Here is a 52,828-nt window from a genome sequence, read left to right as displayed (position 1 = left end):
TCGTCTGCCCCACCGGGTTTTCCGCGCCGAAGAGTTCCTGCCGCACCGTTTCGCCGATGATGCAGCCGATCTGGCCGCCGCGATCTTCAGCGGGCTGGAAATCGCGACCGAGCGCGATGGTCCAGTCCTGCGCGATCAGATAGTCGTTGGTGGTGCCGATGACGCTTGTCTGGTGGTTCTTGCCGCCGAAAATGACGGTTGCGGCGGAGCTGCGGTTCTGCGGTGCGACGGCGCGGATGCCTGATATCTGGTTGCGGATGGCCTCGACATCGCGGTCATCGAAGCGCTTGGCTTCGGTGCTGGCCCTTCCGGGGCCGAACTGGCCGGGGCGAACGAACAGCATGTTGGTGCCGAGCCGCGAAAGCTCCGATTTCACCTGTTCGGTCGTGCCGTTGCCGATGGTGACCATGGCGATGACGGCGGCCACGCCGATGACGACGCCGAGCACGGTGAGGAAGGAGCGCAGGAGGTTGCGGCTGATGGCGCGCAGCGCAAGACGCGACGTTTCAAAGAACATCGGCGGTCTCCTTTTTGTCCGTCGCGCTGTCGGAGGCGAGGTGGCCATCGACGAAACGCAGGAGGCGTCCGGCATGGGCGGCGATATCTTCTTCATGGGTGACCATGACCACCGTTATGCCCCTGTCGCGGTTGAGCGCGGTAATCAATTCCATGATTTCGATGCTGGTCTTCGTATCGAGATTGCCGGTCGGCTCGTCGGCCAGAAGCAAAGCGGGGCGGGTGACGATGGCGCGGGCAATGGCCACGCGCTGCTGCTGGCCGCCGGAAAGCTCCTGCGTGGTGTGGTCCTCGCGGCCTTTCAGGCCCACCTGCGCCAGCGCCTCCATGGCGCGCGCGCGCCGCTCCGAGGCCTTCATGCCGCGATAGATCAGCGGCAGCTCGACATTCTCCACCGCCGAGGTGCGCGAGAGAAGGTTGAAGCCCTGAAACACGAAACCCAGCATGTGCCGGCGCAACAGCGTCAGGTGTTCATTATCGAAGCCGCTGGTCGGCACGCCCTGGAACAGATATTCGCCTGATGTCGGCACATCCAGACAGCCGATGATATTCATCGAGGTGGATTTGCCGGAGCCGGACGGCCCCATGATGGCGACGAATTCCTTCTCATGAATGGAGAGGCTGACGCCATCGAGCGCGCGGATGGTCGCTTCGCCGCGGCCATATTGCTTGACGACATCGCGGAATTCGATGAGCGGCGGCTGTTGCATGGGCTTGTCCTCCGTCAGCCGGCGTTGCGGGCCGTGGCGTCGGTAATCACCTGATCGTCGGCTTTCAGCTCGCCCGATTTTACCACGGTATGCTGGCCGTCGGTGGAGCCGGTTTCGATGGCGACGGAGACTGGCGTGTTGTTGCGCAGCACCCAGACCGTTCTTTTGCCGGCCGCAGCCGCCTGACCGGCATCGCGGCTCTGAGAGCGGCCCATGCGCGGCGGGCGGAACAGGCTCATCAACCCGCCGCCACGGGAGGCGGATTCGCGCGGCGGCGTATAACGGAGCGCGGAATTCGGCACCAGCAGGGCATCCTTGATTTCCTCGACGATGATGTTGGCGGTTGCCGTCATGCCGGGGCGCAGCAGCAGTTCCTCATTATCGACTGTCAATATGCCCTTGTAGGTCACCACGTTGGATACGGTTTCCGACGCGAAGCGCACGGTCTCGATCTCGGCCGGAAAGCTGCGGTCGGGATAGGCATCGACGTTAAAATTGGCCTTCTGACCGGTCTCGACCTTACCGACATCGGCCTCATCCACCGAGACCTGCAATTCCATGTGGCGCAGATCGCCGGCGATGGTGAACAGCACCGGGGCATTGAGCGAGGAGGCGACGGTGGCGCCGGGATCGACGCTGCGGGTGAGGATGACGCCATCGATGGGCGAGACGATCTTGGCCTTGCCGAGATTGACCTCGGCGAGCCTTAGATCCGCTTCCGCCGAAAGCACGGTCGCCTCGTTGACTTCGAGCGTCGCGGCAGCCGCATCATGGGTGAACTGCGCGGCGTCCAGATCCTGCTGGCTGGAGACCCGGTTCTGCACCAGCGATTTCAGGCGCTCCATGGAGGTTTTGGCCGAGCCGAGATCGGCGTGCGCCTTCAGCACATTGGCCTTGGCGGAGGCAAGCTTGGCGCGGGCGCTCTGCACGTCGGCTTCGAGCTTGTTGGTATCCAGCTCCGCCAATACGTCTCCCGCCTTGACCGGGCTGTTATAGGTGACGTTGACCTTGCGCACGGTGCCGGACAGTTCGCTCGATATATCGACCTGATCCGTCGGCTGAACCGAGCCGGTAGAGGTGACGATGACCGAGAGATCGCCCTGACGCGCCGCTTCCGTGGTATAGCTATAGGCGACACCTGCCGCGCGTGACTGGTAATAATAACCGAGGCCCCCGCCAATCAGCACAAGGGCTGCTGCGGCATAGAGATACCGACGCGACTTTTTCTTGCGGCCGTTTCTGTTCGTTCCCAGAATCTCGCGCAGATCGGGCTGGCTGTTTTCGGTATCGCTGCCACTCGTATTGGCGTCATTCATTCTCGTCACCCGCAAAGTTCAAAATACCACAGAGGGTTGTCGCCGCTCTCCGGTTTGTCCGTCCATCTGTCGCCGCTGTATTCCTCTGATTGTGGGAAGTGACATAGCTTGCCCCAAGGGTGAAGTGAAAACTTGGTAATATTTATGATAGTTCTGGTCTGCTAGAGATAAATCCGGGAAGATCGATGCCATAAACGCGGCTGAGCTTTCAGCAGCGATAGTCAGGACGAAGATAGAATGAACGACAATGTGGTGAAGTTCCGCAAACCGGTGCCGCCGAAAAAACCACGCGAACCGCTGGGGCCGAAAGCGAAGAAGGCTCTGACGATTGCGGCTGTCATTGCGTTTTTCGTGGCGGTGTGGGGGTATTTCACGTTGATGGGGCAGGGGTAAGGTAAAGGGGCTGGCGCTGGCGTTCTTGCTTGGGGGAGGGTGGACGGCGCAAGTATGCAAATTGGCTAAAGCGTGTGGCCGCCGTCGCTGATTCTGATGATGGCTATTGGCCCATTGCGGACATGGAAACATGTCTGTACCGTCAAGTTATTATGAGCAGCCTGTGTTATCAAATCCTCCCTAATCACGAAGACAACACTTACGAAGTGAGGTTTACCGTTGATGGCACGGACTGGATTGGAAAAGATCACCTGGGTCTCGATCCCTCCGACCTTATTCGCCAGCTCACCGAAGGGCACGAAGGTCATCTCACCATAGGCCGCTGCGCGTGCGGTTGCATGGGATGCGATGATCTGAATGTCGACGTAAAGAGGACGTCGACGTCGGTGGAGTGGTCATCTCACAACCGGACAACTGTAGTTTTCGAAGCGGAACATTATGACCATCAGGTCTGCCTTCTGATCAAGGATTATACTTGGGAACCTCTAAACAGGACCGTCGAGCGTCACCTTGATGCGATGTTTTCAGGCAAAGTGACGGACGATGGCTATAAGTACGATTGGGCCTCCACAAGGATTAAGCCCGGTGTTGTCAACATGAGCGTTACGAAAGATTCTCAGCAGAGACTTTTGGAGTTCTCGTGGGATGGAGACACAATCGAAAGCGCACTAGCGCGTGGCAGGCAGTTGTTGCAGGAGCGCTTCGACGGCTGACTTTCAATGGCCGCTGTCGGCGTAATACTGTCCAATCGACTTGCCGTCGCCGCTGTAAAAGCGTTTGCCAACGGGATCATACCCAATACCTTATCAACAAGGCCAAGAGAGTGGATCGAATGAAAGCTTTAGCGACAGTGTGTTTTTTCCAATCACCCTCTTGATCGGCGGTGTGGTCGCGTTTTTCTCTTTCTCTACGTGACTGGCCACGATCTGAACGAGCGACCTCTGACCCTTGTTGAATAGGTTGTCGGCGGTAGCTGATCGGACCGGGTTTCGGTTATCTCGTGAAATGGAGAAAGATGAAGAATAGCAGAGATGCCAACGTAGACCGATCGCGCGCTGCTATCAGACCCAACCATTCTTCATTGACAAAAGGGAAGGTGGCGACCCCTGCAGGACACACGACGTGTGTAGTATCAATAATTTAGCTGGTAATTACCACGAATTGATACCACAATTGTCCGAGACGTACGGACACACACGGAGACGCGAATGCCATTGTCGGATCTCAAATGTCGCAACGCAAAGCCTGCTGAGAAGGACTATAAACTTACAGATGGAGGGCGTCTTTATCTTCTTGTTCGCCCGAACGGATCGAAGCTTTGGCGGATGAATTATGAGTATGCCGGAAAGCAGAAAACCCTATCTATCGGTGCCTATCCGTTGGTATCGCTGGCCGACGCGCGGCAATCCAGAGAGAGTGCAAAGGAGCATTTGGCTTACGGACGTGATCCGGCTCTTACCAGCGCGGATCATCCCGAGCGAAGGTTCAAGGTCGTAGCAAGGAACTGGTGGGACGCACGAAAGGCGAGGTGGAACGCCATCTATGCCGAGCGAATTTGGGACCGTTTGGAAGATCGGGTTTTCCCGCGGCTCGGGGAGTTGGACATAACCAAGATTGCGGCGCGAGATATTCTGGCAACTATTCAAGAGATCGAGGAGGAGGGGAAACACGATCTCGCTCGGCGCGTGCGGCAATATGTGAGCGGGGTGTTTCGTTACGCTATTGCTTCTGGACTTACGGCCACCGACCCGTCGGCGACTGTGACTGACGCAATGAAGGCCAAACCGAAAACGGTACATCGAGCAGCGATCCGCGAAGACGAACTGCCGGAATTCTTCCGGCGCCTCCGAAATTACGGCGGCGAGGTGCAAACCTCACTTGCGCTCGAACTTCTTATTCATACTGCTGTCCGGTCCAAGGAACTCCGGCTTGCGACATGGTCAGAGTTTGATTTCAGAAAGCAGATTTGGCGGATTCCGGAAGAGCGGATGAAAATGAAGAGGGAGCATTTGGTTCCTCTGACCGACCGAGCTATTGAGATCCTGCATGAGTTGAAAGAGATCGCTGGCGACAGCGAATTGGTCCTTCCAAGTCCAGACAAGGTTGCTCAGCCGATTTCGAACAACACGTTGCTCTATTGCCTGTATCGAATCGGCTACCACAGCAGGGCTACTGTGCACGGTTTCCGCAGCACGTTCTCTACGATTGCAAACGAGTCGGGTCTTTGGCGAAAGGATGCGATTGAGATGCAGCTTGCGCATTCCGAGGAAGACGAGAGTCGCGAAGCCTACAATGCCGCATTGTACCTCGCCGAGCGGACCAAGATGATGACCTGGTACAGCGAGAAGCTGATCACGTTGTCAAAGAAGGTCGCAAATCGAGACGACCTTCTCGAAGGGCTTCTCTGAAGGCATATGGCTGCGCAGGAACTCGATCACCTCGGGGCCGGTGTAAAAAACTTTGATCTCGACTTCGACTTCTGCGAACCGTTTGATCTCGCCGCTTTGGCCGGCTGAGAGCCCACCATTTTTTCGCTTGCGAGCGGCGGGCTTTTTCATCTCGATGAGGAACAGCTTGCCGTATCCTGCGAAGAGGCGATCAGGGCAACCCACACGACCTTGATATTGTATTTTGCGGACAATCCACCCATTGTTTTCCGCCCATGCTGCAGCATCGAGTTCTTCGTTCTTCTCGATTTTGCGCGTGGTGAAATCGAAATCGGGCAGGGGTTTCATCTCTTGAACCTCACGACGTGGACAGGTTTCTCAATTAACCGAGCGTAGTTGACCGTGTAGCGGGTGCCTGGCGACCTGCCGTCCCAAAAAGCAAGTAGTCTGTCGCACGCCTCTGCTATCTGTCGGTCTCTCCGATGATAGCCACCGGGCTTGCCGTCGGGCAGGTAGATCAGGGGGTCGACACCATTCAATTCAGCCCACCATTCAGCAAACGTGTCCGCTCCGAGCGGACAGCCTCCGCTGATGATCAGGGAAGGTTTGTAGGCGGGAATAATGCGGCAGAGCATGGGAAAATCGCGGAAGGTGCGGCTACCGATGACAGCGAGTCGCGTCATGCCGCTACCATCCAGGTGCGCAAGACCGTTTCGCGATTGGCTTTGGTGAGCCGGATGCGCTTCAGCTTCGGCGGCTTTGGACCATAAAAGCCTAGATCGCCAAGGATTGTCTCGGTTTCCTCAATGTATCTCTGGTAATCGATGTCTTCCGGAAAGTCGTCGGGGAGCCGCATGCATTCTGCGGCGCCATCGGTTTTCGGAATCTTCTTGAAGTTGCCGGTCGTCTCATGCGGCACGGTGTCATAGATCGCGTCCCCGTCGGTCGACCAATAGTAGCGTATCGCCTTGCCGAGGTACTGGTCGCGCCATGTCGCCCCGTTAGCGGCTTTGATGACGGTGACGAATTGCCGGATGTCGCGACAGGCTCTGATGGTCTCTTCAATCGGGGTGCCGTGCTTGATGCGGGCCAAGGCGGCGTCGGAGCAGATTGTCATCTGCGGGTTCTTCATCAACTGGCCGCGCACCGGGTCAAAGTCAGACTTGTCAGGGTTCCACGGGTTGCCGAGCGGTCCTTTGCGCTTGTGTTTTCCGTCCATCTTGATCGCAAAGTAGCTGTTGACCGACTGATTATAGATGGCCTTGTATTCGCCGAATTCGAGGTCGAAACCAGTATCGGCTTCCCACTGAGCGCAAACCTGTTGCAGCACTGACGGCTTCAGTCTGTCCTTTATCAGCCCATCGTACATGTCTCGCGGACACTGGAAGAGCACGCCGTCAGTGTTTCCGCTGACAACATTAATGCCGGCTTCCAGCGCGCGTTCGACCAGCATCAGAATAGCAAGCTGGCAGGTGAGCGTCACCGAGAGGAGCAGGTGAGGCGCATAGAGGATGCTGTATCGGCTGCCGAGCTTCCCGTAGACACCGTTCAATTGGATCTTGCCGCCTTTGTCCTTCACCTTGCACTCTTCGAGTTCCCGGTTCAGGGCTGCAATGCGATCGGGGTCGTTGACCTTGGGTAGCTCTTCTTCGATTTCCTTGGCGCGCTTCTTTGCTGCAAGGCGTTCTCTGCGAATACCGTCGTAGGCTTCGAGGAACTCCGGGCCGAGCGAGCGCGGGTAAAGTCCGAGCATGAGAATGGCTGCCGGATACTGGGAAGCCACGTCAGCATCGATGAGAATATGGCTGTCTGTCGAGTAGGTTGCCCGGTTAGATTCAGTGGTGTGGATCCCGCCGATGCCGAACTGATAAATTTCTGTGCCGAGTTTGATTTGCGCGGCTTCTGTCGCCATCCATTTTGGTGAAGCAGTTTTTCCGTCCGCCTTTACGACGAAGTCAGTTTCGCGGACGCGCTCGAGCAGTTCCTGTAAAGCCGGCGTTCTGAAAGAAACCCAGTCTGGTACGGGATACTTGAATGTCGTTCCCGGCTTCGTCTCAACCTTTTTGACCTTGCGCCCTGTGATCTCCTCAACGCGGGTTTTAACGATCGCTTCGCCGATCTGGCTGTCCGACTTGGACATGAAGTTACGATTATAAACGACCCCCAAGGCGCGACGCAGCTCCATCGGTTCTCGCAGGGCGTTCCAGAGATTGTGCGTGGCGTCAAGGTCGGAGTGGAGGCAGTAATTGGCGACGATGTCCATCTGCTCGTGAGTCAGACGCATGTCGGGAGGGAAAGGCAGGTCTTGTAGCTGTTTGCCCATCATTCGGCCGTTGAGTGATTTCAAGCTGGCGAATGCATTGGGCTGCGGCTCGGAGAGGTCGATGTGTAATTTCTTGACCTCGAAAGGGATATCGATGCCGAGGAATTCTTCAGCTTCCCACCATTGGATGTTGCCTTCTATCAGACGGTCGCTGGCGCGTTTGAGATGGGCGTTGGTGACGTGTTCCTGTAACGAGTACCAGATCATCGGAACGTCGTAAGATAAACTGCGGTATCCGACCGTGGTATGCTTTCTCAAGACGGAGCGGACATATCTGCGATCATAGTTCGGTGATCTTGAACTGAACTCCACGCCTACACGCTTACCGTCTTCCTCGCGCTTGAAGCCGATGAAGAAGAAGTCGTGATAGCACTCGATATCGGTAAAAATCACACTCATGCGGCGTCGTCTCGCTCAAAGTTGATGCCCGATTTGACCCTCGGAGCCGGGGTTCTGGTGGCGGGCTTTAGCCGCCGACTGCATGGCGACCTCCATCTCTTGGGTTTCGTCGAACAGCGTTCGGCTGATGAAATTACTCATAACGACTCTTGAATTTCACGTAAAGAGTGAATATCAATTTAAACGAGACTAATGGAGACGCGAAATGAGTGACAGTCTTATGAGGGTGACCGACGTGTCCAAGGTGACAACGTTATCGCGCGCCGAGATTTATCGCAGAGTGAAGGCTGGCACATTTCCCGCACAGACGCGGATTTCACATCGCTTCTCGGCCTGGAACAGGAGCGACGTGGAGAAGTGGATCGCGAAGACCACCCGTCGACCCAATGTCGACCTCACAGACCTATTGGTGTGAGCTATGGTCGATCTGAGTGACTTGATGGGCGGAGGTGAGCCTGCAGGCCGTCCGCGCGGCAGGCCTACCAAGGCGGAGGCTGAAGCGCGTTTGCAGAAACAGATGCAGGAAGACCTTCCGCACTATACCGAGTTTCGCAAGCCTGTCGGCGTGATGTTCATCGCCAACGTAGTCGGCAAGCAGCCGAAGCAGATTCAGAAACGGCTTGAAAAGTGCCCGGTCGCCAAGTGGGCTACGCACGGCGGCAAACAGGTGCCGTTCTACGATTTCATGACTGCCATGTCCTATCTCGTGCCGCCGCGTGGCAGCATTGAGGACTGGTTTGCGCAACAGAACGCCGCCAGCCTGCCGCCCTACGTCAGCAAGATGTGGTGGGACTCAGCGCACCAGCGGAATCGCGTGATGCTCGCCTCGGGCGATCTCTGGCACACGGAAGATGTGACGCTCGTGCTCGGGCGCGTCGCCATGATGATCCGCCAGGACGTGAAGATGTGGATCGAAGACCTGCCCGAGAAAGAGTTGCTCAGCAACAAGCAGTACGGTGCGCTCGTTGATGCCACCAACCGTCTTGTCGACGATGTCCGTAAAACGCTCGTCGAAATGCCCCGCGAGACGCTTTCGATGACGGCTCACATCAAGAGCGAACTCGACAGCAGCGGGCGTATGATTGATGACGCTGATCGTCCGACGGGAGATGATGAGTGAACTCATCTCTTCGCCAAATTCGCCCACCCACGATCGATGAGCTGATCGGCTCGGTGCGGTTCAAAACGCTCGAGGACATCGTAGCATCGGCCTTTGACGATATGAAGCCGGCAAACCGGATGACGGTGACGGATGCTGCGAAAAAGTACACAAAAATCGGTACAGGCGGCGGCCACAGCCAACCGTGGTCAGAAGATCGAACGCCGTATCTCAAGGAGCCCCAGGATGAAACGACATCGCTCGATTTCACCGGTATGGTTTTCTTAGGTCCAGCGCGAACCGGCAAAACTGTTATGGTCCTCAACATGATCAGTCACACCGTGAAGACTGATCCGACGGATATGTTGTTAGTGCACATGGACCGAGAAAACGCGAGAAAGTGGTCAAACGGCGATTTAAGTCGATACCTGAAAGCGTCGACAAAAATTCATGCCGAGCAACTTACCGCCCGCCAGTATGACAACACGTTCGACAAAACTTTCAAGAGCGGAATGCGCGTGTTGGTCACCTACCCAACGCCAGCGAACCTTTCGGGTATCACGGTGAGGATCGGAGCTTCGATCGATTATGATCGCTCTGAGGACGATATCGGCGGTGAAGGTAATCTTTACGACCTTCTGTCGATGCGAACGACGACATTCAAGCGTTTCGGCATGACCGTCGCTGAGTCGTCTCCAAACCCGAATAAGGAAATTCAAGATCCTCGTTGGATGCCGAAGACGCCTCATGAAGCGCCTCCCATCCGGGGTATCTTCGCGCTGTATAATCGCGGTGACCGTCGCAGATGGCAGTGGTGCTGCCCACAGTGCGAGGAGTGGTTTGAGCCGGATTTCAAATTGCTCGACTGGGGTGGCCACACGGACCCCATGGAAGCGCGCGATGCGACAGTTATGATTTGCCCGTGCCACGGCTGTGTGATTAAGCCTCACCAAAAACACGAACTGAACCGGAACGGTCGCTGGATTCGTGAAGGTGAGATGATTGAACCGGGCCTGACCGGCAGAACAGTTGTTCGACCGGGCATGAGGGTCACGCGGTCAACGATCGCGTCGTTCTGGTTGAAGGGCCCGGCCGCAGGCTATCGCGAGTGGGGTGACCTGGTGATGCTCGAACTGAACGCTCTCAAGGAGCTTGAGGAAACAGGCGATGATAGCGCGCTGCGAAAGACGAGAACGACGGACCAAGGGACCTATTATATCCCGCAGGCACGCCTGTCCGATTTCGCGCCCGATATGCTGAAAGCCAAGGGTGAGGATTGGGGGTCGACGCCCGAGGAGCCGCTTGTTCCGGAAGGCGTGCGATATCTCGTCGCTACCGTCGACATCCAGAAGAACTCTTTTGTCGTCCAGGTCTTGGGATACACGGCGGACGGTGATCGCGTCGTCGTCGACATGTTCAAGGTTCGCCTGTCGAACCGCCGCAATGCGAACGGCGATCGTCTGCCAATCGATCCTGCGGCATTTGGTGAGGACTGGGATGTCTTGCTTCCAGAGGTGATGAACAAGACATACGAACTGGGCGACGGGAGCGGTCGGCGCATGGCGATCCGCGCCACCGCCTCCGACTCAGGTGGCGCAGAAGGTGTCACCGCCCATGCATATAATTTCTGGCGCCGCCTGAAAGCGAAACAGGATGGCTCTCATCGCCGTTTTATCCTTGTGAAGGGAGAGGCTTCCAAATCCAAACCGTTGGCTCGAACAGAATGGCCCGATTCGTCACAGAAGGGACCTCTTGCAATTGCGCGCGGTGACGTGCCGGTGGTCATGCTCAATTCCAACAAGCTCAAGGATGCGGTTTCGTTGCTGATGTCGCGGCGAATCGCCGAAGAGGGTGTCGACGGTGGCATGTTGCGATTCCCTGACTGGGCCGAGGACTGGTATTTTGTGCAGCTAACGTCCGAAACACGCACAGCGAAAGGCTGGTTGAACACCCGGAAGAAGCGCAACGAAGCTTTCGATTTGACCTATTATGCCGAGGGTATTTCCTTGAGACCGATCGAGAAGAATGTGCCTTACACGCACTTCGGTTTCGACCGCATAGACTGGAAAAACCCACCTTCTTGGGCGGAAGAGTGGGATCGTAATGACCTCGTTTCAGGCGGTGAGGTTGATGATGATCCTCCACCGATTAAACCCACCGGCCTCAATGCACTGGCGGAGCTTGCAAAAAAATTGGCATAAAATTCACGTTAGGATTGACTTTCACTTTTTGAGTGCATAATTGTCACGTAACGACAACGCTTGAAATGAAAGGAGGTCTTGATGAACTTGCGCGTTAACGTGGTTGAAATTGCTTTGTTTATGCATTTTCGCCCGCTGCGGTTATTACGTTGCCGATGAGCGGCATGACACGGAAATGGTTTACAAAATTCCAACTTAATATTGTAATTAAGAATGAACGGCGGTATTACTCACCCTGCAAGAGCGCATTGCGGGGTGACAAATGGCGACAATCGCCGAATTGCAGGTTTGGTTACGAGAGGCTGAAAAGGCCCTTCACGAGCTATTGACCGGTAAAGGCGTCGCCGAGGTCCGTGACAGCAACGGCGAGTCCGTCCGCTACACGATGGCAAACATCTCCCGCCTTCGTCAGTACATCGAAGACCTCAAAGCTCAAATCGCTGGACAGCCAACGACTCCGCATCGTGTCATGAGGCCGACGTGGGGATGAGGGCGGCTGTTGATCTTTCAGACCTGATCGGAACTGCCGCTGATGTCTCCACAGCGGTCGCCGATACGGTGCAACCGCCCGATGCTACGGCGGCAGCATCGGGCGGTGTAGCTTACGACGGCGCATCGAAACTTGACCGGCTCGCTCGTTGGCAGCCAGCGATACGCTCGGCCGACGCCGAAATCCTCCCTGAGAAAACCAATCTTGATGCCCGATCCCGCGATACAATCCGCAACGATGCGTTCGTTTCCGGTGGCGCCGACATCTATCGCGACTCGATCGTCGGTTCTCGTTACCAACTGAACGCCCGGCCCGAGACAAAGGTCTTGTGGGGTAAAGAGGACGCGAAGTGGGAAGAAGAGTTTCAGGAAGAAACCGAGACCAAGTTCATGCTGTGGGGCGAAAGCCAGCAGAAATGGCCTGACGCCGCTCGCATCAATACCTTCACTGCGCAGGTTCGTCTCGGCGTTTGCACGTTTTTTGGCGGCGGAGAGATTCTCGCGAGCGCCGAATGGATGCCGGATGATGGCCGCCCTTATCGTTCCGCCGTGCAAATGATCGATCCGGATCGGCTTTCCACTCCGATGGACAAGCTCATGCAGGACTGGTCGCGCATCCGCAACGGGGTTGAGCGTGATCGTCGTGGCGCTCCGGTCGCGTACCACATCCGGAATTCGCACCCGAACGACGGGCCGTATCACGATTTTTCCAGTCTCTCCGATATGAACTGGACGCGGGTCCCCGCTCGCAATCGGTGGGGTCGTCAAATGATCCTGCACATTTATGAACAGGATCGCCCCGACCAGTCCCGCGGTGTTTCCGATCTCGTTTCAGCACTGTCCGAAATGCGGATGACAAAGCATTTCCGTCGCACGGAACTGGAACGCGCCGTCGTGGCCGCGAGCTATGCCGCGTCAATCGAGTCAGAAATACCCGACGATGTCTTGGCAGCCCTTGGTGGGCAGCCTCCCGAGGGCAACGCCACCGTCGAGTGGATGACCGCCTATCTGGATGCGATTGCAGCCTACAATTCGTCTGCAACGAACTTGCATATGGACGGAGCGAAGATTCCTGTTTTCGCACCAGGCACGAAGCTCAAGCTTCAAAATACCGGCGCAACCGGCCCGCTCGGCGACAAGTACGAACAAAGCCTTCTGCGCTACATCGCAGCGGCCCTCGGCCTTTCCTACGAGCAGTTCTCGCGCGATTTCACGCAGACGAACTATTCGTCGGCCCGCGCTTCAATCGGTGAGACACAAAAGGGCATGAACGCGAAGAAAGCGATTGCCGCCGACGGCGTCGCCAACTTCATTTATCGCCTGTGGCTCGAGGAAGCGATCAACAACAACGATCTCGAATGCCTCAAGCGGAAGAACGTTCCCCTCTTCTACGAGGGTTTGAACGCTGAAGCTTACTGTGCCTGCGAATGGATTGGCGCGGGGCAGGGTCAGATTGATCCGCTCAAGGAAACTCAGGCCGCCGTTCTCAAGGTGAAAAGCGGCTTTTCGACGAAGGAAGCCGAGATCGCGAAGATGAGCGGCGGTGATTATCGCCGCGTCGCGCGCCAGATCCAGCGCGAACGCGAACTCGACAGCTTTTACGGCAATCCGTCGATCTACGACAGCACCGACACCAAGGACATGGAAAACTCACTGTCCGCCACACCAAGAGAAGGAGAGGCGGCGTGAACGCAATCCTCGCACGTTTTCAGGACAGCACCGCTCTCGTTGCCGAAACCCGTGGTTCATGGCTCGAAGCCTGTGCTCATATGGCTGCCGAGCATCTCGGTGAGATCGAGAAGGCTGCCGCCAACGACAACGATTTCTGGTTTAGCGAAGACGACTGGCGGGCACGTTATCGGCCCTACAATGTCAAGAACGGCATCCTTTATGTCCCGGTGCAAGGCGTTCTCGTCAATAATTTCCCATGGACAATCGGCGGCTGGATCACCGGCTATGAGTACATCCATCAGGCTATCAAACGTGGCCGTGATGACAGCGACGTGAAAGGGATCGTTCTTGTCATCGACTCTGGTGGCGGCATGGTCTCGGGCAACTGGGACCTCGTCGACTTTATTTTCGAGACACGCGACATCAAACCGATCCGTGCCGTCGCTGCCGAGCACGCCTATTCTGCTGCTTACAACATTGCCGCTGCGACCAGCCATATCACGGTCGCGCGCACCGGAGGCGTCGGTTCGATCGGCGTCATCATTACTCATTTCGAATATTCTGAATACCTGAAGAGCGCGGGCATCAAGGTCAACATGATCCGCTCCAAGCCCGGCAAAGCGCAGGGTAATTCGCTTGAACCCCTTTCCGAGGAAGCCCGGAAAAAGTGGAAAGCGGAAGTGGACGAACTCCACAAGCAATTCGTCGCCATGGTGGCGAGGGGTCGAGGCATGGAGGAGGAGGCGGTCGACGATACCGACGCGCAGACCTTCATGGCTCGTCAAGCCGTCAAGATAGGATTGGCTGACGCCATCGGAACTCTCGACGACGCTGTAACGGCCCTTGAGGCCACGTTCTCACAAGAAGGAGAAGAACCAATGGCCGAAAATTCTCAGGCCGAACACGAAGCTGCGGTCACTGCCGCCCGTGCGGAAGGCGTGGCTGAAGGTGAAAAGACCGGCGCCGCCAACGCAATTTCCCGCATCAACGCCATCATCGGCTCCGACGCTGGCAAGGCACGGCCCACCGCCGCGCTGAATGCCGCCCTGAAGACATCGATGTCTGCGGATGAGGCGACGGCGTTTCTGGCATCCCTGCCGGAAGAAACGAAAACCGACGCAGCCGACACCACGCAGTCGGGCGCCGGCGCACCTCCCGGCATGTTCACTGCTGCAATGGAAGGCACCAAGCAGCCGAACATCGATGCCGGTGCTGACGGCAATGACGATAACCAGGCAACCGATGTCGACAAGGACCGAGCGCTGATCCGCGGCTACGGCCTCGCCGGCTTCTCTGACAACAAGGAGTAAACCGCGATGGCAAACATTACGCCTCCCTATGTAGATCCCGGCCGCGCAGCGTTCGAGGAACTCGACACCTACCTGCAGAACCATCTGTTGGCAGGTTCCCATCCGGAACTGGCACCGGCCTATTCGTTCCCGATTCCGCTGAATGCGAACTACGCGCAGTTCACCGTTCTCGGCCTGAACGCAACGGGTGAACTGGTGCCGGCCGTGACCGGTAGCACCGATCCCGACGACGACGTGCAGGCCATCGGCGTGCTCGCCCACGCCGTCTCGCGCGGCGGCGCCGGTTCTCCGGCCGTCAACGGCCAGGTGTTCTACTCCGGCTGCTTTAATCAGGACGCGCTCGTATGGGACGCCTCTTTCAGCACGGATGCGCTGAAACAGGCGGCTTTCCGTGGCGCGCCCACTCCCACCACCATCATCGTCGCCAAGCGCGCGTAACAGGAGGCTTCAATGGTCGCTCAGACTCAACATCTCGAACTCTGGGACACCAGCCGCTTCCTTGGCGTGTTCCGTGACATCAAGCCCGATCCGCTCTACTGGACGCAGTGGTTCCCCTACGAACTGCGCTCCAACGACGAATGGATCGATTTCGAAAAGATGCCGGTGCAGGGTCGCAAGCTCGCTCCGTTCGTCATGCCGCTCGCTCGCGGCGAGTCGGTCTATGAAGACACCGGCACGGCTTTCCGCTTCAAGCCGGCATACATCAAACTGGAAGACCAGGTTGACCCGCTCATGCCGCTTCGCCGTCGTGTCGGTATCGATGCGAACATGTCTCAGATGCCCGTGCAGCTTACGCCGATGCAGCGCCTCACGCTCATCCGCGCTGCCATCGCCGAGAGCCATGTTCGTGCCATCAATCGCCGCTGGAACTGGATGGCAGCGACCGCGCTTCGCGACGGCAAGGTCACCATCTCTGGTGAAAACTACCCGACCACGCTCGTCGACTTCAAGCGCGCCGCGAACCACACCATCACGCTCGGTGCCGGCAGCCGTTTCGGCGAAGCCGGTGTTTCGATCGTCGACTTCTTCCAGTTGGTAATCGACCGGATGGCGACGGCAGACTTCGGCGGTGTCCCGGTTCGTGCGACCATGGGCGGCGGTGTTTGGGCCATCATGCGCAAGGACGAAGAGTTCAAGACGCACCTGGACCTGAACCTGAAGGGTGGAAACATCACCTATGAACGGGGCCTCGTCTCTGGCGATCCGGTGTTCAAAGTGGGTGAAATGACCATCGGTGGCGGTTCTGGCCAGTCGATCGAGCTTTGGGTTGACAATTCGACCTACATCGATCCGCAAACCGGTACAGCAGCGCGCTACATCGGCAACCACCAGATCCTCTTCACGAGCACCGCCGAGGCTGTCAGCGGTACTCGTGCATTCGGCCGGATCATCGACAAGAAAGCCGGCTACGAAGCTCTCCCGATCTTCCCGAAGAACTGGGAGCAGCCGGGTGATCTGGAAGTCGAATACATCACCCACAAGTCGGCTCCGCTGTTCGTTCCGATCAATCCGAATGCCACGCTGCTGGCGAACGTCATCGCACCCTAACCATCGGGCGGCGTCGGCGCATAGAGCATGCAGCATCCCCGGCTTGGGGATGCTTTTTCCCATCAACAGGAGACTGAGAAAATGGAATACGGTTTTACGCTTCACAGCATCCGTCGCAAGGACGAAGAGCTTCCCGTCGGCAAAGTCGAGAAATTCACCAACGCCGATTACAAAGACATGGTCCGTCTCGGCGCCATCCGCGAACCGACAGCTGACGAAATGAAGCTTTACAAGCTCGCCAACCCCGATGAGGAAGTCGATCTCGAAAATGACGAGACCGGTTCCGGCGCCGACGAAACCAAGGCGACAGGCAAAGGCAAATCGACGACGGCCAAGACGCCTGCGAAGCCCAAGAGTGACGCCGGTGGCAACGACGGTGACAGCGGAGCGCTCGTCTGATGAACTGGCGGGAAAGGAAGCGAGAGTATCTGCTTCCAGTCCATGACACCTTCTCGATTCCCGCGGTGTATCTCACACACGCCGCGGGAACTCCCATGCCCGTTAATATCCGGCTACATCAGCGTCCTGCTGTTCTCGAGGCGCAGGGTGAAGACGGAACCGGTCAGATGGTAGACATCGTCGATCGCGTCATCTTCAAGGTCTCGGAAGTGACCAACGTGGTTGCGAGCGCCTTCGTCATTCTCAGCGATGTCGAGGCATATGTGACCGGCCCGAGCCGCCCTGAACGGGAGGGTTTCGTATGGGTTGAAGTCCGGAACGCTACGAAAGCGGAACTGGCAAGCTTGCTGGCCCTGGTGGACACCTCGGGTGACGCGTGGAGGGGTATCCTGCCATGGTCGCTGCAGTAATTGCCATCGAATTCGACCAGCTTTCGTTCGTCGATGAAATGACGAACTCGACCGAACTGGCCTTGGTGCGTGCTCTCAACACGACGGCGACGCGCGACCGCACCAAGTTTGCGCGTGCTGCCCGCGACCAGGTGGCATTTCCAGCGTCTTACGTTTCTCCTTCCAGCAAGCGCCTTTGGGTGAAGACGAAGGCGAAACGTAGCGCGCTTGAGACCGTGATTGAGGGCCGGGGCGCAGCCACGTCGCTGGCCCGCTTCACGAAACAGAAACCGTTGTCCGGTGGGCAGCGTCACAAAGGCGGAAAGATCAATGTGACGGTGAAGCCGGGTCAGACCCGGTCCATCCGTCGGGCATTTCTCATGCGCCTGAAGAACAACAACATCGGACTTGCTGTCCGCACAGACGGGTCGCTGCCCAAAGGGGCATACAAGCCTCGGTCGTTGGGAAAGAATTTATGGCTTCTGTACGGCCCCTCTGTTGACCAAGCGCTGCGCTCCGCTTCTGATGGCGGCGGCATTTACGAGGAGATGACACCTGAGTCATTGGAGTTCCTCGAGAAAGAGTTTTTCAGGCAGTTGGAGCTGTTGAATGGTTGATCCTTTTCGCCTGCGGGCCATGAAGCAATTGAGTCATTACGTGAAGCAGGTCAATCCAGCGAACGGATGCGAGTTCGATCTGTCGGATTTCGTCGACAGCGCAGGTCGGCCTGCGGAACGCGTTTTCCGCGGACGGACGTTGTTCGGCGACAACGATCCTCGTCCGATGGTCGTCCTGCTCGAAGACCCGCGTCCGGTCGAAGCAGTGAACGGGACATCGACATCTCCCGCAGCCGTCAATCAGTTCCGAGTGCTTCTGCAAGGCTTTGTCGAAGATGATCGCGAACATCCCCTTGATCCGGCCTACAGATTGTCCGCCGAAATCATCGCAGCATTGGTTCGCGCCAAGGCGAATCGCTTCGACATTCTCGGTCTCGGAAAGACAGCGCCGTGCGTAATGTCTTTGTCGATCGGCCAGCCCGTGCATCGTCCTCCGGACGATGAGGTTTCGAGCGTGGCCTACTTCCTCATACCGGTAACCCTCGGCCTTGCCGAGAACCTTGAGAACCCTTTCGCGTAGAATAAAATCACGTTATAGTCGCAATACTCACAAGGAGAGCAATTCAATGGACATGCAATCCCGCAATCTTACACTCCCCAGGGGCTCGCTGCTTTTCGCAAAGTACAAGCCCGGCACGCAGATTCCCGGTCCGTTTCGCGAACTCGGCAACTGCCCGGAATTCACACTCACGCGTGAATCTGAAACGCTCCCCCATTATTCTTCGCGGCAGGGACTGCGCCAGCTCGATGAAGAAATTGCCATCGAGTCCACTCTTACGGGAGCGGTAACAACGGACGACATGAAGGCTGAAAACGTTGCCTATTTCTTCATGGGCGATGTCAACACCGTCACCGTGACGGCCAGCAGCAATCAGACGGAGACGTTCGAAGACGTGAAGGCTGGCGATCTCTTTCAGCTCGGCTTCAGCGACACCAACCCTTCCGGCGCCAGGAAGGTTACCACCGTGGTCGTTACCGACGGTGCAGCCACGGCGCCGGCCACGTTCGCCCTCGACGAGGATTACATTCTCGATGCCGACCTCGGCACGGTTTACATCCCCGTCGGCAGTGGTGCAATCGGCGGCGACATCGAGGTGGCCTACGGTATTGCGGCCTCCACCCGCGAGCAGATTGCAGCAGGCGAGACGCAGGTCGAAGGTGCCCTCAAGTTCATCTCGAACAATCCGGTGGGACCGAATGGCGACACGATCTTCCCGCGCGTGCGCCTGTCTCCCAACGGTGACCTCAACATGATCCTGGATCCCGAGTCGAGCGAATGGGCGCAGTTGCCGCTTTCGATCAGCGTCATGAAGAAGGGCAACCTCGCTCTCGCGTATCGCGACGGTCGTCCGGTAGCGTAAGGGATCGTCATGGATCAGTTGGAGACACTGATACTGCCGAGCGAGACCGTGAAAGTAGGGAGCCAGTCCTTCGAAGTTCACGGTCTCGCCCTTGCGCATATCACCCGCATCATTCGTGAGCATCGTAGCGTTTGCTCCGAGCTTTACACAAAAGCAATCGGTGGCGAACTGACAGGAAGCGTCGAGGAAATCGCGCTGAGCATGGCCGATGATTTCGCGCCTCTGGCCGCAATCACCATCGCTTGCGCTACCGGCAACCCGAAGTCAGCCGAGAAGGCGGCACAGTTGCCACTCAGCGTTCAGGTCGATGCTCTCGAGAAGATCGTCAACCTCACCCTCGTGGCGGAGGGTGGCCTGGAAAAACTCATGGAGATCGTCGTTCGGGCGATGGCGGGCGCGGCAAGCCTGACATCCCCGAAAGCCTGACAGAGTGGGTGGAGGGTGTCCACCGCCAGGTGAGCTTGCTGCTCGACCACGGACACCCATCAGCCTGGTTCTACCCGGTCTGTAAGGTTTTTGCAGAGGCTCGCTTCGTGGTCGACAGGATCAACGCTCAGATGGCAAGCGAAGCGGCCCTTCTGCAAATGGCGATCTCCACAGTTCCAAATCAGAGCGTGAAGCCCGCCTCCACCAAGAAAGCCCTCAAGGCTTTCCAGTCGCAATTGAAGGTGTTGAACAATGGCGAGCCGTGAAAGAGTCGTCGAATTTGCCGTCAAGGCTCGCGATGAATATTCGAAGGTTCTGAAAAACCTTGAGCAGCAGCAGAAGCGCCTCTCCGCGTCGGCTGCTGCTCAGAATCGACGAGCTGTGGTTGGTGTCGCGAAAGGCGAGATCGAGGCGGCTGTCGACAATTACAAGCGCCTCAATAGCGAAGTCGATCGTTATCGCGCGGTGCAGGCCAATGCTGCCCGCACGGGCTCGTTATCCGCGGCAGAAATGCGGAACTGGGCGATACGATTAAACTGGTGCGTGATCGCTCTCGCGAAGCTATGGGAGCGTTGCAACAGAAGCGCGCGGCTCTTCAGCAAATCAACGGCGAGGCTCGCGTAGGCTTTGCGAGCTTTAGCCGGCTTGCTACAGAGATGCAGCGCGGTGCCGTGGCGTCGACGAATGAGAGCGTTGCGCTCGTCAATACCACCGCAGAACTCAACAAGCTCACTACGGCGTCAAAGAAGGCTGCCGCTGCGCAGGGTTCGCTCGGTGACCGGATGGATTCCGTTACCAGTGCGGGTGGCGGAGCTAAGAAGGGTTCCAGAGCTGGCGGTGATCCCGAAGATATTCTGGTCTACGGTTTGCGCCCGTGGCAATTGACCAACCTTGGTTACCAGGTGAACGACGTTGTCTCAGGTCTTGCGATGGGTCAGGCACCGTTGCAGGTGCTGGCGCAGCAGGCGGGTCAATTCGCACAGATCTGGCCGAACGTCATGGTCACCGTGGCGCGGTCCATCCCGCAACTCGCAATGCTTGGCGTCGTCCTGGCGCCGTTTATCTCCGCTGCGATGCGCCTGAAAGAAGCCGGCGACTCTGTTGAATACTTCCAGAAAAAGCTCGCACTTTCTTCCGACGGCTATCGTTACACTGCCGAGGGGCTTGCGGAAATCACCGGCAAGATCAAGGACATGGGGGTCTCGATCAATGATGCCCGTTCGCTGGTTGCCGGGTTTGCTTCTGACGGCATTTCCGGTGGTCGGTTTGCGGGTCTCGCGGAGCTTGCCAAGAACCTTGATGCTGTGACCGGTGAGGGTGTTGTCGAGGCCGGCAGGAGAGTTTCGGCAGCGTTCAGAGGGTCGGTCGACGACGTTCGTGCGCTGGATCAGGAACTGAACTTCCTCACGGCTTCGCAATACGAGCAGATCAAGGCCATGGATGCGAGTGGAAATCGCGCGGGCGCGTTGGCCATGGCGCAGGATGTCCTTCGTACCAAACTTGAGGGAACGAAGACAGAGGCGAGCGACTGGGCGAAAGCGATCGATGAGATGCGCGCCGCGTGGAATGAACTTGTCGGTGCGCTTGAAGACAGTGGCATTATTCAGTTCGTAACGCGCGAAATCAACTATTTCGGCCGCGATGTGAAGAACTTCACCCGTGATATCCGTGCCGCCACGAAGGTCGTACAGGGAGCGTTCGAAGACCAGAGTGTCGGTGACCGTATTTCTGAACTGCGGCAAGCTATAGCGCTCGAAGAGAAGCTTCGCGAAGGTGGTATCTCGACCGGTTCTGCGGGCATGACCGGAGTTGATAATCTCGGTGAGATGAAGGCTGAGCTTAACGACTTGCTCGGGCTTCAGCGTGAGATTGCCAAGGTCGAGCGTGAGCGCAACGTTGAAACTGCTGCTATGAGCAGAGAATCGGAAGCGCAGAAGAAGGCTCAGACTGACATCAATGCTGCCGTTGAAAAGGGTCTCGAAAGCATGCGTGAAGAGGCGTCGGCTGTCACCCTCACCAACCGCGAGCGCTTTATCGAAGAGAAGCTGCTGAAGGCGCGTAACGAAGCACTTGAACAGGCGAAAAAGCTCAATCAGGAATTTCTCGGTCTCACGAAAGAACAGACTGAGGCAATCCGCAAGCAGGCCGGCGCGCTTTATGATGCGCAGAACAGGAATTTCGAAGCTCAGTACACGGCGGAACGTGGCACGCCGCAAGGCCGCCAGATGGAGGAATTGATTGCGGCGACCGTCAAGCTCGCCGAGCAGATGGGCGTCAGCGCAAAAGATTTGCTCACTGCCATGTCTTACGAGACAGCCGGGACATTCGACCCTTGGAAGGCGGGCCCCACGACGCAGAACGGTCAGCACCGTGGTTTGATTCAGTGGGGTGAACCTCAAGCCGCCCGTTATGGCGTGACTGCCGAATCCACGATCTCGCAGCAGATCGAGGCGGTCGGAAAGTATCTGGCAGATGCCGGCGTGAAAGCAGGCGACGGATTGCTGCAGATTTATGCGGCCATCAATGCGGGCAATGCGAAAAACATCAATGCCTCAGATGCCAAGAACGGCGGCGCGCCTGGCACGGTGCTTGACAAGGTCAGTGAGCAGATGGGCGGCCACGAGGCTCGGGCACAAGGGCTTCTTGCAGCATATGCGGGAACTGTCGAACACGCGACCAAGCTTGCACAATTCGACAAGGATCGGGCGCTCGATCAGCAGGAATATCTTACCGATTATCAGAAACGCGTTGAGCAGCAGAAGTTCGAACTCGACCTACTGTCCAAGTCTGCCCGCGACGCTGCAATTCTGAAAGCGGTTCGCGATGAGGAGAACCGGGCACGGGAAACAGGACTTCAACTGACGAAGGAACAGCGTGCCGAAACGCAGCGACTGGCGGCGGAAGAATTTGACAGGAGCAACATCAATCGTGAGGTGAATGAACTACTCGAACAGCGTTCTCTCTTGCTTGAGCGCATGGATCTGGCGCAACAGAGCGGGGATCAGTCTTTGTTCGCGTCAACGGCCACCGAATTGGACAACGTAAACACGAGGCTCAACGAAGCTATAGCGTCCGCCATCGCCTTTTGGCAGGCGATGGGAGGCGAGGGTGCAGCCAACGCGATCAGCCAGTTGCAGAACATGCAGATTACGATTGGCCAGTCTACGGATCGCATGAAAACGCAGTTTCTCCCAACCGCGGAAGATATTAACGAAAAGCTTGCCGATATCGGAAGCAATGCATTCAGCGCATTTGCGCAAGCCATTGCGAACGGTGAGAATGCTGCCGACGCATTCTTCAATGCTCTGCTGCAAGGGATTTCCGAGTTCCTGATCGAGATCGGGAAAGCTATTATCAAACAAGCATTGTTCAACGCGTTGACCGGAGGTACGTCTTCCGGTGCTGGCGCAGGCGGGGGGATTGGCGGTCTGTTATCCGGCTTGTTCGGCGCCAAGCACAGCGGTGGAATCGTCGGACAGACGACTCAAACCCGTCGCGTCAATCCGATGGTTTTTGCTGGTGCGCAGCGTTATCACGGTGGCGGTATCGTAACCGACGGGCTGCGTCAGGGCGAAGTGCCCATCGTTGCGCTCGAGGGCGAGGAGGTTCTGACCGAGAACGATCCGCGTCATTCTGCAAACGGTGGCGGTGGCAAAGCCGTGAACATGAAGGTAGTGAACGTTATAGACCCGGTCGAAATGCTGGAAGCTGCCCTCTCCAGCGTTCCAGGTGAGCGCATTTTTACCAACTTCATGACCCGCAATCAGAACAAGATCAACGGGGCACTCGGTCGATAGCTCGTTGCAAAATTACTCTTAATGTGAGAAATTCCTGCCAAACGAGGATCGGTTCGACACATGGCAGTCTTCCTCCCTTTCGTGCCCAACTGGCGTAACGGAATCCGGGATACCTACGAGTTCAAAACGGACGTGTTCGCGACCCGAAATGGGAGCGAGCAGCGCCGGGCATTGCGCATCCAACCTCGGCGTTCAATCGAAGCCACCATCCTTCTCGACGGTGAGAGGATGCGCAGCTTCGCCGATGCGGTAAACCGGGCGCGGGACGGCAAGGTTGAGATAGCCGACTTCTCGGCGGAGCCTGCGCTGGTGAAGAACACCACAGCAGCCGGCGCAACGGTTCTGCTGATAGAAAGTACACCTCTGTGGATGGTCAACGACGGAGCCTACGTTCTGATGACGGGGCGCACGGCGGCCAAGGTGCAGATCGACTTTGTGGACAACAACACGGTCGTCCTTGTAAACCCGCTGCAAAAGCCGGTTGGCGCAGGCGCATATCTTCTCCCGTATTTACCCGCGCAACTCGCCAATTCGAATACGCTTTCACTCTATACCAATCAGGTTGCCACGGCTCCGGTAAAATTCGATGTCGAGCCGGGCTCGGTGGTGCGGACTCCGGACGACCTGCCGTTTGACGAAAGCGCCGAGGGTGACAGTGTCCAATCCTTCGGGCCAGCAGCTATTCTGTTCGGCCGCTATGTGCTCCTGCGAAAGCCGAATTATCTCAATCGGCCGCAGGTGCAGTTCAATCTCAAATTCGAGACCGTTGATTATTCGCGCGGTGTCGTAAAAACCTTCACACCTGTTCCGCTTGTCTCCCGAACGCTGACGGCCACCTACATGGCGATGAGCCGTGCGGATGCGATGGCTATTCTGGATATCTTCGTGCGCTGCAAGGGCAGGGCGGGTGAGATTTACGTGCCGACGTGGGGGAGTGATTTCCCTGTCGCTATGAACGTGGCCGACAAAGTGATTCAGTTCGCCGGGACGGAATTCTATGACACCTACAATGAAGACCGCGCCCACGCGGCGGTGTTGATCCGCACCCGCTCCGGTCAACTTCTTCCCCGCGAAATCACGCTTATGGCGACCAGCGGCGGCAACACATTCGTCGAGTTTCACGAGGATATCGGCGTTGCCGCGTCGGAGATCGAGCAGATTTCGTGGATGTTCGTCTCCCGCTTCGCACAAGACAGCCTCACGATCGAATGGGTCACGAACACCGTAGCAAACATCAGTCTGTCTTTTGTCACGCTCGAAAACCTGGCGGCGGAAAGCTCCTACGGCAGCAACTGGATACTGGCTACGGGCTACTGGCGAGACAGAGGACAGTGGGTCGATTCCGCCGTGTGGGAGGACTGAGATGCCTATCGGTCCTGTCGATCTCATCAAGAACGGCGAATCTGGCGCCAGTGTTCGCGCAAAACTCAATCTCCTGCTGCAGGGAGCGATCGACGGCTCACTCGGTTCGGTCACACCCGAAGACCTCGATGCACTGGTCGACACGATTGCACCAGAGCGGCCGAAAGATTTCGAACTCAATTCGACATTGGTGCCGTCCAATCTGCTGATCGGAACATGGGCTCCCTCGCTCGAGGACGACTTCGCATATTACGAGCTGCAATTGAAGCAGGGCCTCGGAAGCTGGATAGGGTATCAGACCAGTTCGACCATGTATCAGGTCTCGATGATCCCGAACACGGTCTACACCGGCCGCGTTTTTGCAGTCGATAAATCAGGAAACAAGTCGGAGCCAAGTGTCGAGTTTACGCACACGACCGTCGCGGATGAAATTCCGCCTGCCATGCCTGTAGGCCTTACAGCGAGCGGAGGGATCAACAACACGTGGCTGAAATGGATCGCAAATACCGAGACGGACTTTGCCCGGTACGAGATTTTCGAAGCGCTCGAAGAATTTCCGGCGCCCACCGACGAGTCGACTCCTTCTTACACGTCTCAAACGAACGCGTTCGTCATCGCGGCGCAGGATCCGGAAATCACGCGTTGGTACTGGGTGCGAGCGGTCGACACGTCGGGGAATAAATCTCCGTGGTCAGCTCCGGCCTTTGCAACGACTTCCAAAATCCGGAGCGAAGTTAAGGTAACCTTGGTCGGCATCCTTTTTAAGCCGGGCAATGCACCAAACGGGAATCGGCTGACATGGACGGCTGGACAAATCACCTTCGGGACCGACGGCAGTGTTCCGACCAGCCAGAACATTCCGTCCGGATTCGTCGATTTCACCGGTCCGACCCTCTACGTTTATTACGTGCTTGGTGACAACAAGTTCTCCGTCACCACGTCACTTGTTACAATGTATTCGCAGGATTCGGTCCTGCTCGGCGTCTATCGGGGTGGGAACGACTATCAGTCGGTTGAAGGTAAAGCGTACATCGATGGTGGCACCATCTTGGCGCAGACGATCGGCGCAAATCAGTTGGTTGCTGACCAGGCAGTCATCACTGGTGCGGCTCAGATCGCTAATGCAATCATCACGAACGCGCATATTGTCGAACTGAGCGCAGCAAAGCTGATGGCAGGCACGGCGCTTGCCGGTTCCATTACAGTCAGCGGGCACGCGCTCGGCGACGTGGCGGATTACGCGAACGATCCTGCCGGCCGCATCAATGAAGCGCTGACACAGATCGATCCCGGCAAAATCCTGATTTCAGGTGGAACCTCGCTCGCTGACTGGCGCTCGGGGGGTGACAACACCAAAATCAACGGTGGCAACATTGCCACCAACTCGGTGCGCGCAAACGTGCTCGAGATCGGAGCCAGAGGGGTCACCGCGACCGGAATCGCCTTCTCCGGAAACACACCAACGTCCAACCGCGTCAGTTGGACCGCTGGAACGATTACCTATCTCGATGATACCGGCGCTACGGTTGAGGTTGTCATCTCGGAAAATCCAATCGGCGCGATGTGGACCGACGCCACGATCTACATTTACTGGGCCAAGGGTGCGTCTTCCCTATCATCGACCACTTTGCCGTCCACTGCGTTCGCGTCGAACAACATCGTTCTCGCCACGTATAAGGGCGGACTTAACCTGAGTACAGATTACGGCCGCACAATAATCGACGGGCAGGGGATCAAGACCGGCACTGTCGGTGCTGACCAAATTGCCGCGAACGCTATCCGCGCACAACACATTGCCGCCGACGCTATTCAGGCGGGACACCTCCAAGCAGGTATCATTTCTACGGATAAACTTGCTGCTGGCGCAGTAACCGCGGCAAAGATGAGTGTCGGTTCTCTTTCTGCAATTTCAGCAGTGTTGGGATACGTTGATATCGGCGATGCGAATATTTCTCGACTGACAGTCGGAACGTCGAATATCGCTGCGGGCGCTATTTCGGACGCGTTTGAAACGTCGCAGACCGGCAGCAATCAGGTCAGCTTAACAGTTAATCATGGAGCTGGATCGCCAAGGGTGTACTTGTTCTATTCCAGTGAACTCATCACCCAAAACAATCAAACCGGGGCAGCTATCAGGTATGACATCAATAACGATACTGACGGGGGTGTCATAGGTTCAATGGGGATGGTGAACCCTGGCGTTAACAATAACGATATCGTGACCGCTTCATCGTTCCGGATATTTGTACCCCCGTCTGGACGAACGCAAACCACGTTCAGAATAAGCCGACAGGCGCTGACCAACCTGTCGACCTCGGCGCGCCTCATCGCGATGGTTCTTCGCCGATAATAGGAGATTTGATGTCATTCAATTCCCGAGAAAATAGCCGTTATAGCGGTACACCAGTCTCCCTCTATCTAATCCAGGGCGCCGAGAATTCCGCCGAAAGCGGGATGATTGGTCCTTACGGTTTCAACAACGGTGAAACGACCATCGATCGGAAGATCGGAACGAACGAACTCGGCGAAGATATTATTCTGCCGTTTTACCCGTGGCCGATCAAGAACAGCGCCATCAGCCACGACGGCACACTGGACAAATCGGATGTCACGATCTCCATGTCACTCGGCAGTGAGATTGACCAGTTGTTTCTGGCATATCCACCGTCGCAGGTCGTGAACCTGACGATTTTCGAGGGCCATGTCGGCGACCCAGTGACGGAGGAAAATTATCCAGCCATTTGGCTCGGTCGCATCCTCGGGAGCACCTACAAAAAGAACGAGATTGAACTTTCATGCCAGCCCGTCTCGACGTCACTGAAGCGACCGGGGCTTCGGCGAAACTACCAGATCGGCTGCCCGCATGTCCTCTATGGCTCGCAGTGCAGAGCGAGTCGAGCAGCCGCGACAGTGACCCGTTCGGTAACAAGCGTGACCCGCAACCGGATCATGGTTGACGCTTGGTTGGGCGCACAGTTTGGGCTTTACATCGGCGGCCTGCTCGAATGGACAAATTCGGATACCGGCGTTCGCGAACTACGCACCATTGCCAACGTCATCAATGACAGCGGCACCAGTGTTATTGTCGTTCGAGGTATTGCCCGAGGGCTGGCAGCCGGCACGCAACTTTCTGTTATCAGGGGGTGCAATCGACAAATGAGCGGCTGCAATCAGCATAACAATATTCATAACTACGGCGGACAACCATTCATCCCGCTTGAGAATCCCCTTTCATCTAAGAACCAGTTCTACTAGAATTGCTCACTAAAAGTGAAATACGCGAAAAGTGAGCTATGCCCCTTCCATTTCTGGCATCATTTCTGGTCCAGCTTCTCATCGGCGTAGGCTCGATGGTGATCGGCTATCTTACGATGCCGAAAGCCGCCACTTCGCAGCCTGACGAACTTCGCGACATGGATGAACCGACGGCCGAAAGCCGTCCTATCCCGGTGCTGTTTGGCGAACTCGATGTAGCTCCTAACGTTCTTTGGTGGGGCGACAAGGCGACGACCAGCAGAAAGGTCTCAGCGTGAGCGAGTGGGACCCGATTGTGACGATCAGCGATATGCGACCCTTCTTCTGCGTGAAGGGAGTTCGTAAAGCCTTCGTGACAGGCGGCGGCGATTTCGAGCACTTTCTGAGAAACGGCATGCCAGCATCGAAACTGCGCGGCAAAGGTTTCGATGCGCAGTTGGACCGTGTCCTTGAAGCGATCAGGGCGAGGTCTTCCTGATGGGCGCAGGTGGCAAGGGCGAAGGCAAAGTAGAAATCTTCGAGTACACGATGGGCCTTCACATGGGCATCTGTGCTTATGGTGACGGCCTGACGCTTATCGCCGCAAAATATAATGACAAAGAAATCTGGCGGGGCACGCTGGTAGACGAAACCACCGTTCCGGTGAACCGGCCCGATCTGTTTGGCGATGTGAAAAAAGAGGGTGGTGTCAAAGGTCTTCTATGGTGGCTGCCAGGTAAAGCCACGCAAGTCATGCCGGAGTCGCTGGCTGCCCGTCTCGGATTGACCAGCGCGACATGCCCCGGTTTCCGCGGACTCGCCAGTGTCTTTCTGACCGGTGTCGCTGATGTGTGGGAAGGTGCTTACCAAGGGCTCGTCAACGCGCTGAACAATCAGCCATCGGCGTTCAAGCGCGGCTTCTATCTCGCGGCCAACAATCCTTACCTGCGCGCCTTTTCGTTCCGTGTTCGCCGGGCTCCGATCGGTCTCAATCCAGCCCTTGCATTGATTCAGGTCGACAATGATTCCCTTGGAAATCCCCAGTTTGCCGCCAACCCTGCCCACATCATCTACGAGTGTCTGACCAATCAGGACTGGGGAATGGGCGAAGCGCCGGGTGTGATTGACAAACCATCGTTCGAGGCAGCCGCGCAACTCTTCTACAACGAACGCCTCGGCATGAGCTTGATTTGGACGCGCCAGAGCGAAATCGAAAAATTCATCGGTGAGGTCTGCAACCATGTGCAGGCCGCCGTTTTCGTCAAACCGTCGACCGGCAAGCATACGATCAAGGCGCTTCGCGGCGACTATGATGTTGACCTGTTACCGGTAATCGACCCAAGCAATGCCGATCTGTCGAGTTTTGCCCGCAAGGCGTGGGGTGAGCTGGCGAACGAGATCGTCGTCACGATGACGAACGCAGAAACTGGCAAGACGGAAACGATCACCGTCCAGGATCTCGCCGGCATCGCAGCAGAAGGCGGAATCGTCAGTTCATCGAGAAACTATTACGGTTTCACCTCGAGAACGGCAGCGCAATATGTGGCCGAGCGCGACCTTGCTGCGTCTGTGAATCCTATCGCGACTTGTCAGGCTCAGGTGACGCGGCAGTTTTGGGACTCGGTCAGCAGCGACGTGGTGGTCTTGTCGTGGCCCGAATACGACATCGAGCGCATCGTGTTCCGCGTTTCGGAAGTCCAGAAGGACTCTAACGTCGTCACCCTCGACCTTTACGAGGACATCTTCGGCCTCGATCTCGCCAGCTACCTTGAGTCCGACGACACCGCGTGGGTCAATCCGTCTCAGCCTCCGACGCCCGCGTCCTATTACCAGATCGGCACGGCTCCTGCGTTCATGGCTTCCGCTGCACTGAAGCTCAACGATCCGTCAGAATTGGAATATCCGGAGGCGCTCGCCGCCGTCACGGTTGGTGCCGACAGTGATGACGACGTGAACTACGATCTTGTGACCTATGTCACCGACGTGAACGGCACGACCAAACGTTCATCGATCGGCACCCGGCCGTTCTTCGGTACTTTTGCGCTCACCACTCCGCTCGTCGCGGAATCGCAAAGCCAGTTGACCTCTTTGCCGGGTCTGCGCGGTGGCGTTCCGTCGGCAGGCGATTTCATCCTCATCGGAACCGGGAGCGACGAATACACCGAAATTTGCACGGTTCAGACGGCAGACGCGCTTGGATATCTTTTGAACCGTGGGATGCTCGATACCATCCCGAAGGCATGGCCGGTCGGAACCCGTTGCTTCATCATTCCAGCCGACTCCATCATGGTCGATCCGACTGTGAGATCGGTGTTCGAGAGCACATCCTATTGGCTGCTGACCAGAACGACAGCGGGCGCTCTTCCGCTGGCAGATGCTCCGCAACTGAACATCTCGATCACCCCGCGCCCGTATCGCCCCAACCGGCCTGCCAACGTAAAGATCAATGGCGTCGGTTTCGGGGCAGTCGATGCGCGTGCCGCATCCGAACTGTCGCTGACCTGGTCAAACCGAAATCGCATCCTCGAGTCGACACAGGCTCTGAAATGGAACGAGGCTGATGTCGGCGGCGAAGACGGTCAGACGACGCGCATCGATGTTCGAACGACGACCGGAACGCTGATCACCAGTTACACCGGTTTGATCGGCAATACGTTCACCATTCCGCTCAGTGATCTCGGTACGAACGTCAACTCGACAATCACCGTATCAGCAGAGCGCGATGGCTATCGTTCGCTGCAGGCTCACACACTCGCGGTTCAAATCACACCTCGCGATGCGATCAGATTGTCCGGTGACGAGAGCGGATATCTCCGCCTGTCGGGCGACGAGAACGGACGCATTCTACTTTCAGGAGACGCCTGATGGCCGACAAAGAACTCGGAGCCTTATCGCCGATCGAAGCGCTGCTTGCGGCGGCGCTGTTTCACACCGTCCAGGAAGGAAATAGCCGGAAGGTCACGGCGCAACAGATTGCTGACTTCGTAAACGGGAACTATCCGGCGTTCATTCAGACGCTTCTCACGGCGCAGGACGCCGAAGACGTTTACACAGCAATTGGCACAGCACCTGATGCGAACAAGCTCGGTGGCCAGTCTCCATCTTTCTTCGCCTCGGCTGAAGCGGTTGGAAATGCACTTGCCGACAAGGTGCCGACGTCGCGGACGGTAGCCGGTAAAGCCCTGACCGATGACATTACGCTTGATAAAGCTGATGTCAGCCTCGGGAACGCCGACAATACCTCTGATGCAGATAAACCGGTCAGTACCGCGCAGCAGACTGCACTTGATCAGAAGGTGACTGGTCCGAACGGTGGCGTCGCCGACAACTTCCCGGTGGCGTTCGATGGGACCACGGGGAAACTCATCAAGCTTATTACCGGCGCTATAGCGCTGCTGCATGGCCTGACGCCTGCCGCTGATCGTCTGCCGTATTTCAATGGTGCTTCTTCGGCTTCACTGGCCACCCTGACGGCATTCGCCCGCACGATTCTGGATGACGCAGACGATGCTGCTGTCCGCGCCACCATTGCTGCCTTTGCCAGTGCTGGCGGCGCTCTTTCGGGTGCTGTCGACTTGGCTTTCGCCCCAAACAACTGGTCGATCAGGCAGACAACGACAGTTACGCTGGCGGCATCTTCGAACTACGTGTTTGCCGCTGGCAGCGGACTCATCCTGATCACCGATCCGACAACCGGCAGCACCGGAGTGTTTCTTTGTGGTGGTGGCGCTTCTGTGCTTCTCGGGCAGAGCATCGCCGGCACCTTCGGCATTTCCGGGTCAAGCGCTCCACTCCGGCTGGAGTTTTCAACACAATACTATTTTGCCAACTATAGCGGCTCCAGTCGCACGCTTGGCATCATGAACATTCGCACGAGGAACAGCGCATGACGAGCGAGTACACAAAGCTTGAAGATGGCCTCAATCAGAACGCGTGGATCGGGCCCGATGGCAACATCTATGTTTGCCGGGACGGACAGACAGTCGAGGAACTGCTGGAAGAGATAGGCGAAGGCGGATCAACTCTCACGCCCACCAGCACTGACTACGAAAACGCCATCCAGAACCTTGTTGACAGCACGGCGCGCGAGCGTCAGTTTCGCGATGGCGTGACGTTGGCCTCCTATGCGGCGTCAACAAAACCAAATTGGGCTGCGGAGGCTCAAGCTTTCGTAGCGTGGCGAGATGATGTCTGGTCTTACGCGTACGGTGAACTGGCCAAGGTGCAGGCTGGGCAGCGTCAGCAGCCGACCGTTGACGAGTTCCTCAGTGAGATTGCGCCAATATCTTGGCCTGAGCACCAATAAGGACATCAGATGGCCTCCTACATCGACTCACTGAAACGGCAGAACTCTTTCCTGCAATCGGAACTCGAGAGGCATGCGAATGCCTGCGACGCTCTGGCTTCGGAACTGGATTTGGCAAACCGCCAGCGCGACGCCCTGCAAAAACAACTGGATGAATTGCGGAAAGATCAAGCCGAGCTTCCCTTTGACGCCCAAAATTCCTCATAAAAGTTGTAATTTTAGAGGATGTTGTGTAATTCTCCTTGGGACCACAGCCGTTCCCGAGGATTAAATCATGACAGCAGTGTCCGTCGTTCAGGTCCGCGCCGCAGCAAAAGGCCGCGTTGACGAAAGCAACCTGAATTCCATCATGATGGCGCTGTCGAAATACGGACCCGGCGTCGGTCTGAACCTGCCGCATCGTGCTGTCCAGTTTCTCTGCCAATTGATGCACGAGAGCGGATCATTCCGCTACGACCGGGAGATTTGGGGTCCGACGCCTGCGCAGGAGCGCTACGACACCCGCACGGATCTCGGCAACACCCCTGAAAAAGACGGCGACGGCTACAAGAACCGCGGGCGCGGCCCGATCCAGGTTACCGGTGCCCACAACATCCGAACCTTCTACCAGTGGTGCAAGCGGAAGGGATTCAACCCTCCCGATTTCGTGAAAAACCCCGACCTGATCAACACCGATCCGTGGGAAGGGCTTTCGGCTATCTGGTACTGGGACGAAGGTAACCCCGACGGAAAGAGCCTCAATCGCTACGCAGATCGCAACGATCCCGAAATGATCACCCGCCGCATCAACGGCGGTCTGAATGGCTTTGCGGATCGTTTGGATTATTACACGCGTCTCGGTCTCGCCGTGCTCGGGTTCAAAGTCACCGATATTATCGGCCTGCAGAACGCCGGGCAGAAGGCAGGTTATTACAAGGCCAAGCTCGACGGCCTCGACGGTCCGCAGACCCGCGCCGCCATCCACCTTATGCTGGTCGACCTGTCGCCCAAGTCGGAAATCGTGCAGGTCAAGGCTGCTCCCGTCGTTGAGGAAAAGCCGGTGCCGGTTACGCCGCCGAGCCTTGATGCGCCGTGGTGGAAGTCGAAGGAGGTAATCGTGCCTGTCGTAACAGGTGGCGGTCTCTCCTCTGGTTTGGCAACGGTCGGCTCGATGCCGTGGCAGAATCTCGCGCTCATTCTTCTCGCCTTCGGGCTCGCTGGCGCTTTCCTCCTCTGGCGCAAGAAATCGGACGCGAAGGCGGTTTCCGAGCAGGTGCAGGGAATGGCGTGATGTTCAGCTTCACCGACTATCTCAAACTGGGCATTGGCGCCATCGCTGGCGCAGCGCTGATGGTTGTGCCGGCTTGCTCCTACGGCCAGTTTCGCGAGCGTGAGACCGCCAAAGCCGAGGCAGCAAAAGAAGCTCTCAACCGTATCACCGAAATGGAGAAGAACGATGCTTCGTTCCGCAAGCTACCGTCTCGCGAGCGTTGCCTTGCTATCGTGCGCGATAGCGGGCTGCCAGACAGCACCTGTGACGAACGGTAGCGGATATCAGGTCACGCGTTTCTCTGATCCGGAGGCTGCACGCCTTGCTTCACAGGATCCGACAGCCGGTCCCGCAATCTATTCGAACAACCGCCAGTGCAGCCAAGACGCTGCCTGCCGCAAATAAGGGCAGGGGAGCCGTATGGAACCTGGTTACCAAGGAACCGGAATGTGGGTGAGGATACAGCATCGCTTCGGTCCGCGTATGATGGAATGGTTCATGGCGGGCCATCTGATCGCACTCGGGTGGGTGTTGTTGCTTCCGTCTCAAACCTTCAATCAGCCGGCTTTCGCGGGATTTAACGAGATCGTTCCGTCTGAAAACGCCCTCGGCTGGATCATGTCCATAGCAGGCTGTTTGCGGGTCGGTGGCCTTGCCATCAATGGTGCCAGAAAGGCAGTTACACCGCAGATACGCCAATTTTCAGCAGCGGCCGGATGTTTGATTTGGTCTGGCATGGCATACGCTTTTGCATCTTCCGGGGTCATCAGTACGTGGATTGCCATCTATCCGATCTTCGCCGTGGCAGAGTTGGTCAATATCCATCGTGCAGCGCATGACCAGGGAGAGGTTCACAATGGAAAGACTGGCTGAGCTTCCTCCGCTAGCACTTGTCGTCTTCGGAGCCACGCTAGCTGTTATCTTCGCTGTCAGGCACTTTGGAATAACTGCCGGCGCAAAGGCCGCGCCCGAGAAGTCGCAGGCTTCTGCGCAGGTGGCTGCCGTTATCGTCGATCCCACTGCACTCAACAACGCGACCAAAGCTCTCGAGGCGCACACCGACGCGGTCATGGAGATGACTGAAACGATGAAAGACAGCGGGCGTCACTTCTCCCACATGGCGACCGAAATGGATCGAATTCGCGAAGAGCTGCGTATTCATCGCGAACTGGCGCGTCGTGCATAGGTAGGTTTAGGTGTCCGATTTTCTTCAATGCGCTTCCCACTTTTCGGTTTGATGCTGCAACAGGCATTTCGAGAGATACAGGCCCAGGCCTATAATCTCGACACGAAGCAGATGATGCTTTCCGTTCTGGAAGTTATCCGGAACGCATAAGGTCAAGCTTGTAATGTTCGCGCTTTGGTTTATCTCTTCGAAATCAAAGTCGGGGGCGAAATGGTAGCGTTACAAACCGACGCTGGAAAAGTGTTCAGCGCTTGTAGAACCACACTAATAGAGATTTCAGCATTCCTGCAGGCCCACAAATCAACTGCTCTAATTGAGGTTGGCGCCATTTTAGACAGGCTGGTGGACCAACTCGGCGATGGCGGGGCACTGGAGGAAACTCTGGATTTTGTTCTGTTTGAGCTGGATAGCATATACGAGTCAGACTACTACGACCCACTCGATGCAACGGAAATCCACGGTATGTCGGTTGCGACGCGCCTTACCGACGTGGTTAGAGGTTTGCGAATCCTATCAGACCATCTCGAATTTGAGCGGCAGCTGACATCAAGTGGAACCGCATCGAAAGCATCTTTGCGGTTAACGTCTGTGCAGCCTGCGCCCGTTCAAGAGGCGGTTAATCAGATACACCGGCGAATAAGATTAGGCGAGAAAGAATTCCGAGAACTTGTGCTTGATCAACCGAGAATTCCGCAAATTGAGGGGCTAGGCTACCTCGCTGAGCGTGTGAGCGACCTCGTCGACCAACTGCGATTGGCAGGAGAAGCAACTTTAAATATGGCTGTCGAGAACCTCACTCACGCCTTAGACGACCTGATGTACGAACACTCCGATCTTCTGGCCTCAGAATCAGCCACTCGGCTGCGACAGACATTTGAGGCGGCGTCTGAAGTTGCCCACGACTTACTTTCGGAAATATCAGGGACCGTCGGCGTTGACGATCCTATCGTTACGCATCGCGAACAGGCACTGGCTCCATTTCAATTCGCTATTTCTGGCGATCGATTGACAGTACAGTCTCAGGCGACACATCCAAAGACGGGCTCAGAGCGTATCGTCGCAGCGGCAGCACGAGCCTTGAACGCCCAAGCCGAAGATCTCGCTGATGATCTTGAGGGCTCGAACCATCCTCGGCTCTTCCGTGCATTTAACCGCCTACGGACCGCTCTTAGCGACGGGTCAAGTGTAGTTGAGATCGGAATGCTTTGTTCTACGCTAGATGGGCAAATCCGAGCAGCATCTGAGGAACTTTCGGAGAGCCTGTTGGCCCTTCTATTGAGCTTCAGTAAGGGCGTGATGGATTTCGCCTCTCAGTTCGAGGAATGGCAAGAATTCTCTGACAATGCGGCCGAGGCCAGCTTTGAACCACAGGATGGCGAGAACTACACGAAGATTGCTAGGGTTCTCGCAGCCGAACTGGAACGGCGTCAAGAAGTGGACTCAAAGGTGCCTGAAGCCCTTCGCCAAGTTGCAGAGTGGAATGCAAAAACCGATTCACCGCGGTCACGTCTGAGCCTTGGGAGAACAGTTCTGAATATCATCACCGTTTGTTTCAATGAGCTGGTCAAAAAGCCGGCGCAGATTGCGATCGGTGTGACTGGCACGGCAATCGTTGCCGTCGTGCTTCACCAGGCAGCGATCCATGCTGCCGAAATTTCACGAACTCCCGAGGGTTCATGGTTACGACCTGCAGTGAGAGTAATTGAGAACCATATCGGAAAACTGGAAAATCCTTGACGTTCAGCGCAGCGCCTCGGTCATCGCCTGAGCGAATCCGATTTCCACGCCTTCCCATTTGCCCGCCTCCACCTGCGCTTGTAACACGCGCGACAGGTGGAGGGGATTTTCGGTTGTCATCATCAGGGAGTGGAGCTGCGAGAAATATAAACGACCGGTGTCACAATCGGCCTGATAATCATTGGTGCGAACCGGCGTCCAGGGTTGCAGCCGTCCTGCTTCTGAGGCGACGAAAGGAAGCTGCTCAAAACTCATTACATTCATTGTTCCACTCTCACATTAGGTCGCTCAGGTCGACGGTTTCACCGATCAAATCTTGCATGTAGGAATTTAATCCTTTTATATTCGAATGTGAACATACCGTGAACGAATTTTCAGCAAGTTCTTCATCTGCAAGCAACATTTTTTGGTTGTGGTCGTTAACTTCCGGAAACCTGCGTCCTAAAAATTCGACGTATTCAGTTTCGGCTTCCATGAGGATACAGTCAAAGCCCTCGCGGCGCGCTGCCTCGGCTGTCGTTCCGGAGCCGGCAAATGGATCAAGCACGATGCCACCCGGTGGGGTGATGTGCCGGATCAGGTTCTGCATCAACGCGATGGGTTTGACGGTAGGGTGAGCACCAACTGGCTTCCCATGTTCGTCGACCGGCAGAAGATGGTGGGCTCGGTCGAATTTTCCTGCCTTGCCGTTATAGACGAGGGCCTCGCCACGGTCATCGCCAATGAAGCCGGCGAGCTTTGCAAACTCGTAATCCTCATCGCATAACGCAAAGCGGTGGAAGAAACGAGCAGCGGATGTCGCACCGTCGCCAGGGAACATTTCAATCACATCCGGAGAGCCGTCGAGAATAAGATTGGATGGATGTCTGCCGGTAGGATCGTAGTTTTCGCGATCTTTATCGAACTTGCCGTAAACGAGATTGGTCATAGCCCCGCTGCCGAAATCGGCATGCTGGTTCTTTTCTTTCGATTCCCGTTCGTCAGCGTCGCCTGCAAAGGCGACGCGGCAACCGTCGATGTTGACCGCGCCGACGCCGTGTTTAAGGAGATTGGCGGCGCCGTTCTTTTCACTGAATGGTTTCTGGCCGAGGTAAATGGGTTCGAGTGCAGGCTTCTGCGCCTGCGTGCCGTAAGCCCATCCTTCCCACGCTGCCGCTTCGTCCGAGCCGGGAACGTAGGTGCCGGGCTGGTATTCTCGACCGTTGTCCTTGATCCAGCTTCCGTCCCGGTTCTGGTTAGCGCCGGGGATCATACGTTTGACCGGATTGCCAGCGGCGTGGAAATGCCCTTCTACGCCTAAGTGCTTGTCGATCGCCTTGTCGGCTGCATGTGCTTTCGGGAATCCCGACCCAAAACACCATCCGTGCATCGGGTGCATGACGAAGCCGGCCATTTCCATGGCGCAGGCTTGCCAGTGCCCGGTGCGGCTGCCGCTGAAAGCGAAAACGTAACCGCCCGGTAACAGGATGTCGTAGATCAGCTTCCAGAACTCAGGATCACGCTCGATGCCGGTGCCATCCCACGCGCGCCCCATGAAGCCGCCAGACAGCCGCGCGAAGCTGCCATCGTTCTTCTCACGGCGGGCAGGGGCTGACCCTTCTTTGCCGAAACGCTTCTGGATCGAAACCAATCCATACGGCGGGTCCGTCACGACTGAATGGACGCGCACGCCCTGTGCAATCAGGCGTCGTAGCGAGGCGCGGTTGTCGCCGGGATGCAGCGTGATGTTCGTCATAGGAATACTTTCAGACCAGAAGGTCGTCGGATGTGTCAGCAGGCATTTTGGTCCGCAGAACCTGAAGCAAGACCTGGCGCAGCTTTTGTGAAGGCAATGCCTCGGGCACGAGAGCGTCGACAACGAAGCTGCTGTGATCTCGACCCATGCTCACCATGTTGCCGCCGCCGCTCATTTTGCCGTTGAAAATGCGGATCGAGTGCCATTCGCCGTTGGACATGGCGAGATCGATCAGTTCTTCGAGAGACATATCTTCGATCATACGAGCAACTCGTCATCAGAGGGATCGGCAGGCGTGGTGAAGACAGGCATGTCACGCGTTCGATGGCTCGGCGGAAGCAGCTTGACTGCTTCGAAGATTGCCTGATCGAGGTCGGCGGCATGTTGGGTGTCGGTTTGCGATGTGTCCTGAGAAATCGCCCACAGGGTGGCAATCGACTCATAGGCGGCGTCCAGTTGGCCGCGCAGAAAAGCAACTTGGATGTAGTTGTCGCTGGCGGCCATGGTTCACACCAGCAGGTCGTCGTCAGGGTCGATGGTCGATGTTACGACCCGAAGCTCATCAACCTGAATATCGTCGAGATCGATTTCGTCGTCGATGACAACTGCCGTGGCGGACGCCAGAGCGGCGGTGTCGAAGCCGTCGAGTTTGCCGGTGGCCGCGTCGAACGTCAGGCCGGTTTCGGCAGCCTTGCCGCCCGGAAACACGCGGTCCAGTTCTTCGAGGAGAGGGGTCTTTTGCAGCACAAGCGTGATGGCCTCGCCGCCAATGGTTCCGATGGTGAAGGGGCTACCCTTCGTTTTGCGGATTGCGCCGCGCAGCTCGCCGAGTTTCATTTGCAATCTCCGTTGTTGGGAACAGGGGTCAGGGGTCGAGCATCGTCATGCCGAGTGCGGCCATGTACGTCTGCAAGATCGTCTCTTCTTCGAGGCGTTCGTTCGCGTCTTTCTTCCGAAGGCGGATGATGGTGCGGATAGCCTTGGTGTCGTAACCGCGCCCCTTGGCCTCGCTCATCACGTCCTTGATGTCGCCCTGGATTGCCGCTTTTTCTTCCTCAAGCCGCTCGACACGTTCAATGATCTGACGCAATTCTGCGGAGGCGACCGTCTCAACCGTGTCGCCGCTGTTGTGTCCGATAGACATTGTTTCTCCTAATAATTGAAATTCACGCTAAACGTGAAATAATGATGCATCAAGAACGAACCGGTTTGTCTACCAGTCCACCCGCAATGAACGAAGTTGCACCGGTCAGGTGTGACGGTCTCAGACGGTTCTTTCCGCTTTCGGTGTATGGCTCGACGCCTTCCGGATACTTCTCAAACATCTGGTCAACCACGCGCTGAAGCTCGTCGCGAACTTCGTCCAGTTTCGCTTTCGGCGGCCGGTCGTCGTTCAATTGCTGTTGGATCATCGCGTCACGCAGCACGACGAGGCTGCTGATTGCTTTGGTGATGTGGGATAGCTGGCTATCAGCGTCGATGTCTTCGCCTTCCCACCATTGCATGATGTGACCGACAGCCGCGTCGACATAAACCGACGCTTTGACGCCGGCCACTCGATAGTTGTGACGGCCATATCCCTTCTTGTGCCCTTCCAGCATTGCGACGCCGAGTTCGCACATGACGGTAAGCGGGATCGTCGTGAATTGGCGCCACTTTTTGATGCCGACGTTGTCTTTCGGATTTGATTCCTTCGTGCTCATGACCGCACCTCGGCGACGAGGGCTTCGCGAACACGATCGTAGGTTTCCCATACGGTTTCGTTGTGGACCGGCTGGATGTTGTGCTCGGCACCATCGCGCATACGCACGGTAACGTGCCCGGAGCTGTAGTAGCACTGGATGCTCTGGACGTACCGAGGATTGACGCTGGTGGTCTTCGTGATCTCGACGAGAGCCATAGAAATCACCACTTTTTGCCGTTTGCAGCAAGCCGGGCTTCGTTTTTATGGTCGGCGCGCACGGCATTATAGGCGCGCTTCTCGGTGACAGCGCCATCAACATCGTAGCCGAACCTGACGGCATAGAGATCAATGGTTGCAAGAATGCGCGTGATTTCGATGCCGGCACGAACCTGCCAGTTGGACTCGATCAGATTGCCGAGGCTGGCAACGAGGCGAGTGATAGCAAACAGTGCTTCGGCGCGGTTGTTGGTAAGATCGATTGCGAGCCCATCCGGATTTACGAGCTTGTAACCGCAACCGCCCGCGAAATCGAAGAGCCTGATCTTGGCATCAGCCAATTCCACTTCCGCCATCTTGCGATGAGGCAGGTGGTCGTCCATCAGGTCTTTCCGCTCGCCTTCCATGGCTTCGGAAAGTTCGCTGACGACGAGCATCAGCATTTCACCCTTGTTGCGTTCGAGACGCTCGCCGGTTGCCGGGTCGCGCCACCAGTGGGCATTGGAGGCGTGGATTTCGGCGGCGAGGGTGTTTAAGTCTGTCATTTCCACTTGTTCCTCATCTTGCGTTTGTTGGTGCTTCGTCCGAGATGAAAGAAGCCGCAGAATTTGCATTTATAGGGCGGAGCCTTCGGATAGCGCTTGCGAACCGAGGCAACGACGCTACCGGTGAACTTCTCTTTTCCCTGACACGCGGATTCCCAAGTCGTGTCCTTGCTTTCCTTCATAATTCCACCTTTAAAGTGAAAGTCAAGATAAAAGTGAAATTATTGGCCGAAGGTCGTCGACCCAAGTGACGAGAGGGTCTCCGGGCGTTTCGCGGGATCGATTATGCGATCTACGCACCATGAAAGACTTGTGCCCGCTGTCGTGCCCGGAAATCGCGTGATCGTAGTTATCTTCGATCCAGATGCCGCGTTCGAGGATCCCGAGCCATTTCTTCTTGCTTTCGCCGAGCGGCAGGCAAATCACCTGTTCGAATACATCTCCGAAAACGCGCTCGAGATTGATTTTGCGCCGGGCTACGATGAGAGGGTTGTCCGAGCAACTGGTCAACACCGTGAGCCTATGGCCCATTTCCTTGAGCGCCGAGACATTCTCTACGGCGTGCGGGCACGCTTCGAGATATTCAAACTGGGAGTTGTGATTGAACCCTACGACCATCTCACGCGATGCTGCCGGCGTCAGGCCGAGCCATCCGCTCATGTCCCACGAGTCTGGCAATCCTTCGATGGAGCGGTTCTCGATGGCAGACACGAACCGTCTGAACGCGCCGAGCCAGTCTAAGAGCACGTCGTCGCAATCGAGGATGATGTGAAGATTTGGGTTCTTGCGATGGAAGTCGATCATGCCTGCAACTCCAGTTGACGGCGAAGCTGGCGGAAGCCGACGAAGTTGCCGTGTTCGATCGGAAAATCCCAAGTTCGGCCACGCCAGGTATCTCGCCTTTCGTCAGCCTGCGCGACATGCTCGAACGGGCTGGCGTGGAAAGGTTTGGTGTGCAGCTTGTCGTAGATCGCTTCAGCCCGTTCGAACGTCATGTCGAAGCCGTCCGTGGTTTTGTAGCTGGTGCTGGCGCAGCGGGCGACTGAGAGCTTTTGAAGATCGGAACTGTTCAAGGCGACAGAGCAGGTCTCTTCCTCGCTGATAAACGGCAAGTGCCATTCACCTGGGCTCAAATCTCGCACCGTCGACTTGTCTTCGAGGCACTTCCGGATTTCGCGAGCGAGCATCTGGATATGCGGCTCGGCATCCTTGTGGTCGCGCAGTTCGAGAAAATTGTCCCATTCAGTCGCCGACACGAGCACGGTGATATGCATGAAGGGTTCCAGCAGCCGGTTGATCACCTGCTTATGGTAACCAGCCCGTTCGAATCCTTCTGCAATTTGAATGGCGTTGTCGCGAGCTTTCAGCCACGCGGATTCTCTCGTGCCGTATCCCTCGCGTCCATATTCAGTGGACCATGCGACCCATTCCTCGCACTCGATATCAGCCTGCATCCCCTTCTGCGCTGCTCCCCAATGAATCGGCATGGCGGTGTCGGCGAGGATGTCGTCGATCATCTTCTTGACCGGGATCGCACGGCTGCTGGCCGCATTACGACTCATCGTCCGGTGTGTCATAAACTCGGCATGGATGAATCGCGGATACCGTAGAAGGAGCGTCGAAAGCACCTTGTTAGGTGCAGAGACGTTGCGTGAGCGCAGGATGGTTTTTGCGGAGATAGTGGTCATTCTTCGTTATCCTTTATCAGGGTTACCGCTGCGCTGTCGATCGCATCTCTCAACGATCTACCTGCCCTAAAATTGTCACCAACGCGCACGACCCATTCGCGTGTCGCATCATCCTGCGAGATCGAAACGGAAGTGTCCGTGCCGTTTTCCACGTAGCCGGCGAGTTCGCGCAAGGCGTCCAGGCGCATGGAGTCGGGATGCGCAGGTTTCGGCTTCTCGCCGGCATCCATGTGTTTTGCGGTGGCCCGCTTTTTCCCTTCCGACTGCGCCTTGTCGACGGCTCGCGCGAGATCGTTGGCAGCTTTCGCGCCGTCGCCGCCATGTTTTTTCAGCGTGGCCATAGCGAGTGTCGCGGCAACCTGTCCTGTTGCGACGAGATTGGTGACGGCGGCCGGAGCGGCCTGCAGTTCGAGAAGCTCGACGATCCACTGGCGTGCAAGGCCGGTCTTCTGCTGGATGTCTTTCTCCGTCCAGCCGAGATCGATGAGACGCTTGAATACGCGCGCCTGTTCGATGGGCGTCAGAGGTTTACCGGAATTGCGAACGATCTGGCTGAAAACGCGATCAGCCTCGCTCGAATAGCGATCTTCCGTCTGAACCGGAACGTTCTTGATTTCGGCCGCGAGATGCTCGATCGCGTACATGGTCGCGCCGTGGCGACGGTGGCCGTCGGAAATAAACGCCTTGCCATCTTCCGTGTAGACGGTGAGCGCCTGCTTGACACCGACCTGCGAGATGGATTCCGCCAGCGCCAAATCCTCGGGATCATCGGGATTGAAATTCACGGTGCGGCAGTTCCAGTCGACCTTCACATGCAGGTCGCGCGGGTCCATGCGATAGATGTCGGAGCGGCCGACGGCGAGCGATTTGATGACGCCCTGATTTGATGAAGCAGTCATTCCGGTTTCCCTTCGAGTTCGCTGAGCGTCCACGACCGGACGCTGGCGAGCGGAAATGAGTGAACTTTGGGACCGCAGAGGAGCGTCAGCACGTTCTCCTCACCGGCCTGTTTTGCGAGATGCCTGCCGAATGAGGAGCCGGCTTTGATCTCATAGGTTTCGATGGAGCCGTCGATGAACGTGACTTCGACTTGCGACCATCTTTCGGGGTAATCGGTCATGCGATTTTCCTCACACGAGCAGATCGTCGAGATCGACCGGCTTTGGTTTGACAGGTGGAGTGTCGATCAGGTCATCCAGGTCGACGATCATTTTAGAGGAAGGTGGCGCGGTGGCGATCCGCCACGTGGCTCCGAAATGCCTGACACCGCGACCATCCTCGACGAGCACATTGGTTTCGCCGTAGTGCTTGATAACGACGCCTTCGACCGGTTCCAGTCCGTAGGCGTTCAGGTAAGTGACCTTTGTGCCGACAGGCCAGAGCACGTTGGGGCGGTTCTCGGCCGCCATCACAGGATCCCCATGAGTAAAAGGATGCGCAGTGTCGACAGCAGCAAGAACCAAGCGGCAACGCCAAGGACCGAGCATGTGAGAACGAGCCTCATCGCGCGTACCTCGATTGCTGATTTGCCCGCAAACTGGTCTCCTCGACTAAACAGCGAATGCTGCCGTCAACGAAGCGCTCGAGAAGCTCGCCACGGAACTCCGATACAGGTTTGCCGGGTGCAAGTTGTTCTCGCATTGGGACGGCAACTTCGTGTATCCACTGCCGGTAAGCGGGGCTACGCTTCGAATGAATAGCGACGTCCCGTGCGCTACGAGCGATGTCAGGTTCGGTCATCATGAGCAGTTGCCCTCCGACCAGCTATTTCCGCGCTCGATGCAGGCCAGCTTGATCCGGTTGTTGCTGCCATTGGTCACGACGGCAGTGCATCCGTGGATAAAGGCCAATAGCACTATCATCACAGCCAACGTGACGATGAAGGTCTGCTTTGTGTCGCCGTCCATCACGCACCCCCTTCGGTCATCGTCATCGCGTTGTCGCGAGTGACGAAGGAGGACGCCTTGCGCGCCAAGTTCACCAGAGCGTCGGGGTCAAGGTGCGGGTTATAGATGGATGCGCCGCGATACCGGAACCATTCGTGGGTTTCGTGCAACTCGGCATCTTTGATGAGGCCGAACACGACGCCGACAACCTCCTGGCGGCACATGTGCGGAGACAGATAGCGCTTGCCAGATTTCCACGGGGTGCGGGTTCCATCTCGCTTCACGCTATCAAGGCTGGCGTCGGACGCTTCGGAAATAGACAACTGGACGTAGGCTCGCGCGGAGCCAGGTTCCCTGTGTAACGCGATGCTCCACCCTGGCTTGTAGGTGCAAGCGCCAACCAGTGTGAGCATTTCATCCCATGTCATCATGCTACACCACCTTCGGCAGGTTTGTCCCACAGCGGCAGGAAATCACGGTCGAGCGCACACTTGGTGAAGCGAAGCAATTGCTCCTGCGTGAAGGCGTAGACTGTTGCATCGTCGTTGATCGATTGCGCGCCGGCCTGCAACGCAGCTTCGAGCAGATGGCCATCTGCATCGGTTGCTATGGGCGGCGCTTCATATTTCAAAAGCTCAGGAATGGGACCGGGATCGACATTGTCCCTTACCAGTTCCTGTGCGAATTTTGCCTGGGCGGTCCAGCGTTCCGCGCCTTCAGGCACCGTCATGTCACCGTAACCCGACCAGTTCGTTTCGTTCACATGACACCAGTCTTCCAGATCGGACAGCGCCTGAAGAGCCCGTTTCATCAGAGCCCCACGGTCCATGAATGGTGAATATTCTCCGCCCGTTAGCGACTGGTCTTCTGATTGCGCCAAGCCCATGTCGCGAGCGAGGACGCGAACAATCGTGCAAGCCTCAGTGGCATTGCGCACGGGCACATTCAGCGCCTTCAAGATCACATTGACTGTGCGGGCATCCAGCAAAATCTCAGTCATTTCCAATGTCTCCTAAACTGAATTGCACGATAAAAGTGAAATTAAGGTGCGTCAATAGAATTTCTCATAAAAAGTGAAATTCTAGGTGTTCGAGCTGATCTTCCGAGGCTTCTTGACAGGGCAGGCGGGCAGCCTCTCGAACTGGGTATTCCAACCCAAGCCATTTTTCGGATCGGCGATGAACTTCGACATGACGTTCTTGGCGGCATATGCGCTCGGTGCCGCGACTTCGAATGTCTTCCGGCTACGACCGACGGCGAACCAGAACTGTTTCTGTGGGGTCATCCGAGGCACCTCTTGACTGTCACATTCAACGTGAACAAAATAAGAACATGAAACACCGTCGCGGCATCAATCTTGTTCCGAATTCCTTTCGGGTCATCTACGAAGGGACAGTGAGTCGCGACCTGTATCCAACGCTCGGCGCGTATCCCGAGTGGTATGTGTTCGGTGGCCGGTGTTCGCGCTGCGAGCGGGAAGGGTGGCTGGATCGCCAGGAACTGATCAGGCGCTTTGGAACGAACATTTTTCTTGCCAGTTTGCGGCCGAAGCTGCGATGCATGAAATGTGGCAACAAGGGAAACAACAACTGGATTGTGGGCCGGCTGCCACGGGATTAGATCGTATCAATGGCCGTGAATGCCAAATTGCCACGGCAGCTTTCCTTCCTCCCTGATTTTCTCGGCAGCTTTTCGGACCTGATACCGAAGGCTATCACGCTCTTTCCTGATAAGATCCGCATCGCGCCGTATCTGCCCACTGTTGCGCAACAGAGAAACAATCAGCTCCCAACTTGGCGCGTCCTTGTCACGAAGTGGAGCCGGGATGACAATCTTCCTGTTACCATCGCTGATCTCGATAAGGCCCGCCCAATCCGGTATTTCCTGCGGCTTCAACATCCCGGCCGGGGTGACGTAATAGAATCTGTCGCTGAACAGACGAGCTTCACGCTGCTTTTCGTGAGTGTCGCGGCGATAGTCAGCCCGAGACACCTTGATCTCGTATGCCGTGGCGAGATAGCCTTTCGACTGCCAAGGGGTGATTGTCCAGAAGTCGCAACGGCGAGCGCCGGTCGATAAGGCAAGCTCAGAGGCCCAGATCATGCTGTCATCACAACCGGCTATCAAAACGTCTAGGATTTCGGCTGCCGTCATTATCGCTCCTCCGAGTGCAGGGCGCGGATGCGTTCGGCTAAAGCCTCACCAGCTCGCGCCTGCGCTTCCGGCGTCAACTTAAAGGTCATCGAGCTTCTTTCGTTCAATTGCGTCTGCCAGCAGAAGGCCCGCAAAATAGGGCCAAACGAGTGACTTCCAGAAGCCGTGTTTATCGGCGAAGCCGTCAGCTATGCCGGCGTAGATGATACAGAGGAGAACGGAGGTCATTCGCCGCTCCTGATATTCGTGTGCTTGTGGAGAATGCGGGCGGGTGTTCCAGAGCGACACATCGAGCACTGTTCGAAATCAAGTTCTCCATGTTCGCAGGGCGTCGTCATAGCGCGGACGAAGTTACTTCGTTGCCTGCGATACATTTCTTCGCGCTCCGCTTGGGTCATCGTCTCAACGCGATCTTTAGCGGCATCAATCAGCTTCTGAGTATCACCCATCTTTCAGCCCTCCTGCTTTGCGGGTGCTGCGGGGAGAGTGCTGATAGGCAAGTAGTATTCAGGCCATGGCGCTTGCTGTCCGTGGTTGGCGGTTCCTGCATAACGCCATGTCTCAGGGAACGGCTCTCCATTGTTGGTCTTGTAGACGTAATCAATTTGGCCGGAACGATGGCGTATCAATGCCACCGTCCCCCGTGGCGCTTCATCGGCTGGTTGCCACCCCGCCACGTCCTGCACCTGTGCGGCGGGAACGTATTTGATGCCGTGTTCAGGTGTTCCGCCGTCATCCGCGTGGCAGAAGTTGGTTGCAGGATCGAAGACGAAAGGTTTGCCAGACGTGAGGCAATCGATGATCTCGCTTTCGTCCTGCACCTGTGCGGAGAGGGCGGCGCGAAGATCATCGACATACACCCACATCGTCTTGTGGCTAGGACTTGCGGCATCCAATGCCCGTTGCAGCTTCGCAGCGGCATCGCCAGCCTTCACGGCCACGGATGGTGCGGGCTCCACGGCCCGGTCCCAACATTCAGCACTGCACACCCAACGGCCGTCCGAAAGCTCGCATTCGGTGCCGCCGTCGCCTTCAGTCGTGGAAAGCCCTTTCTTGCCGCACATGCAGCACTGTGGTGGCGCAGAGGATGTCGCGGGAGGAGCAGGGAAATCTTGACCGTTCAGAAAATCTCGCAGCGCGGTCATTTCGCCAGCAGGGAACCGCGCGATCCAGTGAACGCTACCTTCCGGGCCGTGTTCGCCCTCGCATCGATCATCCTCAAGCTTAAAGTCATCTTCATCAACGACAATGTGACCGCTTCCGTCTTTTCGAACGTGCAGGCAACCGCCTTGGAAAACCAAGGCAGTTCCTGAGCAATGATCCGGCACGATAGACGATATCGGCTTTGCGTCGGACAAAGCGGCTTCACGTCGTGTCCGTTCCGCCATGATGGCGCGGGCAATAAAAGGAGCCATGGCAAGCATCGGCTCTTTCAGCATCTCTACGACAACTGCATTGGCGGACTGCATCACGTCTTCCGGGATATCGAGCATCCGTCAACCCTCCCGCTTTACGGGTACTGCGGGCAGAGGCATCCAGTGAGTGGGCTTGGTATCACCACTCCTCGGCGAGGACACCCAAGCAAAGGACCATTGTTTCGTCTTCCGGTTATATTCGGAATGTCCCCAATACCCTTCAAAGACGCGCGCACCGTTGAACAGCAGAACATTGTTGTTCAATTGCTCTTTCGCCGTCTCAATCGGCTGCCACCCCGCCACGCCCTGCGCCTGTGCGCAGTGCTTCAACACCAACTCGATGATGTCGGACTTATCCGCTTCTAGGTGATGACCGTTGAACCAGCCGGCAAAAAGCTCATCAACGTCTTTCGAAATTTCTTCTCTGTTTGTCATGGTCCACCATCGATCCTGATTTGAAATTCTTGCTGCTATCGATCGCCCACGCCGGCGCCCAAAATCCGCCCTCAGCCTTCACGAGCACCTTCTTCGGGATCCAGACCTCGTGTCCGTAATACTGAAAAAGATATGCACGATGCGTCTCGTTGAGACACGGGCCGAGGCCGCGATAGCCGCGCGGCACCTCGTCGAGTTCTTTCGCTTTGACTTGCTTGTCGGGGATCATTTCACCCTCCGCGAACCTGTTGGGAAACCGGCACCTCTGACCTGCCGGAAACCAAAGAGGCTCATTTCGCCTTCCAGCGCTCGAAGCGGAGACCGGCGTAGAAGAGGACGCTGCTCCAGCAGAATCCGAGGATCAGATCGGGAAGATTGTTCAGGATGGCGATAACCAAGATTAGCTCCCGAAGTTTGAAACGATGCCGCCGCGGGCCTTCATGACCGAGCGGATGAATGTCTTCAGTTCAGCCTGATCCTGCACAGCCTCCTTGTTCACGTAGACTTTCGCCAGCCAGGTGAGCGTGGACTTGTCGGAAAACCAGCCCTGCAGGTTCTTCTTGTAGGTGCCGCTCGGAATTTCCGCGTAGGCGTAGAGGGGTTTCCCCTGCGGATCGACAGCGTCGTCGAAGTCGCGATCATTAACGCCAACCAGGGCCAGACCGTCGCCGTAGAACTCGTCGGCCGAACGAACCAGTGTGTTGCCGAGCGCTGCCGGCACGAGCATGCAGGTCGTCTGCTCGTTGCTCACCGAGGATAGTGCAATGTCACCGGACTCGTCAGTCTGACGGACCGGAGCATAATCAGCGTCTTCCGAGATGAAGTTCTGCCAGATAAGCCAAGCGCCCGACCCACGTTCACCGAGAGCGATCGAATATTTCTTCGGGTCGCTCTCGAGATCGCCGATGTCGTCGACGCCGGAATTGCTGCCGCACAGGGCATGCAGATATTCGCGGTGCAAATCGGCGACGGGCACGAATTTGGCAGCGTTGGCCGGCTCGGTGCGTTTGAGGTAAGCAAGCCCGTCGGGCTGCCCGACGAAGGCATCGCATTTGCCCTGAAGGCTGAGCTGGATATTGCCCCAGGTGCCGCCCGTGTCTTTGACAACGTCGACGGTCAGGCCTGCTCCTTTCGCTTCGGCGCGGATCATTTCGCCCGCAGCGGCATAGGGCTGGTCAGCGGCGCCGGTGCAAAGCGTAAGTGCGGCGGCCGGACTGGCAAACATGCAAGCGAGCACGAGCGCTGCTCCGATGAAAAGCTTCTTCATGTTGTCTCCTGTTGAGGGGTTGGTGTGATGAGGGGAATTCATCGCATGCTCCGAACCGGTCTGAGGTTGCGGCCGGATGCCCCGCGTTTGACGGGATAACTCCGGATGGCATGGCGAATGGTGGTATGGTCCCTGTTTCCAAGGAATGCGCCGATCTCAACGAGGCTCGACGTGGTTCGCCGAACCATCCAATAGCAGCAGGCCTGTCGCACGAGGACGACGTGCTTTTGCATGCGGTCGCTTGTGATGATTTCGGCGGAGAGACCGGTGCGAAGGCAGAACAGCGCGAGGATGCGTTCCTTCGTGGTCATCTTGCGAGGCGGCTCCACAACGACCAATACTTTCGGCTTGGCCGCGATATTGACCACTTTGGGTGCGCCGTAGATGCGCCGACGCACATCGGCGTAGCGCGCCAGCAGTTCCTCGGCTGTTTTGGGTTCAGGGCTCATAGCAGCCCCATGATCGAGGCGGCGGTCGCAACGGACAGGGCGAGAAGCAAAGTCACCGTGCTGCTTATGGCGGCGCTGATACGATCTGCTGCGCCCCGATGTCGGTCGAAACAGACGGATGCGCGTTCGAGAAGTAATTGCGCGTCGCGCACATCACGTTTCAGGCTCATCACTAATCCCTCTCGAAGCGACCACTGAGCACGCCGAAGAGGAATGCGATCAGAGCACTGGTTGCAAATGCGTAGAGAAGCATGCTCATTTCAAATTCCTCTTAAAACGTGAAAGTCAGGATGTGAAATTGAGCTGCCCGGCAGCGAGCTGACGAGCGATGCGGCTATTCTGCCTGTTTGACGAATGCGGATACTTTCGACCCGTGCGACGGGTTTTCGGGCGGCTGAAATCGGCTGTCCTGTGCAGTGGAACGACCGGCATACTGCGCGCCAAGTCGATAGCGGAGCCCAACGAGGCGAGGAGGGCTGTTGCTGCGGAAAAAATCGATCGTCTCATCATGTTCACGTCTCCTTTGAATTTCACGTTTAATGAGCAATATTGCACGATTTAAACGGAAGTCAACTGAGAAGTGAAATTTATTGAGATTTCTCCGGGGCGGTTACCACAGTATTCGCTCGAAAGCTCGCTCGTCGCGAGCCCGAATGGTCACTCAATATAGCCCCGGTCATCCTCATCTGTACCCCGAGCCAATTTCATTGTTATCCGAGCAACGTACTCGGTAAGTTCGGCGATTTCTTGGGAAGAGTAGAAGTCCGCGCCATGTGCGATCGCATTCCTCACATCCAACGCTCGCTTGAGAAGCGGGAGGTCTTCTTCAGCGATCAAATCGAGTTTCGTCAACTCTACTAGCAGTGGTCTCAATCGCAAACCGTTAGCGTTGAGGCCTGCATTGGATATTGTCGACCTGACCACTTTCTCGAATTCGCCCCAGCTGGCAAGCAAGCGGCCGCGCATAGACGCATTGTGGATTTCGAGGTTGTATTCGTCGGCTCTGTAGCGCCAGAGGTTTGAGACACCGAGGCTTGCGACGGTCATTAGCAGTCCTGCACCGGACAATATGACGGCGATGGTTTGTTCACGAGTCAGTTCGATTTGGTAGAGGGATAATGCGAAATACATTACGCCCACGACAAAAAGGAGCATGCCCAAGATGGCGTACACTCGGAGTATGATCGATATCCGTCGGGATTTATCGCGTTTGTTCCGGGCCTCCCAGTACGAGTGCCAGAAGGCTACAGCTTGTTCGCTCTCTCTTTCGTCCTGCATTTCATCGATCCATGGTCAAAGATGCGGTTAAAGCCGCGATGCCGAGGCACAATATGACAATAAAAAGCACCAGGTATTGGGCTGATTGACTAAACTTGTCATAGTCCCACATCCCACCAATCAATAAACCGAGTAACGAAGTGGCAAACGACAGAAATTTTTGAAATTTGCTCTTGGCTGCCGGCTGGTAGTTTTGCTGATAATGTGAAGCGCTTACGACCATGCTTTGTGTAACCTCTGGGGGGCCGCCCGACAGGTTTTTACTCGCTTCGAGTCTGTACGCTTCCTTGATGAGTTCTTTCACATAGGCTTCGCCATGTTTCACTATCTCATCCCGCGCATGTTGCGAGAAGCCCTCAAGGTCGGAGTCTGGGATCGAAATCGATGTCGTCATGGCTTATCGCGTGGTTGTGGCACTTGAATATTTCTACTCAGAAATGTTTAACAGAAACTGCAGCCTGCAAGCGAATTGATATTTCTCCGGGGCAGGGTATCCGTATTCTCCGGGTCAGGGAGTGGACATGTTTAGATTTCTCCGAGGTGTACTTGGTGTCGCACTTCTCGCAGCTCCCGGTGCCGCGTCGGCCTTCGGAAACGATGATCGATGGGAATCCGGATGGGGCATGGGCGTCGCGGAGGCCGTCGTTACCCGTGGCGCCGGCAATCAGATATACGTGACGTGCGATGAGGGGGCTGACAGAAATGCTACCGCTATATCCTTCACGCTTGCCGGCAACAGTTCAAAGGACAGTTCTGTCCAGCTAACGTTTGATGGTGAGGCGCCCGAGGATTATACGTTGTGGGACGGCCAAATAAAGTCAGACTGCCGGGCTTGTGCGGCAACTTATGACATCGTCATCAAGAAGCTGAAAACCCATAGCTCCGTGCATGTAAAATTCAAAAACGGAGATGCCGCGAATTTTTCGCTGAACGGATCATCAAAGGCGATCGGCCAATGCGTCGCCGATTTCTATCGATAGAGCGCGAGGTAGGTGTAATGAGATTTCTCCGAGGGGCGTTGCTGGCGACCGTTGTTTCCACTTCTGCCTGGGCAGCACAGGTCACTGCGGACACATTCGCACCGGTGACAAAGCTCTCGGTCGATGCTGAGAAATACGATCCAGCCGCGCTGGCGAAGGTTGCGAACATCCTGATCAAGGCAGGTTTCGATGAGCAGGAAACCATTTCGTCGATCAGCAAACTGGTTGTCGACCGTGTGCCGGCTGACCAGCTTCCGGACATGGTTTCTGCATCAGCCATGTTGAGCAGCGTGACGGGTCAAAGCCTGGCACGTTCTTCTGCAAAGATTTCTCGCGCATTCCGCGGCTCCGTTGCTGATATCCGGAAGCTGGACTCCGAATATAATTTCCTCACGTCAGCGCAATATGACGAAATCCGCGTGTCGAAATTGGAAGATGGCCGACGGATCGCACTTCGAGCGCTCGTCGATCGCTTGGATTCCGCGACGAATTGAGATTTCTCCGAGGGTGGAATCTGTTGAGATTTCTCCGAGGTGTGATTTTCTCCGAGGGGCCTTGGCGACGCTCAAATCCCGAAGCACCGCAAAAATCAGCGGATTCGCCTCGATTTTCGATTGATATGTAATAACATTACGAATAGGCCGTATCGGCAGCGGGGCAGCGGGGCAGCG

General features: G+C 56.6%; 73 protein-coding genes (1 of these 73 cut by a window edge). 37 read left to right on the top strand and 36 right to left on the bottom strand.

What is annotated here, in order from left to right; all coding sequences use genetic code 11:
- The 3 genes in view from L904_RS08225 to L904_RS08215 are tightly spaced (at most 14 nt apart) and all read right to left on the bottom strand, a layout consistent with a single transcriptional unit that may run on beyond the window.
- Positions 1-517, bottom strand: partial view of an ABC transporter permease gene (locus L904_RS08225; RefSeq protein WP_020809905.1) — the start only. 692 nt of this gene lie to the left of the window's left edge; only the first 517 of its 1,209 coding nucleotides appear in the window; it begins with the start codon at positions 515-517; its stop codon lies beyond the left edge, outside the window.
- A complete protein-coding gene (locus L904_RS08220; protein ID WP_020809904.1) occupies positions 507-1,226 on the bottom strand; it encodes an ABC transporter ATP-binding protein in 720 nt (239 codons plus the stop codon). The genes L904_RS08225 and L904_RS08220 overlap by 11 nt, the downstream gene beginning before the upstream one ends.
- Positions 1,227-1,240: 14 nt before the next feature.
- A complete protein-coding gene (locus L904_RS08215) occupies positions 1,241-2,542 on the bottom strand; it encodes an efflux RND transporter periplasmic adaptor subunit (RefSeq protein WP_035263312.1) in 1,302 nt (433 codons plus the stop codon).
- Between the two features lie 237 nt (positions 2,543-2,779).
- Here L904_RS08215 and L904_RS26840 point away from each other — a divergent pair, with 237 nt between their 5' ends.
- The 3 genes from L904_RS26840 to L904_RS08205 all read left to right on the top strand — a co-directional run bounded on the left by L904_RS26840 (position 2,780) and on the right by L904_RS08205 (position 5,343).
- The gene (locus L904_RS26840; protein WP_080707327.1) at positions 2,780-2,935 is read left to right on the top strand and encodes a hypothetical protein; all 156 of its coding nucleotides are present in this window, start codon (positions 2,780-2,782) and stop codon (positions 2,933-2,935) included.
- Between the two features lie 74 nt (positions 2,936-3,009).
- Positions 3,010-3,648: a hypothetical protein gene (locus tag L904_RS08210; RefSeq protein ID WP_035263313.1), complete on the top strand. Its 639-nt coding sequence runs from the start codon at positions 3,010-3,012 to the stop codon at positions 3,646-3,648.
- 495 nt (positions 3,649-4,143) lie between these two features.
- On the top strand, positions 4,144-5,343 hold the full coding sequence (locus L904_RS08205) for an integrase arm-type DNA-binding domain-containing protein (RefSeq protein ID WP_035263315.1): 1,200 nt from the start codon (positions 4,144-4,146) through the stop codon (positions 5,341-5,343).
- Here the strand turns inward: L904_RS08205 and L904_RS08200 are convergent.
- Genes L904_RS08200 through L904_RS28520 form a run of 4 tightly spaced genes read right to left on the bottom strand, consistent with a single transcriptional unit; the run spans position 5,296 to position 8,185 of the window.
- The gene (locus L904_RS08200; protein ID WP_035263317.1) at positions 5,296-5,670 is read right to left on the bottom strand and encodes a hypothetical protein; all 375 of its coding nucleotides are present in this window, start codon (positions 5,668-5,670) and stop codon (positions 5,296-5,298) included. The genes L904_RS08205 and L904_RS08200 overlap by 48 nt on opposite strands.
- The gene (locus L904_RS08195; RefSeq protein ID WP_035263319.1) at positions 5,667-6,005 is read right to left on the bottom strand and encodes an SLOG family protein; all 339 of its coding nucleotides are present in this window, start codon (positions 6,003-6,005) and stop codon (positions 5,667-5,669) included. Before L904_RS08195 ends, L904_RS08200 begins: the two co-directional genes overlap by 4 nt.
- On the bottom strand, positions 6,002-8,044 hold the full coding sequence (locus L904_RS08190) for a hypothetical protein (RefSeq protein WP_035263321.1): 2,043 nt from the start codon (positions 8,042-8,044) through the stop codon (positions 6,002-6,004). Before L904_RS08190 ends, L904_RS08195 begins: the two co-directional genes overlap by 4 nt.
- 15 nt (positions 8,045-8,059) lie before the next feature.
- On the bottom strand, positions 8,060-8,185 hold the full coding sequence (locus L904_RS28520; RefSeq protein WP_256364471.1) for a hypothetical protein: 126 nt from the start codon (positions 8,183-8,185) through the stop codon (positions 8,060-8,062).
- A 64-nt stretch (positions 8,186-8,249) separates the two neighbouring features.
- On the opposite strand from L904_RS28520, the gene L904_RS08185 reads away from it, so the two are divergent.
- The 31 genes from L904_RS08185 (at position 8,250) to L904_RS08035 (ending at position 36,425) form a co-directional block, all read left to right on the top strand.
- A complete protein-coding gene (locus L904_RS08185; RefSeq protein WP_035263323.1) occupies positions 8,250-8,459 on the top strand; it encodes an AlpA family transcriptional regulator in 210 nt (69 codons plus the stop codon).
- Positions 8,460-8,462: 3 nt separating this feature from the next.
- On the top strand, positions 8,463-9,164 hold the full coding sequence (locus L904_RS08180) for a hypothetical protein (RefSeq protein ID WP_155272877.1): 702 nt from the start codon (positions 8,463-8,465) through the stop codon (positions 9,162-9,164).
- Positions 9,161-11,344, top strand: coding sequence for a terminase gpA endonuclease subunit (locus L904_RS08175; protein WP_051671893.1), 2,184 nt, complete (start codon positions 9,161-9,163; stop codon positions 11,342-11,344). The genes L904_RS08180 and L904_RS08175 overlap by 4 nt, the downstream gene beginning before the upstream one ends.
- Positions 11,345-11,606: 262 nt before the next feature.
- The gene (gpW, locus tag L904_RS08170; RefSeq protein WP_035263326.1) at positions 11,607-11,834 is read left to right on the top strand and encodes a gpW family head-tail joining protein; all 228 of its coding nucleotides are present in this window, start codon (positions 11,607-11,609) and stop codon (positions 11,832-11,834) included.
- Entirely contained in the window at positions 11,831-13,522 is a 1,692-nt protein-coding gene (locus L904_RS08165; protein ID WP_051671894.1) for a phage portal protein, read from the top strand. The genes gpW and L904_RS08165 overlap by 4 nt, the downstream gene beginning before the upstream one ends.
- Entirely contained in the window at positions 13,519-14,814 is a 1,296-nt protein-coding gene (locus L904_RS08160) for a S49 family peptidase (RefSeq protein ID WP_051671895.1), read from the top strand. The genes L904_RS08165 and L904_RS08160 overlap by 4 nt, the downstream gene beginning before the upstream one ends.
- A 6-nt stretch (positions 14,815-14,820) precedes the next feature.
- Positions 14,821-15,252: a head decoration protein gene (locus tag L904_RS08155; protein ID WP_035263328.1), complete on the top strand. Its 432-nt coding sequence runs from the start codon at positions 14,821-14,823 to the stop codon at positions 15,250-15,252.
- 12 nt (positions 15,253-15,264) lie between these two features.
- Positions 15,265-16,362 carry a major capsid protein gene (locus L904_RS08150; protein ID WP_035263330.1) on the top strand — a complete coding sequence of 366 codons (1,098 nt, stop codon included), beginning with the start codon at positions 15,265-15,267 and terminating at the stop codon, positions 16,360-16,362.
- An 81-nt stretch (positions 16,363-16,443) separates the two neighbouring features.
- Positions 16,444-16,761, top strand: a complete 318-nt coding sequence (locus L904_RS08145) for a hypothetical protein (RefSeq protein WP_035263332.1) — start codon at positions 16,444-16,446, stop codon at positions 16,759-16,761.
- Positions 16,762-16,856: 95 nt separating this feature from the next.
- Positions 16,857-17,171: a hypothetical protein gene (locus tag L904_RS08140; protein ID WP_155272878.1), complete on the top strand. Its 315-nt coding sequence runs from the start codon at positions 16,857-16,859 to the stop codon at positions 17,169-17,171.
- Positions 17,156-17,767 (top strand): hypothetical protein, encoded by a 612-nt coding sequence (locus L904_RS08135; protein ID WP_059762494.1) that lies wholly within the window; start codon positions 17,156-17,158, stop codon positions 17,765-17,767. Before L904_RS08140 ends, L904_RS08135 begins: the two co-directional genes overlap by 16 nt.
- Positions 17,760-18,287 carry a hypothetical protein gene (locus L904_RS08130; RefSeq protein WP_035263782.1) on the top strand — a complete coding sequence of 176 codons (528 nt, stop codon included), beginning with the start codon at positions 17,760-17,762 and terminating at the stop codon, positions 18,285-18,287. The genes L904_RS08135 and L904_RS08130 overlap by 8 nt, the downstream gene beginning before the upstream one ends.
- 46 nt (positions 18,288-18,333) lie before the next feature.
- Positions 18,334-19,128, top strand: a complete 795-nt coding sequence (locus L904_RS08125) for a hypothetical protein (protein ID WP_035263781.1) — start codon at positions 18,334-18,336, stop codon at positions 19,126-19,128.
- A 9-nt stretch (positions 19,129-19,137) separates the two neighbouring features.
- Positions 19,138-19,554 (top strand): hypothetical protein, encoded by a 417-nt coding sequence (locus tag L904_RS08120; protein ID WP_035263779.1) that lies wholly within the window; start codon positions 19,138-19,140, stop codon positions 19,552-19,554.
- A 29-nt stretch (positions 19,555-19,583) separates the two neighbouring features.
- The gene (locus tag L904_RS08115; protein ID WP_155272896.1) at positions 19,584-19,820 is read left to right on the top strand and encodes a hypothetical protein; all 237 of its coding nucleotides are present in this window, start codon (positions 19,584-19,586) and stop codon (positions 19,818-19,820) included.
- Positions 19,807-20,178: a hypothetical protein gene (locus L904_RS08110; RefSeq protein WP_059775496.1), complete on the top strand. Its 372-nt coding sequence runs from the start codon at positions 19,807-19,809 to the stop codon at positions 20,176-20,178. The genes L904_RS08115 and L904_RS08110 overlap by 14 nt, the downstream gene beginning before the upstream one ends.
- Complete coding sequence (locus L904_RS08105; RefSeq protein WP_197416743.1) at positions 20,127-23,351, top strand: phage tail length tape measure family protein; 3,225 nt, start codon at positions 20,127-20,129, stop codon at positions 23,349-23,351. Before L904_RS08110 ends, L904_RS08105 begins: the two co-directional genes overlap by 52 nt.
- 60 nt (positions 23,352-23,411) lie before the next feature.
- On the top strand, positions 23,412-24,713 hold the full coding sequence (locus L904_RS08100; RefSeq protein ID WP_035263775.1) for a hypothetical protein: 1,302 nt from the start codon (positions 23,412-23,414) through the stop codon (positions 24,711-24,713).
- A 1-nt stretch (position 24,714) separates the two neighbouring features.
- Entirely contained in the window at positions 24,715-27,063 is a 2,349-nt protein-coding gene (locus tag L904_RS28090) for a fibronectin type III domain-containing protein (protein WP_035263773.1), read from the top strand.
- Positions 27,064-27,074: 11 nt separating this feature from the next.
- A complete protein-coding gene (locus L904_RS08090; RefSeq protein ID WP_080707346.1) occupies positions 27,075-27,968 on the top strand; it encodes a phage BR0599 family protein in 894 nt (297 codons plus the stop codon).
- A 38-nt stretch (positions 27,969-28,006) separates the two neighbouring features.
- Positions 28,007-28,246, top strand: coding sequence for a hypothetical protein (locus L904_RS08085; protein WP_035263770.1), 240 nt, complete (start codon positions 28,007-28,009; stop codon positions 28,244-28,246).
- On the top strand, positions 28,243-28,446 hold the full coding sequence (locus L904_RS08080) for a hypothetical protein (protein ID WP_035263767.1): 204 nt from the start codon (positions 28,243-28,245) through the stop codon (positions 28,444-28,446). Before L904_RS08085 ends, L904_RS08080 begins: the two co-directional genes overlap by 4 nt.
- The gene (locus tag L904_RS08075; protein WP_035263765.1) at positions 28,446-30,812 is read left to right on the top strand and encodes a phage tail protein; all 2,367 of its coding nucleotides are present in this window, start codon (positions 28,446-28,448) and stop codon (positions 30,810-30,812) included. The genes L904_RS08080 and L904_RS08075 overlap by 1 nt, the downstream gene beginning before the upstream one ends.
- Positions 30,812-31,837: a hypothetical protein gene (locus L904_RS08070; protein ID WP_035263763.1), complete on the top strand. Its 1,026-nt coding sequence runs from the start codon at positions 30,812-30,814 to the stop codon at positions 31,835-31,837. The genes L904_RS08075 and L904_RS08070 overlap by 1 nt, the downstream gene beginning before the upstream one ends.
- Entirely contained in the window at positions 31,834-32,253 is a 420-nt protein-coding gene (locus L904_RS28345) for a hypothetical protein (RefSeq protein WP_245285046.1), read from the top strand. Before L904_RS08070 ends, L904_RS28345 begins: the two co-directional genes overlap by 4 nt.
- A gap of 9 nt (positions 32,254-32,262) precedes the next feature.
- A complete protein-coding gene (locus L904_RS08060; RefSeq protein WP_035263761.1) occupies positions 32,263-32,460 on the top strand; it encodes a hypothetical protein in 198 nt (65 codons plus the stop codon).
- 67 nt (positions 32,461-32,527) lie between these two features.
- Positions 32,528-33,523 (top strand): glycoside hydrolase family 19 protein, encoded by a 996-nt coding sequence (locus L904_RS28085; RefSeq protein ID WP_035263759.1) that lies wholly within the window; start codon positions 32,528-32,530, stop codon positions 33,521-33,523.
- Entirely contained in the window at positions 33,523-33,780 is a 258-nt protein-coding gene (locus L904_RS08050) for a hypothetical protein (RefSeq protein ID WP_035263757.1), read from the top strand. The genes L904_RS28085 and L904_RS08050 overlap by 1 nt, the downstream gene beginning before the upstream one ends.
- 142 nt (positions 33,781-33,922) lie before the next feature.
- Entirely contained in the window at positions 33,923-34,375 is a 453-nt protein-coding gene (locus L904_RS08045; protein ID WP_155272893.1) for a hypothetical protein, read from the top strand.
- Positions 34,359-34,688 carry a hypothetical protein gene (locus L904_RS08040; RefSeq protein WP_035263752.1) on the top strand — a complete coding sequence of 110 codons (330 nt, stop codon included), beginning with the start codon at positions 34,359-34,361 and terminating at the stop codon, positions 34,686-34,688. The genes L904_RS08045 and L904_RS08040 overlap by 17 nt, the downstream gene beginning before the upstream one ends.
- A gap of 210 nt (positions 34,689-34,898) precedes the next feature.
- Complete coding sequence (locus tag L904_RS08035; protein WP_155272892.1) at positions 34,899-36,425, top strand: hypothetical protein; 1,527 nt, start codon at positions 34,899-34,901, stop codon at positions 36,423-36,425.
- Between the two features lie 3 nt (positions 36,426-36,428).
- On the opposite strand, the gene L904_RS08030 is transcribed toward L904_RS08035, so the two are convergent.
- The 18 genes from L904_RS08030 to L904_RS07940 all read right to left on the bottom strand — a co-directional run bounded on the left by L904_RS08030 (position 36,429) and on the right by L904_RS07940 (position 45,464).
- Positions 36,429-36,680: a hypothetical protein gene (locus tag L904_RS08030; protein ID WP_035263748.1), complete on the bottom strand. Its 252-nt coding sequence runs from the start codon at positions 36,678-36,680 to the stop codon at positions 36,429-36,431.
- A 19-nt stretch (positions 36,681-36,699) separates the two neighbouring features.
- Positions 36,700-38,160, bottom strand: coding sequence for a site-specific DNA-methyltransferase (locus L904_RS08025; RefSeq protein WP_051671908.1), 1,461 nt, complete (start codon positions 38,158-38,160; stop codon positions 36,700-36,702).
- 10 nt (positions 38,161-38,170) lie between these two features.
- A complete protein-coding gene (locus L904_RS08020) occupies positions 38,171-38,422 on the bottom strand; it encodes a hypothetical protein (protein WP_035263746.1) in 252 nt (83 codons plus the stop codon).
- Entirely contained in the window at positions 38,419-38,664 is a 246-nt protein-coding gene (locus L904_RS08015) for a hypothetical protein (RefSeq protein ID WP_035263744.1), read from the bottom strand. Before L904_RS08015 ends, L904_RS08020 begins: the two co-directional genes overlap by 4 nt.
- Positions 38,665-38,667: 3 nt before the next feature.
- Entirely contained in the window at positions 38,668-38,997 is a 330-nt protein-coding gene (locus L904_RS08010; protein ID WP_035263742.1) for a hypothetical protein, read from the bottom strand.
- Positions 38,998-39,025: 28 nt separating this feature from the next.
- Positions 39,026-39,304: a DUF2312 domain-containing protein gene (locus tag L904_RS08005; protein WP_035263740.1), complete on the bottom strand. Its 279-nt coding sequence runs from the start codon at positions 39,302-39,304 to the stop codon at positions 39,026-39,028.
- 49 nt (positions 39,305-39,353) lie between these two features.
- Complete coding sequence (locus L904_RS08000) at positions 39,354-39,863, bottom strand: dATP/dGTP diphosphohydrolase domain-containing protein (RefSeq protein ID WP_080707345.1); 510 nt, start codon at positions 39,861-39,863, stop codon at positions 39,354-39,356.
- Entirely contained in the window at positions 39,860-40,060 is a 201-nt protein-coding gene (locus L904_RS07995) for a hypothetical protein (RefSeq protein WP_155272891.1), read from the bottom strand. Before L904_RS07995 ends, L904_RS08000 begins: the two co-directional genes overlap by 4 nt.
- A 5-nt stretch (positions 40,061-40,065) precedes the next feature.
- Positions 40,066-40,605 (bottom strand): hypothetical protein, encoded by a 540-nt coding sequence (locus tag L904_RS27665; RefSeq protein WP_155272890.1) that lies wholly within the window; start codon positions 40,603-40,605, stop codon positions 40,066-40,068.
- A gap of 204 nt (positions 40,606-40,809) precedes the next feature.
- Positions 40,810-41,409 (bottom strand): hypothetical protein, encoded by a 600-nt coding sequence (locus L904_RS07980; protein ID WP_035263735.1) that lies wholly within the window; start codon positions 41,407-41,409, stop codon positions 40,810-40,812.
- Positions 41,406-42,293 (bottom strand): FAD-dependent thymidylate synthase, encoded by an 888-nt coding sequence (locus L904_RS07975; protein WP_051671907.1) that lies wholly within the window; start codon positions 42,291-42,293, stop codon positions 41,406-41,408. The genes L904_RS07980 and L904_RS07975 overlap by 4 nt, the downstream gene beginning before the upstream one ends.
- Positions 42,290-43,192, bottom strand: a complete 903-nt coding sequence (locus tag L904_RS07970) for a ParB N-terminal domain-containing protein (RefSeq protein WP_051671906.1) — start codon at positions 43,190-43,192, stop codon at positions 42,290-42,292. Before L904_RS07970 ends, L904_RS07975 begins: the two co-directional genes overlap by 4 nt.
- Positions 43,189-43,413, bottom strand: coding sequence for a hypothetical protein (locus tag L904_RS07965; RefSeq protein ID WP_035263732.1), 225 nt, complete (start codon positions 43,411-43,413; stop codon positions 43,189-43,191). The genes L904_RS07970 and L904_RS07965 overlap by 4 nt, the downstream gene beginning before the upstream one ends.
- A 10-nt stretch (positions 43,414-43,423) precedes the next feature.
- Positions 43,424-43,702, bottom strand: a complete 279-nt coding sequence (locus tag L904_RS07960) for a hypothetical protein (RefSeq protein WP_035263730.1) — start codon at positions 43,700-43,702, stop codon at positions 43,424-43,426.
- Between the two features lie 330 nt (positions 43,703-44,032).
- Positions 44,033-44,200, bottom strand: coding sequence for a hypothetical protein (locus L904_RS27660; RefSeq protein WP_155272889.1), 168 nt, complete (start codon positions 44,198-44,200; stop codon positions 44,033-44,035).
- A complete protein-coding gene (locus tag L904_RS07950; protein WP_051671905.1) occupies positions 44,200-44,610 on the bottom strand; it encodes a hypothetical protein in 411 nt (136 codons plus the stop codon). Before L904_RS07950 ends, L904_RS27660 begins: the two co-directional genes overlap by 1 nt.
- Positions 44,607-45,179 carry a hypothetical protein gene (locus L904_RS07945; protein WP_035263726.1) on the bottom strand — a complete coding sequence of 191 codons (573 nt, stop codon included), beginning with the start codon at positions 45,177-45,179 and terminating at the stop codon, positions 44,607-44,609. Before L904_RS07945 ends, L904_RS07950 begins: the two co-directional genes overlap by 4 nt.
- Positions 45,180-45,260: 81 nt before the next feature.
- A complete protein-coding gene (locus tag L904_RS07940; protein ID WP_035263724.1) occupies positions 45,261-45,464 on the bottom strand; it encodes a hypothetical protein in 204 nt (67 codons plus the stop codon).
- A gap of 47 nt (positions 45,465-45,511) precedes the next feature.
- On the opposite strand from L904_RS07940, the gene L904_RS07935 reads away from it, so the two are divergent.
- Positions 45,512-45,799 carry a hypothetical protein gene (locus tag L904_RS07935; RefSeq protein WP_035263722.1) on the top strand — a complete coding sequence of 96 codons (288 nt, stop codon included), beginning with the start codon at positions 45,512-45,514 and terminating at the stop codon, positions 45,797-45,799.
- A 6-nt stretch (positions 45,800-45,805) separates the two neighbouring features.
- Here the strand turns inward: L904_RS07935 and L904_RS07930 are convergent, their stop codons facing one another.
- From L904_RS07930 to L904_RS07880, 11 genes are all read right to left on the bottom strand, one after another.
- On the bottom strand, positions 45,806-46,333 hold the full coding sequence (locus tag L904_RS07930) for an MmcB family DNA repair protein (protein ID WP_035263720.1): 528 nt from the start codon (positions 46,331-46,333) through the stop codon (positions 45,806-45,808).
- A gap of 78 nt (positions 46,334-46,411) precedes the next feature.
- Entirely contained in the window at positions 46,412-46,561 is a 150-nt protein-coding gene (locus L904_RS27655; RefSeq protein WP_155272888.1) for a hypothetical protein, read from the bottom strand.
- Positions 46,558-46,782 (bottom strand): hypothetical protein, encoded by a 225-nt coding sequence (locus L904_RS07925; protein WP_035263718.1) that lies wholly within the window; start codon positions 46,780-46,782, stop codon positions 46,558-46,560. The genes L904_RS27655 and L904_RS07925 overlap by 4 nt, the downstream gene beginning before the upstream one ends.
- A 3-nt stretch (positions 46,783-46,785) precedes the next feature.
- Entirely contained in the window at positions 46,786-47,826 is a 1,041-nt protein-coding gene (locus L904_RS27650; RefSeq protein ID WP_155272887.1) for a hypothetical protein, read from the bottom strand.
- Positions 47,827-47,829: 3 nt separating this feature from the next.
- Positions 47,830-48,183, bottom strand: a complete 354-nt coding sequence (locus L904_RS07910; protein WP_035263712.1) for a hypothetical protein — start codon at positions 48,181-48,183, stop codon at positions 47,830-47,832.
- The gene (locus L904_RS07905; RefSeq protein ID WP_035263710.1) at positions 48,149-48,412 is read right to left on the bottom strand and encodes a hypothetical protein; all 264 of its coding nucleotides are present in this window, start codon (positions 48,410-48,412) and stop codon (positions 48,149-48,151) included. The genes L904_RS07910 and L904_RS07905 overlap by 35 nt, the downstream gene beginning before the upstream one ends.
- 171 nt (positions 48,413-48,583) lie before the next feature.
- A complete protein-coding gene (locus L904_RS07900) occupies positions 48,584-49,450 on the bottom strand; it encodes a TAXI family TRAP transporter solute-binding subunit (RefSeq protein WP_035263708.1) in 867 nt (288 codons plus the stop codon).
- Between the two features lie 38 nt (positions 49,451-49,488).
- Positions 49,489-49,899: a helix-turn-helix domain-containing protein gene (locus L904_RS07895; RefSeq protein WP_035263706.1), complete on the bottom strand. Its 411-nt coding sequence runs from the start codon at positions 49,897-49,899 to the stop codon at positions 49,489-49,491.
- A complete protein-coding gene (locus L904_RS27645; RefSeq protein WP_155272886.1) occupies positions 49,896-50,069 on the bottom strand; it encodes a hypothetical protein in 174 nt (57 codons plus the stop codon). Before L904_RS27645 ends, L904_RS07895 begins: the two co-directional genes overlap by 4 nt.
- A 487-nt stretch (positions 50,070-50,556) precedes the next feature.
- Entirely contained in the window at positions 50,557-51,177 is a 621-nt protein-coding gene (locus tag L904_RS07885) for a hypothetical protein (protein ID WP_035263701.1), read from the bottom strand.
- 1 nt (position 51,178) lies between these two features.
- A complete protein-coding gene (locus L904_RS07880; RefSeq protein WP_035263699.1) occupies positions 51,179-51,571 on the bottom strand; it encodes a hypothetical protein in 393 nt (130 codons plus the stop codon).
- 127 nt (positions 51,572-51,698) lie between these two features.
- On the opposite strand from L904_RS07880, the gene L904_RS07875 reads away from it, so the two are divergent.
- Both L904_RS07875 and L904_RS07870 read left to right on the top strand, forming a co-directional pair.
- Positions 51,699-52,157 (top strand): hypothetical protein, encoded by a 459-nt coding sequence (locus tag L904_RS07875; protein ID WP_155272885.1) that lies wholly within the window; start codon positions 51,699-51,701, stop codon positions 52,155-52,157.
- Positions 52,158-52,195: 38 nt separating this feature from the next.
- The gene (locus tag L904_RS07870; protein ID WP_035263695.1) at positions 52,196-52,651 is read left to right on the top strand and encodes a hypothetical protein; all 456 of its coding nucleotides are present in this window, start codon (positions 52,196-52,198) and stop codon (positions 52,649-52,651) included.
- The last annotated feature ends 177 nt before the right edge of the window (positions 52,652-52,828 follow it).

It is taken from the genome of Agrobacterium sp. LY4 (assembly GCF_001526585.1).
GTDB lineage: Bacteria > Pseudomonadota > Alphaproteobacteria > Rhizobiales > Rhizobiaceae > Agrobacterium > Agrobacterium leguminum.
The sequence above is the reverse complement of the archived record's forward strand: the minus strand, read 5'-3'. Positions and strand labels throughout refer to the sequence as shown.

Coding starts and splice junctions, on each gene's coding strand:
- L904_RS28345 (WP_245285046.1), top strand. CDS start 31,834: ATGACGAGCGAGTACACAAAGCTTGAAGATGGCCTCAATCAGAACGCG.
- L904_RS27665 (WP_155272890.1), bottom strand. CDS start 40,605: ATGACAGACTTAAACACCCTCGCCGCCGAAATCCACGCCTCCAATGCC.
- L904_RS08035 (WP_155272892.1), top strand. CDS start 34,899: ATGGTAGCGTTACAAACCGACGCTGGAAAAGTGTTCAGCGCTTGTAGA.
- L904_RS08075 (WP_035263765.1), top strand. CDS start 28,446: ATGGGCGCAGGTGGCAAGGGCGAAGGCAAAGTAGAAATCTTCGAGTAC.
- L904_RS08000 (WP_080707345.1), bottom strand. CDS start 39,863: ATGAGCACGAAGGAATCAAATCCGAAAGACAACGTCGGCATCAAAAAG.
- L904_RS08120 (WP_035263779.1), top strand. CDS start 19,138: ATGGATCAGTTGGAGACACTGATACTGCCGAGCGAGACCGTGAAAGTA.
- L904_RS27655 (WP_155272888.1), bottom strand. CDS start 46,561: ATGACCTCCGTTCTCCTCTGTATCATCTACGCCGGCATAGCTGACGGC.
- L904_RS08090 (WP_080707346.1), top strand. CDS start 27,075: ATGTCATTCAATTCCCGAGAAAATAGCCGTTATAGCGGTACACCAGTC.
- L904_RS07950 (WP_051671905.1), bottom strand. CDS start 44,610: ATGATGACATGGGATGAAATGCTCACACTGGTTGGCGCTTGCACCTAC.
- L904_RS08005 (WP_035263740.1), bottom strand. CDS start 39,304: ATGTCTATCGGACACAACAGCGGCGACACGGTTGAGACGGTCGCCTCC.
- L904_RS08050 (WP_035263757.1), top strand. CDS start 33,523: ATGTTCAGCTTCACCGACTATCTCAAACTGGGCATTGGCGCCATCGCT.
- L904_RS08110 (WP_059775496.1), top strand. CDS start 19,807: ATGGCGAGCCGTGAAAGAGTCGTCGAATTTGCCGTCAAGGCTCGCGAT.
- L904_RS08030 (WP_035263748.1), bottom strand. CDS start 36,680: ATGAGTTTTGAGCAGCTTCCTTTCGTCGCCTCAGAAGCAGGACGGCTG.
- L904_RS07895 (WP_035263706.1), bottom strand. CDS start 49,899: ATGAGCCCTGAACCCAAAACAGCCGAGGAACTGCTGGCGCGCTACGCC.
- L904_RS08165 (WP_051671894.1), top strand. CDS start 11,831: ATGAGGGCGGCTGTTGATCTTTCAGACCTGATCGGAACTGCCGCTGAT.
- L904_RS08130 (WP_035263782.1), top strand. CDS start 17,760: ATGGTTGATCCTTTTCGCCTGCGGGCCATGAAGCAATTGAGTCATTAC.
- L904_RS07935 (WP_035263722.1), top strand. CDS start 45,512: ATGAAACACCGTCGCGGCATCAATCTTGTTCCGAATTCCTTTCGGGTC.
- L904_RS07970 (WP_051671906.1), bottom strand. CDS start 43,192: ATGACTGCTTCATCAAATCAGGGCGTCATCAAATCGCTCGCCGTCGGC.
- L904_RS08145 (WP_035263332.1), top strand. CDS start 16,444: ATGGAATACGGTTTTACGCTTCACAGCATCCGTCGCAAGGACGAAGAG.
- L904_RS08060 (WP_035263761.1), top strand. CDS start 32,263: ATGGCCTCCTACATCGACTCACTGAAACGGCAGAACTCTTTCCTGCAA.
- L904_RS08205 (WP_035263315.1), top strand. CDS start 4,144: ATGCCATTGTCGGATCTCAAATGTCGCAACGCAAAGCCTGCTGAGAAG.
- L904_RS07910 (WP_035263712.1), bottom strand. CDS start 48,183: ATGACAAACAGAGAAGAAATTTCGAAAGACGTTGATGAGCTTTTTGCC.
- L904_RS27650 (WP_155272887.1), bottom strand. CDS start 47,826: ATGCTCGATATCCCGGAAGACGTGATGCAGTCCGCCAATGCAGTTGTC.
- L904_RS08125 (WP_035263781.1), top strand. CDS start 18,334: ATGGACATGCAATCCCGCAATCTTACACTCCCCAGGGGCTCGCTGCTT.
- L904_RS08220 (WP_020809904.1), bottom strand. CDS start 1,226: ATGCAACAGCCGCCGCTCATCGAATTCCGCGATGTCGTCAAGCAATAT.
- L904_RS07905 (WP_035263710.1), bottom strand. CDS start 48,412: ATGATCCCCGACAAGCAAGTCAAAGCGAAAGAACTCGACGAGGTGCCG.
- gpW (WP_035263326.1), top strand. CDS start 11,607: ATGGCGACAATCGCCGAATTGCAGGTTTGGTTACGAGAGGCTGAAAAG.
- L904_RS08025 (WP_051671908.1), bottom strand. CDS start 38,160: ATGACGAACATCACGCTGCATCCCGGCGACAACCGCGCCTCGCTACGA.
- L904_RS07980 (WP_035263735.1), bottom strand. CDS start 41,409: ATGATCGACTTCCATCGCAAGAACCCAAATCTTCACATCATCCTCGAT.
- L904_RS07995 (WP_155272891.1), bottom strand. CDS start 40,060: ATGGCTCTCGTCGAGATCACGAAGACCACCAGCGTCAATCCTCGGTAC.
- L904_RS08200 (WP_035263317.1), bottom strand. CDS start 5,670: ATGAAACCCCTGCCCGATTTCGATTTCACCACGCGCAAAATCGAGAAG.
- L904_RS08180 (WP_155272877.1), top strand. CDS start 8,463: ATGGTCGATCTGAGTGACTTGATGGGCGGAGGTGAGCCTGCAGGCCGT.
- L904_RS08155 (WP_035263328.1), top strand. CDS start 14,821: ATGGCAAACATTACGCCTCCCTATGTAGATCCCGGCCGCGCAGCGTTC.
- L904_RS08100 (WP_035263775.1), top strand. CDS start 23,412: ATGGCAGTCTTCCTCCCTTTCGTGCCCAACTGGCGTAACGGAATCCGG.
- L904_RS28090 (WP_035263773.1), top strand. CDS start 24,715: ATGCCTATCGGTCCTGTCGATCTCATCAAGAACGGCGAATCTGGCGCC.
- L904_RS08190 (WP_035263321.1), bottom strand. CDS start 8,044: ATGAGTGTGATTTTTACCGATATCGAGTGCTATCACGACTTCTTCTTC.
- L904_RS26840 (WP_080707327.1), top strand. CDS start 2,780: ATGAACGACAATGTGGTGAAGTTCCGCAAACCGGTGCCGCCGAAAAAA.
- L904_RS28520 (WP_256364471.1), bottom strand. CDS start 8,185: ATGAGTAATTTCATCAGCCGAACGCTGTTCGACGAAACCCAAGAGATG.
- L904_RS08070 (WP_035263763.1), top strand. CDS start 30,812: ATGGCCGACAAAGAACTCGGAGCCTTATCGCCGATCGAAGCGCTGCTT.
- L904_RS08045 (WP_155272893.1), top strand. CDS start 33,923: ATGGAACCTGGTTACCAAGGAACCGGAATGTGGGTGAGGATACAGCAT.
- L904_RS07925 (WP_035263718.1), bottom strand. CDS start 46,782: ATGGGTGATACTCAGAAGCTGATTGATGCCGCTAAAGATCGCGTTGAG.
- L904_RS08195 (WP_035263319.1), bottom strand. CDS start 6,005: ATGACGCGACTCGCTGTCATCGGTAGCCGCACCTTCCGCGATTTTCCC.
- L904_RS07965 (WP_035263732.1), bottom strand. CDS start 43,413: ATGACCGATTACCCCGAAAGATGGTCGCAAGTCGAAGTCACGTTCATC.
- L904_RS08015 (WP_035263744.1), bottom strand. CDS start 38,664: ATGGCCGCCAGCGACAACTACATCCAAGTTGCTTTTCTGCGCGGCCAA.
- L904_RS27645 (WP_155272886.1), bottom strand. CDS start 50,069: ATGAGCCTGAAACGTGATGTGCGCGACGCGCAATTACTTCTCGAACGC.
- L904_RS08085 (WP_035263770.1), top strand. CDS start 28,007: ATGCCCCTTCCATTTCTGGCATCATTTCTGGTCCAGCTTCTCATCGGC.
- L904_RS08135 (WP_059762494.1), top strand. CDS start 17,156: ATGGTCGCTGCAGTAATTGCCATCGAATTCGACCAGCTTTCGTTCGTC.
- L904_RS07945 (WP_035263726.1), bottom strand. CDS start 45,179: ATGACTGAGATTTTGCTGGATGCCCGCACAGTCAATGTGATCTTGAAG.
- L904_RS08185 (WP_035263323.1), top strand. CDS start 8,250: ATGAGTGACAGTCTTATGAGGGTGACCGACGTGTCCAAGGTGACAACG.
- L904_RS07960 (WP_035263730.1), bottom strand. CDS start 43,702: ATGGCGGCCGAGAACCGCCCCAACGTGCTCTGGCCTGTCGGCACAAAG.
- L904_RS27660 (WP_155272889.1), bottom strand. CDS start 44,200: ATGGACGGCGACACAAAGCAGACCTTCATCGTCACGTTGGCTGTGATG.
- L904_RS07885 (WP_035263701.1), bottom strand. CDS start 51,177: ATGCAGGACGAAAGAGAGAGCGAACAAGCTGTAGCCTTCTGGCACTCG.
- L904_RS08040 (WP_035263752.1), top strand. CDS start 34,359: ATGGAAAGACTGGCTGAGCTTCCTCCGCTAGCACTTGTCGTCTTCGGA.
- L904_RS08010 (WP_035263742.1), bottom strand. CDS start 38,997: ATGAAACTCGGCGAGCTGCGCGGCGCAATCCGCAAAACGAAGGGTAGC.
- L904_RS07900 (WP_035263708.1), bottom strand. CDS start 49,450: ATGAAGAAGCTTTTCATCGGAGCAGCGCTCGTGCTCGCTTGCATGTTT.
- L904_RS07930 (WP_035263720.1), bottom strand. CDS start 46,333: ATGACGGCAGCCGAAATCCTAGACGTTTTGATAGCCGGTTGTGATGAC.
- L904_RS07880 (WP_035263699.1), bottom strand. CDS start 51,571: ATGACGACATCGATTTCGATCCCAGACTCCGACCTTGAGGGCTTCTCG.
- L904_RS28085 (WP_035263759.1), top strand. CDS start 32,528: ATGACAGCAGTGTCCGTCGTTCAGGTCCGCGCCGCAGCAAAAGGCCGC.
- L904_RS08140 (WP_155272878.1), top strand. CDS start 16,857: ATGCCCGTTAATATCCGGCTACATCAGCGTCCTGCTGTTCTCGAGGCG.
- L904_RS08215 (WP_035263312.1), bottom strand. CDS start 2,542: ATGAATGACGCCAATACGAGTGGCAGCGATACCGAAAACAGCCAGCCC.
- L904_RS08020 (WP_035263746.1), bottom strand. CDS start 38,422: ATGATCGAAGATATGTCTCTCGAAGAACTGATCGATCTCGCCATGTCC.
- L904_RS07940 (WP_035263724.1), bottom strand. CDS start 45,464: ATGACCCCACAGAAACAGTTCTGGTTCGCCGTCGGTCGTAGCCGGAAG.
- L904_RS07975 (WP_051671907.1), bottom strand. CDS start 42,293: ATGACCACTATCTCCGCAAAAACCATCCTGCGCTCACGCAACGTCTCT.
- L904_RS07875 (WP_155272885.1), top strand. CDS start 51,699: ATGTTTAGATTTCTCCGAGGTGTACTTGGTGTCGCACTTCTCGCAGCT.
- L904_RS08150 (WP_035263330.1), top strand. CDS start 15,265: ATGGTCGCTCAGACTCAACATCTCGAACTCTGGGACACCAGCCGCTTC.